Raw genomic sequence first — 55,118 nt, 5'->3', positions numbered from 1 at the left:
GCGTGGACAGGATCTTCACCACTGTGGTCTTGCCGGCGCCGTTCGAGCCGAGCAGGGCGAAGATGTCGCCCCGGGCCACGTCGAGGTCCACGCCCCGCAGGACCTTCACCTGCCCGAACGATTTCTCCAGGCCCTGTACGGAGATGGCGGTCTGCTCGACCTGACCGGTCGTCGGCGGAATGCTCATGACGCTCAGCATGGAGGGTTGACGCAGCGTCAAGGTCAAGCCGACATCAACCAGTTGGTGGATCGGCCGCATCAACCGGGGCCCGAAGGATCACCAACTGCCGGTCGATCCGCCGCCCGGCCGCCGGCAGCAGGCTGAGGAGGTACTGATACGACGGCGGAGGGCGGGGCGATGCCGGTCATCGAGGTGACCAGTCTGCACAAGCGGTACGGCGACGTGGTGGCCGTGGACGACGTGTCGTTCGCGGTGGAGCCGGGAGAGATCTTCGGGATCCTCGGGCCGAACGGCGCCGGCAAGACCACGACTGTGGAGTGCGTCGCCGGGCTGCGGGCCCCGGACTCCGGCAGGGTCTCGGTGCTCGGGCTCGACCCCCGCGAAGACGCGAAACAGCTCCGCCAGCAGGTGGGGGTGCAGCTTCAGGAGAGCCAACTGCCCGACCGGCTGCGCGTCGCGGAGGCGCTGGAGCTCTATGCGTCGTTCTACCGGAACCCGGCCGACCCTGCCGGACTGATCGACAGGCTTGGTCTGGGCGAGAAGCGCAACACCGCGTACAAGAAGCTCTCCGGCGGTCAGAAGCAGCGGCTCTCCATCGCGCTGGCCCTTGTCGGCAACCCGAAGATCGCCATCCTCGACGAGCTGACCACCGGGCTGGACCCGCAGGCCCGGCGGGACACCTGGGCGCTCATCGAACAGGTACGCGAGAGCGGCGTGACAATCGTGCTGGTCACCCACTTCATGGAGGAGGCCGAGCGGCTCTGCGACCGGGTCGCCGTGATCGACCGCGGGTCGGTGGTCGCGCTGGACAGCCCGGCCGGCCTGGTGTCGACGGTCGTGCCGGAGCAGCGGGTCCGGTTCCGGCCGTCCGCTCCCCTTGACGACGAACTCCTCACCGACCTGCCCGAGGTCAGTGCCGTGCAGCACTCCGGAGGCCAGGTGGTGGTGACCGGTACGGGCGACCTGCTGCACGCTGTCGCGTCGACCCTCGCCCGCCACGAGATCGTCGCCGCCAACCTACGGCTGGAGCAGTCCACCCTCGACGACGCCTTCGTCGAGCTGACCGGGCACCGGCCCGCCGAGTGAGGGAAGACGACAATGAGCGCCTTCGGGCAGATCCTCAAGATCGAAACGAAACTGTTCCTGCGGGACCCCGCCGCGCCGCTGACCACCATCGCGTTGCCGCTCGCGCTGCTCGTGGTGTTCGGATTCATTCCGGCGCTGCGTAAGCCGGACCCGATGTTCGGCGACCGGACCTTCATCGAGTACTTCGTCCCGTCGCTGCTGGTGATCACGGTCGCCATGGCGGCCGTGAACATCCTGCCCACAGTCCTCGCCACGTACCGGGAACGGGGGGTGCTGCGTCGCCTCGCCACCACGCCGGCCCACCCGGCCGCATTGCTCGCCGCCCAACTGGTCATCTCGCTCGCCACCATCCTGACCAGCGCCGTGCTGCTCGTCTTCGTCGGTCGGCTGGCCTTCGACGTGCCGCTGCCCCGACATCCACTCGGCTTCACGCTTGCCCTCACCCTCGGCACGGCGGCGCTGCTCGCGCTGGGCCTGGTGGTGGCGGCGGTGGCCCGCACGACGAAGGCGGCGCAGGCCCTCGCCGTGCCGGTGTTCATGGGGAGCATGTTCTTCGGCGGCGTCTATCTGCCCCGGTTCCTGCTGCCGGACTTCGTGGCCCGGATCGGCGACTACACGCCGCCAGGTGTGCAGGCACTGCTCGACGCCTGGACCGGAGACTCCCCGCAACCGCTGCACCTGGCGATAATGGCCGTGATCACCGTGCTCGTCGGTTCGGTGGCAGCAAAGCTGTTCCGCTGGGAGTGATCGGGGATTCGATGACCAGCAGCGATGGGCCGGGCCGTCTGACCAATTGGCGAGAGCGCGAGGCACGTGTCTTCCGCGTCCTCCCCTATGGAGGGCTGGTTCTGGGCACCCTGCTGGCCCTCCTCGCCCCGGCACCCAAGGGCCTCGGAACGGCGTTCACCATCGCCGTGGCCGCGGCGGCGGGGTGCTGGATCGCCTGGTTCGTCACCCTGCACCCCGGCTGGCAGAGCCGGCTCAAGCTGATGGCGGTCTACTACGCCGGGCTGCTCGCGCTCGCCGCCGTGCTTGTGGCGGCCAGTCCGTGGTACGGCTTCTTCGCCTGGATCGGATACATCCACGCCTTTCCGGTGCTGCCCAAGCGCTGGCGGATAGCCGGGGTGACCACCACTGCCGCCCTCGTCGCCACCTCCCAGGGCGGTGGTCTGGCGATAGCGCTGTCGCACTGGCCGCTCTGGCTGGTGCTCGTGCTCTTCAACCTGGGAGTGGCCGGCTCGGTGAGCTGGTTCGCGATGGTCGGCGAACAGGAGGACGCCAAACGCCAGCGGCTGGTGTTGGAACTCGGCGAGGCCAACCGCCAACTCGGCGAGGCCAACCGCCAACTCACCGAGACCGTCCGGGAGAACGCCGGGCTGCACGCCCAACTGCTCACCCAGGCCCGGGAGGCCGGCGTGCTCGACGAGCGTCAACGGATGGCACGGGAAATCCACGACACCCTGGCCCAGGGGCTGACCGGCATCATCACCCAACTGGAGGCGGCCGAGCAGACCCGCGACCGGTCCGCAGACTGGCGCCGGCACGTGGACAACGCGCTCGCGCTGGCCCGGGAGAGCCTCACCGAGGCCCGCCGTTCGGTACGGGCGGTCCGTCCGGAGTCGCTGGAGAGTGCCCGGCTGCCGGACGCCCTCGTCGAGCTGGGCGAGCGCTGGTCGGCCCTGCACGGCGTACGCGCCGAGGTCAGCGTCACCGGCCAGGCCCACCCGCTGCACCCCGAGGTGGAGGTGACACTGCTGCGGACCGCCCAGGAGTCCCTGGCCAACGTGGCCCGGCACGCCAGCGCGTCCCGCGTCGGGCTCACCCTGTCGTACATGGGGGACCTCGTGACGCTCGACATCCGGGACGACGGGGTGGGCTTCACGGTCGTCGAGCCGCTCGCAGCCCGGCAGCCAGCCGGCGGTTACGGTCTGACAGTGATGCGACAGCGGGTCACCCAGGTCGGCGGGGAGTTGGCAGTGGAGAGCGAACCGGGCAGCGGCACCGCCGTGTCGGCGTCGGTGCCCGCGCTGGCCGGGAGCGCCGGGTGAGCCTGCCGATCCGGCTGCTGATCGTCGACGACCATCCGGTGGTCCGGGACGGGCTGCGCGGCATGTTCACCGGCGACCCCGACTTCGAGGTGGTCGGCGAGGCCCGCGACGGTGCCGAAGCCCTCGCGCTGGCCGCGAACCGTCGACCCGACGTGGTGCTCATGGACCTGCGGATGCCCGGAATGGACGGCGTGACAGCTATCGGCCGGCTGGTCGGCTCGGGCAGCCCCGCGAAGGTGCTGGTGCTCACGACGTACGACACGGATGCCGACGTGCTACCGGCGATCGAGGCGGGTGCCACCGGCTACCTGCTCAAGGACGCGCCCCGCGAGGAGCTGGTCCGGGCTGTGCGGGCCGCCGCCCGAGGTGAGGCGGTGCTCTCCCCCTCCGTGGCAGGCCGGTTGATGGGCCGGCTGCGGGCACCCGCCGAGGAGCCACTGAGCCACCGCGAGCTTGAGGTGCTGGCAATGGTGGCGAAGGGCACCTCCAACCGGGAGGCAGCAGCCCGCCTGTTCATCAGCGAGGCAACTGTGAAGACCCACCTGCTGCACGTCTACGCCAAACTCGGCGTCAACGACCGGGCGGCCGCTGTCGCCGTCGCGTACGACAGAGGGCTGCTCACCCCCGGCGGACGGTGAGCGGCCCCGAGGCAGGATGGGCAGGTGCGCGCATCCCGGCTGATCTCCCTGCTGTTGCTGTTGCAGGCGCGTGGGTCGATGACAGCGGGCGAGCTGGCGCAGGAGTTGGAGGTGTCCGAGCGGACCGTCTACCGGGACGTGCTGGCGCTCTCCGCGGCCGGGGTGCCGGTGTACGCCGATCGGGGCCGGGCCGGCGGCTACCGCCTGCTCGGCGGCTACCGGACCCGGCTGACCGGGCTGAGCCGGGACGAGGCGGAGGCGCTCTTTCTCGCCGGGCTGCCCGGACCGGCCGGCGAGCTGGGGCTGGCCGACGCGGTCGCCGCCGCCGAGCTGAAGGTGCTCGCCGCGCTGCCGCCCGCTCTCCGGGACGCCCCGGCCCGCGCCGGGCAACGCTTCCATCTTGACGCGCCGGGCTGGTTCCGGGAGACGTCGCCGCCGCCAGGGCTGACCGAGCTGGCCCGCGCGACCTGGCGGGACCGGGTGGTGGACCTGCGGTACCGGCGCGGCGAGCAGGAGGTCACCCGCCAAATCGAACCGTACGGGCTCGTGCTCAAGAGTGGGATCTGGTATCTGGTCGGTCGGGTCGACGACGGGCACCGCACCTACCGGGTGGACCGGGTGACAGGCGTCGACGTCAGCGAGGAGACGTTCGACCGGGACGAGGGCTTCGACCTGGCCGGGCACTGGCGGGAGCAGGCCGGGTCGTTCCTGCGGACCATCCTGCGGGCCGAGGTCACCGTCCGGATCAGCCCCGCCGGCCTGCGCCAGCTCCGGCACCTGGTCGATGCCCCAATGGTGTACGAGGACGTGCTCGCCGCCGCCAGCGACAGCGACGAGCAGGGCTGGGTGGTGACCCGGTTGCCCGTCGAGTCGGCCGATGTCGCCTACGCACAGTTGCTCGCGCTGGGGCCGGAGGTCGAGGCGCTCGACCCGCCGGAGCTGCGCGAGCGGATGGCCGACGCGGCGCGCCGGGCCGCCGCACGGTACGCCGGCCCGGCGCGCCCCTGACCGCCGTCGCGCCAGTTGTCCTCGGTCACGCCGACGTGCTCCAGCATCGCCTCGGAACGGATCCACCCCGGGGCCATCGCCACGGCCGTGCAGCCGTGCGGCTTCAACTCGTGCGCCTGGCTGAGCCGCCCGCCGTCCGAATTACCGATCGTGCTGCTCAGTCCACCAGTCGGACGCGTACACGGCGGTTGGCCCGGCCCTTGCTCTCCACCTTCACCACCTGCACCTTGCCGATCTGAGCTGTGGACGCGACGTGCGTGCCGCCGTCGGCCTGCACGTCAAGGCCGACGATGTCCACGATCCGCACCTCCTGCTCATCCGGCGGGATGAGGTTGGACTGGGTGCGGATGATGTCCGGCAGGGCCAGTGCCTCGTCGCGGGGCAGCACCCGGACGGCCACCGAGCGGTCGGCGACCACCTCGGCGTTGACCAGTTCCTCGATCCGGCTCTTGAAGTCGGACGGCACCTCGGGGAGGTTGAAATCCATCCGGGCCTCGCCGACGTCCATGGAGTTGCCTGTCACGAGGGCGCCGAAGTCGCGGAACACCACGCCGCAGAGCACGTGCAGCCCGGAGTGGGTACGCATCAGTCGCGTGCGGCGCTCATCCTCCAGCGCGCCGACTACCTCGGTGCCGACCGGTGGCAGCGGGTCACCCTCGGCGGGGATCAGATAGGGGTCGTCACCCTTGCGGGTGCCGACGATCCGGGTCTGTACGCCCTGCCAGAGCAGCACTCCGTGGTCCGGTGGTTGACCGCCTCCCCCCGGGTAGAACGCCGAACGGTCCAGCACGATGCCCTGCTCCGGGTCGGAGTGCAGGACCGTGCAGGTCCACTCGCGCAGGGTCGGGTCGGCGAGGTCCAGCCGGTGCGTCCGGCCGTGTTGTGTGACGCCCATGACCAGGGACGTTACTCGTTGAGGAAACCGGACACGCGCTCCCGTAGGTCGGCGCGTTCCGACCAGAGCACGCCCGGGCGGTCGTACACGTGCAGGGTGGCCCGGGGCAGCGCGGCGGCGAGCTGCTCGGCGACCTCGACCGGGTGCAGGTCGTCGCCCGCGCAGGCGATCACCAGCGCCGGTGCGTCGACGGCCGCCAGAGCCGAGGCGTCGCGCAGCGGCGTCTGCTCCGCAAGCGTTGCCAGACCGTCGGCAAGGCCGTCGCGGAGCAACTGGTCGAGCCGTTGCCGCAGGTAGGCCCAGCCGGCCGGGGTGTTGCGGACCGCCGGCGGAAGCTCCAGCGAGACGACGTCGGCGACCGCCGAGGCGTCTCCGCTCTCCACGGCCTCGAGCAGAGCGGTGAGGCGCTCCCGGGCGACCGGGCCACGCGGCTCGTCGAGCACCGCGGGCAGGAAGAAGACGAGCTTCTCGAAGCGTTCCGGGCTCTCGGCGAGCAACCGGCAGAGCGCGCCGGCGCCGAGACTCGCCCCGAACGCCCGGCTGGCACCGCCGAGGTCGGCGACGGCGCGCAGGTCCCGGGCAAGGTCCAGGTAGGTCCACGGGCCGTCCGGCGCTTCGGAGCGGCCGTGCCCACGGAACTGGAAGAACACCTTGCGGCCGGTCACCCCGCTGCCGAACGGTCGGGTGGTGGCGATCCCGTTGCCCAGCCCGTGCGCGAACACGGTGACCGGGTCACCTGTGCCGGTGACCAGCCGCTCCAGCCGGACGCCGTGCGGGGTGGCGACCAGTTCGGTCTCCGGCTCCGGCAGCGCCGGCCGACCGGTACGCGGCCCGCCCGGACCGGGCCCCCAGGTGCGGGGGCCCCCGTCGGGCGGCGGCGGCCAGCGGAAACCTCTCACCAGAACCCTTTGCCGTCACTGAGGTCGCGTAGGCCGACCCGGACGTCGAGCAGGTAGATGAGTGCGGCGGCGATACCGATCAGTCCGAAGAGGCTGATCGGACCGAAGCCGAGCAGGGTCAGCACGAGGCAGACCGCCAGGATGGCGATCCAGCCACCCTTGGGCAGCGTCCCGATGGCGGAGAAACCGTCGGAGCGCTGCGTGATGGCGTGCACCAGCGCGACGCCCTGGATGATCAGCGCGAAGACGAGCAGGATCAGCTCGATCACGTAGCGGACTTCGAACGCGAAGATCGGCGCAGCGTTGGCCATGCCGGCAAGCTTATGTCGACGGCCCCGGCTACGTCCGACAAGGACGCCGCCGGGACCGTCGACGCCGCGAACTATTCGGCGGCCGGGCGGGTCCGCTTGGTGGCCCGGGGCAGCTTCGCCGACGGGGTCGCGGCCGACTTGGCAGCCGGCTTGGCAGCCTTGGCCGACGGAGTAGCGGCCGTCTTGGCCGACGAGGCAGCGGCCGGCTTGGCCGCCTTCGCGCGGGTGGCCTTCTTGACGGCGGCCGGCTTGGCCTCGACGATCTCGGCCACCTCGGCCGGGGTCGGCACCTCGGCCGGTGCAGCCGCGGCAGTCGGGGTGCCTGCGGTCACGGCCGTGGTGGCGGCAGTCGACGTGGCGGTCGCGGCCGGCAGGCCCTCGGTGGCCTCGATGTCGGCGTTCACCGTCTCGGCGGCCTCCAGCACACCGGTGCCGACGACCCGCTCACCGCGGGCGACGAGCGCGCCGTACGCGGCGAACGCCCGCTCCTGGGCGGCGTGGGCGCTGGCAACGACAACTGCGGCGTTGCGGGTCGCGGCGGCGCGCAGCTTGTCGAGGTCAGCCACCTCGCGGAGCTTGTCCAGGTCGGCGACCTCGCGCAGCTTGGCCAGGTCGGCGGACTCGCGCAGCTTCGCCAGGTCCAGCTCGGCCTGCGCGCGGCCCCGCAGGGTCTCCGCGGTCTCGTTGGCGGTACGCAGCGTCTCGGTGGCCTTCTGGCGCAGCTCGAAGCCGGTCAGGACGGCCCGACCACCCAGGTCGGCGACGACCCGGGTGCCGAGGACACCGACCACCGACGGCAGCTTGCGCAGCTGCTCGAAGGCCAGCTCGCCAACGCCGGCGGCGGCGTAGATCGGGGCGGGGATGCGGTTGGTCTTCGGCTCGGTCATGACGTCTCCTCCTCGGCCGTCGGGGCGGCCTTCTTCTCAGGGGTGTTCGTGCTTGTCGGAGCGGGAGCGGTGCCCGCCTCGGTGACGGCTACCGACTCGAGGACGGCCTCGGTCGGGGTGCCGCCGGCAGTGGTGGGGCCGGTCGCGGCCAGGTTGGCCACGTCCGCCGGCTGATCGGCGACGTCGGTCGGGACGGTCGGCCCGGTTGCGTCGCCAGTGGTGTCCGAGGTGTCCGTGCGGGTGCCCTCGGCGGCGGCCTGGGCCTCGGCCAGCCGCGTGTTCTCCCGTCGGAACGTCTCGTAGATCTGGGTCAGCGACTGCTTCTGCGCCATCGTCAGGTCGGGGTCCACAGCGATGGAGGCGAGCACGCCGTGCCCCTCCTTGTCGTCGAGCAGCCCGGCCCGCAGGTACATGGCAGGGGTGGAGACACGCAGCGCGTTCGCCAGTTGCTGGAGCACCTCGGCGCTGGGCTTGCGCAGGCCACGCTCGATCTGGCTGAGGTACGGATTGCTGACCCCCGCCTGATCGGCGAGCTGCCGCAGCGAGATCTTGGCGTTACGCCGGAGATCACGAATGAACCCGCCAACGTCGGGGAGATCCTTGGGTGTGGCCATGAACCAGACGCTAATCCGCGCTGCTAACTACTGCAAGCAAAACGCTAGCCAGAGTTAGCAACGTCTCAACATCCCATTTGCGCGCCGCTCGCCCGTTCCGTACGGTCCGTTCCCGTGCACAAGATCACAGTCAACGGTGCAGCCCTCGCGTACGACGAGGCCGGCACCGGCACCCCCGTCGTACTGCTGCACGCCGGCATCGCCGACCGCCGTATGTGGCGCGGCGTGCTGCCCGCGCTCGCCGCCCGGCACCGGGTGATCGCCCCCGACCTACGCGGGTACGGGGACTCGGAACTGCCGGCGACGCCGTTCGCGCACCACGACGACGTGGCCGGCCTGCTGGACGCGCTCGACATCCCCCGGGCCGCCCTGGTCGGCTGCTCCTTCGGCGGTTCGGTCGCCATCGACACCGCGCTCGCACACCCGCACCGGGTCACCGCACTCGCGCTGCTCGGCACGGCGGTGTCCGGCAACGAGTGGTCCGAGGAGGCCAACGACCTGTGGGACGACCTCGTCGGCGAGGTCGACCCCGACGACTTCACCGCCGGGGCGGCCGGCGAGGTGCGGTTCTGGGTGGTAGGCCCGGCCCGCCAGCCGTCCGACGTCGACAGCGACCTGATCGCGTTCGCGCAGGAGATGGATCAGCGCGCGCTCGCCGCCGAACTGGCCCTCGGCGCAGTCGAGGTGGGCGAGCTGACACCGCCGGCGATCGACCGTCTCGGCGAACTGCGGGTGCCAGTCCTGGTCACCGCCGGCGCGGCCGACGTGCCGGACATCCGCCGGCTCGCCGACCGGATCGCCGCCGAGGCGCCCGACGCGGTACGGCTGCCCGACGTACCGGACGCCGCGCACCTGCTGCCGTTGGAGCGTCCCGAGCCGGTGAACGCCGCAGTGCTCGACTTCCTGAGCTGATTCGGCGCCCCTGTCACGCGAATAAGCCTGATACCTCAGAGTCATCAAGATGCCTCTGAGGTATCAGGCCCATTCATGGCCTCCGCCCAGGCGGCGGCCGGCGGTGCCCGACGCTGGCGCTTACCTACCGCACCGCACGCGCAGGCAGGGACACATTTCCCCGCCTGGACCGGGCCGCCCGTCGCTCACCAGAACGCGCGGACCGCGCCGACCGGGACGCCGCCGCCGAACAGGGGCACCTCGGCGTACTCGGTCAGCACGGGAGCGTCCACGCCGAGCCGTCGCAGGGCCGACACCACCACCGGCATCCGTGCCCGTTCGGCCCCGTCGTCGATCTTCAGGGCCACCGCGCCGACGCCCGGTAGCCCCACCGCGAACACGCCCTCCGCGCCGACCTTGGCGAGCAGACCCGGTACGCCGCGCATCAACCGGGTGTCGTCGGCCTGGCTGCCGCCGACGATCTCCGGATGGGCACGCATGGCGTCGGCGACGATGCGCGGCGCCGAGCCGGGCTCGGCGTCGACCAGCCTGAGGTACGCGCCAGCCAGGCCGGTCAGCGACACCGCGAGCACCGGGGCACCACAGCCGTCCACCCCCACCGCCGCCGCCGGCTCGTCGGTGAACTCCTCGATGGCTGCCCGTAGTCGCTGCTGCAACGGGTGTTCCGGCCGCCAGTAGCCGTCCAGCGGCCACCCGGCGGCCTGGCAGGTCAGCAACATTCCGCTGTGCTTGCCCGAGCAGTTCATCTGGACCCTGGAGGGGCCGCCACCGGAGCGCAGTACCGCCTCCCGGGCCGCCGCACCGGCCGGCAGGTCGGGCGGGCAGTGCAACGCGGACGCGTCCAACCCCACACTGTCCAGCAGAGCGTCGACACGCTCCAGGTGGAACGCCTCACCCGCGTGGCTGGCCGAGACCAGTGCCAGGTCGGCCGGGTCGGTCAGCGACAGGCCGGCGCGGAGCATTCCGATCGCCTGCATCGGCTTGCTTGCCGAGCGGGGAAAAATGGGTGCTGTCACATCCCCGGCGGCGGCCACCGGCACACCGGCCGCGTCCAGCACCACCACCGAGCCGCGGTGCGCGCCCTCCACGAACCCGGAGCGGACCACCTCGGCGAGCGGCACGCCGCCCTCGTACGTCTTTGCCACGGCTGGACGGTACCGACGGTCCGGGACCGCACGGCGGCGGGGTGACCAGGCTTTCCACCGCCCGGGTGACAGGGGCGTAGGACAGGGTCGGCCTTACAACCCGAGCAGGGTACGAGCTTCGACCGTGGTAAGCGGCGGCCGCTGGGCGAGCTGGGCGAAGCCGACCGCACGGGCGACCAGCTGCATGTTGGATTCCACCGGGCGCCCCTTGGCGTACGTCACGGTGTCCTCCATGCCGACGCGCAGGTGCCCGCCTGTCGACAGCGAGGCCAGCAGGACCGGGATCGTGCTCCGACCGACACCGGTCGCCGAGAACGTAGTGCCCTCCGGCAGGTCCCGCAACATCCGGTGCGCCGCGACGAGCGTCTCGGTGGTGCCCGGCATCCCGCCCGGCACACCCATCACGAAGTCGACGTGCACGTGCCCACCGGCCGGCAGCCCGTACTTGCCGAGCAGCCGCTGCAACGCCGACAGGTGACCGAGGTCGAAGATCTCGTACTCCGGCACGATCCCCCGCTCCTGCATACGGGTGTGCAGATCGACGATGAACTCCCACCGGTTGAGGAAGACGTCGTCGCCGAAGTTGACGGTGCCCATGGTGCAGGAGGCCATGTCCGGGCGGGCGTCGAGCACTGCGAGCCGGGACGCCTCCGGGTCGGTCACCGCGCCGCCGGACGAAAGCTGCACGATGAGGTCGGTGCTCTCCCGCAACGCCGCAACGGTCTCGGCCAGACGAACCGGGTCGAGGGTCGGCCGCGCCGCCTCGTCACGGATGTGGACGTGGATCACGGCGGCACCGAGTGCCTCGCACTCTTTGGCGGTGCGCAGCAGCTCGTCGAGCGTCACCGGCAGCGCCGGCACCTCGGCCTTGGCCGACTCCGCGCCGGTCGGGGCCACCGTGATCAACGTTCCTGTCGTCATGCCGGCGATCCTAGACGGCTCGCTCAGGACGGGTCGATCGCTGCCGCGGTCTCGTTGATCATGAGGGCGGCGTCGTCCGGGACGTTCCGCTTCAACACGGCGAGCGCGACCTGACCCAACTCGTGGTGCAGCACGGCGGTGCCCACGAAACCCACAGTCCGGCCGTCGAGGGTCACCGGCGTACCGGCGGTCGGTGGTTGATCGGTGGTCACCCCGTCCAGGTGCAGCAGCACCAGACGACGCGGCGGCCGGCCCATGTTGTGGACGCGGGCCACCGTCTCCTGACCTCGGTAGCAGCCCTTGTCCAGGTGGACCGCCGGGCCGATGAGATCCACCTCGGCCGGGATGGTCCGGTGGTCGGTGTCCACCCCGACCCGGGGCTGCTTGGCGGCCACCCGGATCGCCTCGTACGCCCAGAGGCCGGCCAGTGGTACGCCTGCGCCGCGAAGCTCCGCCACCACCTGCTCCATCGCCGGGCGGGGCACCAGCAGGTCCACCCCGAGCGGCCCCCTCCGAGCCCAGCCGCCAGCCGGCAGCGGTCGGACGTCGTACCGCACGCCAGCCCGGGGTGGGACGGCGCCGGCGACGAACTTCGGGCCGGGCACGGGAAGCAGGTCCGGGGCGGCCAGCCCGGTCACCCCGAGCGTGGCCAGGGCGTCCGGTGCCGCCGGACCGACCAGCGACAGCAGCGCGCGCTCGGCGGTGGCGTCGCGGGGTTCGACCTTGCTGAAGAACCGCATCTTCTCCAGATAGCCGAGCAGGCCCTCGGTCGCTCCGGGGTCGGTGTCCAGCCAGGTGGTCTCGCCGTCCTCGGCGACAAACGCGTGCTGCTCGATGTGGCCGTGCGGGGACAGCACCAGCAGTTCGGTGCCTTCGCCCGCGGCAAGCGTCGTCAGATGCTGCGACGTGACAGTGTGCAGCCAGCTGGCCCGTTCCTCGCCGGGCACCGCGACGACGCCCCGGTGTGACCTGTCGACGAGCCCGACCTCGGTGTCCAGGATGCGCTGCTCACGCAGCGGGTCGCCGTAGTGGGCGGCGACCCCTCGTACCCCGGCCGCGACGTGCGCCGGATCCGGCTGGTCGCGGGTGGCCTCGTCGATGCTCTCGACGGCCACCGCGCCCGCGATGTCGATCATTTCTGGTCCCCGTTCTGGCAGCGTGCGCAGACGCCGAAGAGTGACACGTGCCCGATGTCCACCTGGAAACCCCGCTGCGTGGCCAACTGGTCGGCAAGCGGCCGGAGCATCTCGGGTTCGATCTCGTCGATAGCGCCGCACTCCCGGCAGACCAGGTGGACGTGTTGGTGCTCACCGGCCGCGTGGTAGGTGGGCGAACCGTGCGACAGGTGGGTGTGCGTCACCAGGCAGAGCCGCTCCAGCAGCTCCAGCGTGCGATAGATGGTGGTGATATTGACTCCGGCGGCGACCTCGCGGACCGCGGTGTGCACCTGCTCCGGCGTGGCATGGCCCAGATCGAGCACCGCCTGGAGGACGAGCTGCCGCTGGGCTGTCAGCCGCAGGCCGCGGGCTCGGAGCATTTCCGCGAGCGAGGATTCGGACACCGTCCGATCATAGTTCGGCAATCGCGACCCCTCCTGCCCGCGACCGACCGCCGCTAGGCTCGACGGTCATGGTGACGTCACCCACCGGCACGACCCCGACCACAGCGAGCGCCCGCCTCGCCGTACTCGGGCGGGGTCTCATCCCTGCCGACGAGCCCGTCCTGAGGGGCGACGACCTGGGCGTTCTGCGCGGCGACGGGCTCTTCGAGTCCATGCATCTGCGCCAGGGCCGGCCGTGGCTGCGCGACGAGCACCTGGCCCGGCTCGCCACCGCGGCGGCCGCCGTCGACCTGGACCTGCCCCCCACCGACGCGCTCATCGACCTGCTCGACACTGTGCGCGCGGGCTGGCCGGCAGAGGTGGAGGGCGCGCTACGGCTTGTGTGCACCAGAGGCTCGGAGGCGGGCGGCCCACCGACCGTCTACGCCACGCTTACCGAGGTGGCGGCGGCGTCCCAGGCGACCCGGCGCACCGGGATCACAGTGGCCTTCCTGCCGCTGGGGATCCCCGCCGACGCGCGGACCGGCCTGGACTGGCTGCCGGCAGGCATCAAATCCACGTCGTACGCGGTGAACACCGCCGCCCGTCGCTGGGCGAAGCGGGCCGGCGTGGACGACGTGCTCTGGCTCTCCTCCGACGGGTACGCCCTGGAGGGGCCCACCGCCAACGTGGTGTGGCTCACCGGCGACACGCTCTGCACCGTGCCGGCCGCCACCACAGGCATCCTGCCCGGCACGACAGTGGCGTGGCTGCTCGCCCACGCCGGCGAGCTGGGCCTGGACGCCGCCGAACGGATGGTCACGCCGGAGGAGCTGCACGCCGCCGACGGGGTGTGGTTCAGCTCCTCGGTGCGCGGGCTCACCGAGGTCCGGGTGCTGGACGGGGTGCGTCGGGACCACTGCCTTCGCACCCCGGCCCTGCACGCCCTGCTGGGCTTTCCCGTCGACTGAGCGTCAGCCGCCGACCCGGATGAGCCGGGCGGACAGGTGCGGGCTGAGCGGGTGCCCCATGGCCGCCATCTCCTGGGCGTAGAGCAGCGCGCCCTCGACGATGCCGAAGAGGCGGCGCCCTCCGGTGACCTCCTTGGCGGTCGGCGACCGGACGACCGCGTCGGTGGCGAACTCGACCTGGGTGCCGGTGCGCTTGCCGAGATGCAGCTCCATCACACCGGTGGGGGTCGTGATCAGCGCCTCCAGCTCGTCGGTGGCCCGACCGTCCACCATCACCGGCCGCCACCAGCCGACCTCACGACCCGCCGGGCGCACCGGCCTGCTCTGCTCGTCGAGAAGCCAGGCACGGGATTCGTAGTGCAGGAACGGCCGGCCGTCGTGGCTGATCCGGATTTCCTGTGCGTAGTCGAAGTCCTCGATGGTGGGGAAGCCACCCTTGCCCCGGCCACGCCAGAGCCCGACGTAGGGCAGCAGGCCGTCCAGCGCCGGGTGCAGCTTGGGCCCGACCCGAAGGTCGTAGCTCTCCTCGTACGGGTACTCCTCGACCGGCGGCGCGTTCAGCCACGGTGGTTGCAGGGGGTTCTCGTCGCTCAACCCGGCTCACTCCTCGCGCTCACCAGCGTCCTCTCGAAATGCGTACGGCAAGGTACAGCAGGCCACCGGCGAGCCCGCCCAGGCCGGCGACCAGCAGGCTGACGAACCCGATCTCGGTAACCATCCAGCCCATCCTATGCTGGGCGTCATGGCCCGCTCTCTCGTCGTCAAGGCCACCGCAGGGGCGGACGCCCCGGAACGGTGCGCGCAGGCGTTCACTGTCGCCGCCACGGCGGTCGCGGCCGGGGTGGACGTCTCGCTCTGGCTCACCGGGGAGTCGACCTGGTTCGTGCTGCCCGGCCGCGCCCAGGAATTCGAGCTGCCGCACTCCGCGCCGCTGGCCGAGCTGCTGCACGTCATCCTCACCAGTGGCCGGGTGACCGCCTGCACCCAGTGCGCGGCCCGCCGGGGAATCGGCCCGGACGACGTCCTGCCCGGCGTCCGGATCGCCGGTGCTGCGGCGTTCGTCGAAGAGGCGATGGCAGAGGGCGCACAGGCGCTCGTCTACTGACCGCCCGCGCGCCGCCACGGGACAGGCCGACGGAGTACGGATACCGGCCCGGCGACCCCACCGGCTGCCTACGATTCGGAGGTGACCGAGGCGACGGAGAGGTTCTTCGAATCACTGCCGGCTCGTGGCCCCACGATCCTGCGTGGCCTTGTCGAAGGAACCCTTCAGATCGATCTCGAGGACGGCCAGCAGTCGGAGCACTGGCTGGTACGGATGCAACCGGGTGCGGTGCGGAGCGCCCGCGAACGGGGGCCCGCCGACGCCATCTGGTACTGCCGTGCGGCCCTGTTCGACAAGCTGATCACAGGCGAGGCCCAGGGGATCGCCGCCGTGCTGCGCAACGAGAGCACGTTCAGCGGCAACGTGGTGCTCTTCCTGGCCTTCCGTCGCTTCTTCCCGAACCCGCCCGGCACCCGCGACCCCCGTGAGGTGGCCCGAAGGGCAGCCGGGCGGCTGGCGTGAAGGATCTCGTCAGCATCCTCGACGGCAACACCTTCCTGGTCAGCGACCGGGCGGGCGACATCGAACCGTCGTACGACTTCCCGACCGGCTTGTTCTCCTTCGACACACGCTTCCTGTCCAGCTGGGTTCTGAAGATTAACGGCGAGCGGCTGCACACCCTCTCGATGGACGACCGCGAGTCGTACCGGACGAAGTTCTTCCTCGCCCCCGGCGAGCCCACCCACTACCTGGACGCCAAGGCGTCGGTGATCCGCAGCCGGTCGATCGGCGGCAGCTTCGAGGAGGAGCTGACCGTGCTGAACCACTCCGGCAAGCAGGTCGAGTTCACAGTCCGGCTGGAGATCGGCAGCGACTTCGCCGACCTGTTCGAGATCAAGCACGCCCGGCAGAAGCAGGGCCGCACAACGGTTTCGGTTACCGACAACGAGCTGCGGTTCACCTATCGACGGGAGGCGTTCCACCGGGAGACGGTGGTCGCCTCCAGCATGCCCGCGCAGGTCGACGCCTCCGGAATGACCTTCGACATCCGTGTCGATGCCAAGGGCGAGTGGACCACCAGGCTGTGCGTGTCGACAGTCGTCTACGGGGCGCGGGGAGAGGACATCCGGGCCACCCTGCCGTTCGGCGGCGGCCGCAGCGCGGACGTCATCCGCGTCGAGCAGCAGGAACTGATCGACAGGGCGCCGAAGCTCGGCTGCGACTGCGAGCCGCTGGCCGGGGCGTACCGGTGCAGCCTCAACGACCTGGCCGCCCTGCGCTACGAGTCGATCACCTTGGGCGTACGGCTGATCGCCGCCGGGCTGCCCTGGTTCATGACGCTGTTCGGCAGGGACAGCATCTTCACCTCGTTGCAGGTGGTGCCGTTCCTACCGGAGCTGATCCCGCCCACCATCCTGATGCTGGCCGGTCTTCAGGGACACCGGGTGGACGACTTCCGGGACGAGGAACCCGGCAAGATCCTGCACGAGCTGCGCTACGGCGAAACCGCAGGCTTCGAGGAGCAGCCGCACTCGCCGTACTACGGGTCGGCCGACTCGACGCCGCTGTTCATCATCCTCATCGACGAGTACGAGCGCTGGACCGGCGACTCCGCGCTGATCCGTCGGCTGGAACCGCAGGTCCGCGCGGCACTGGAGTGGATCGACACGTACGGCGATCTGCTGGGCACCGGCTACCTCTGGTACCAGACCCGCAACCCGAGCAGCGGCCTGCAGAACCAGTGCTGGAAGGACTCCTGGGACGCCATCTCGTACGCCGACGGCCAACTGCCCGGCTTTCCCCGGGCTACCTGCGAGTTGCAGGGCTACGCGTACGACGCGAAGATCCGGGCCGCCCGGTTGGCCCGGACGTTCTGGAACGATCCCGAGTTCGCCGACCGGTTGGAGCGGGAGGCCGCCGATCTCAAGCAGCGGTTCAACCACGACTTCTGGATCGCCGAGCGGGGCTACTACGCGCTCGCGCTGGACGCCGACGGCCGCCAGGTGGACGCGTTGACGTCGAACATCGGGCACCTGTTGTGGAGCGGCATCGTCGACGAGAGCCGGGCCGGCAAGGTGGTCGCGCATCTGCTGGGGCCGCGCCTCTTCTCCGGCTGGGGCGTGCGGACCCTCGCCGAGGACCAGGGCCGGTACAACCCGATCGGCTACCACGTGGGCACCGTCTGGCCGTTCGACAACTCGATCATCGCCTGGGGCCTGTGGCGGTACGGATACCGCGCGGAGGCCGGCTTGATCTGCGACGCGATGCTGGCGGCGTCCCGCTATTTCGGAGGTCGGCTTCCGGAGGCGTTCGCCGGCTACGCCCGCGACCTCACCGACTATCCGGTGGAGTATCCGACCGCGTGCAGCCCGCAGGCGTGGTCGACGGGCACCCCGCTGCTGTTGCTGCGGGTGATGCTGGGGCTGGAGCCGCAGGGTGAACACCTGATCATCGACCCGGCGGTGCCACCGGGCATGGGCCGCATCGAGCTGCTGGACATTCCCGGCCGCTGGGGCCGGGTGGACGCCCTGGGTCGCAGCCGCGATTCGCAGGGCGGAGCGACCGACAGCTGACCGGAGTTGGTCGCGTCAGTCCGGGCAGCCGACGGTGGCCGCCAGTCGTACGGCGCCGTCGTCCGGGCCGGCCTCGGCCAGCACTGTGACGTCGCCGGCGCGGTACGCGTACACCGGAGGTTTGTCCAGCAGTGGAGCATCGCCGGCCAACTGCGCGAGTGCGCCGGCCGGCGGAACCGGGCCGGGCTCGGCGGACCGGGCGGTACGGGCCAGCGCGCCACCGGGACAGGGCGCGGTGACCACCTCCGGTGCGGCGGGGTTCGGCTGGCCGAGAGCCTTCAGCGCGGCCGTCAGCACCAGGCTCAGCCCGGCGACCTCCGGGCCTGCGGCGGCGGACGTCGGGGTGTAGCCGGAGCCCACCGGCCGGCAGCCGGTCTCGACCGTCAACCGGACCCGGCCGTCCCCGGTCGGCCGGCCCTCGACGGAGACGAACTCGCCGGCGTCGGCGCGCAGCTCCGGGCCGTCCAGTCCGGGGCCGACCCAGGCCCGCCAGGTGGCGGGCAGTCGGTCGGCGATGCCGGTCAGCACGGCCCGTTCGGTGCCGGCGGGCGCGAGCACGCCGACCTCGCGTCGCAGGGCGGCACCGTCGGAGATCGGGGTGACCCGGCAGCCCGAACGGACCCGGACCGGACCGACCTCCAGCAGCCCCGCCGGGCCGGCGGCACGGGCCAACTCGCCGGCCGCACTGTCGACGATCGGGCCAGCCTGATCGAGGGTGCGCTGCTCGCGCACTGTCGGCGGGTCGTCCCGAGCCGACGTCCAGGCGAGCCCGGCCAGCAGGACGCCCCACAGCACGGACGCGACAAGCAGCCAACGCCGCCAGCGCCGGGAGGGTGCCGGCGCGACAGGACCGTTCGACGACGGCCAACCCGTCTGCACAGCACCGCTCACCCGGTCATGGTGTCACGGGCGGTCAGCCGGCTCAGAGGCAGCGGTCGGTCGGCAGCACGGTACGGCGGTACCCGTCTCAACCGGACCGGGGCGGCGGGTCGATCCGGTAGCCGACCCCCCGCACGGTGTGCACCCGCGGGCCGCCCGGAAGGTCGCGCAGCTTGTGGCGGAGCCGCTTGACCGCGGAGTGCAGGATCGACGAATCCCCCAGGTACGCGCCGTTCCAGACGGCGGCGAAGAGCTGTTCGTAGCTCCACACCACCAACGGCGGGCCGATGAGCCGGGCGAGCAACTCGCGTTCGATGCGGGTGAGTGGGATCGGCTCGCCGCGCCAGGTGACCACGTGCCCGGCCCGATCGACGACCAGCTCACCCCAGCGGACCGGCCCCTGCTGCGCCACCGGCGGGACGACGGCCGGTGCCGGGCCCGCCGTTGCTGGGAACAGCATCGCCCGCAGCTGGGACAGGTCGGCACAGCTCAGCACCGGGCCGACCCCGTCCAGCTGGCGCAGGACCCGCTCACGCACCGACACGTCCGCACTGACGCAGACGACGATCGGGACGTCCGCACCGGACACGTCGCCTCCAGCCCACACCCACCGTGACTTCACCCATAGATAGTGACGTACACCGATGTATTTCGGGGGGCGACACCAACGACCGGGCCGGTCACCCTCGAAGGAGTGACCGGCCCGGTCGATCAGAGCAGTGGGTCAGGCGACGGTGACGGTGACCTCGTTGAGGCCCCGGGCGGCGGTGACGGCGGCGTCGCCGTTGCCGTGCCGGGACAGTGCCCGCAGCGTCCAGGAACCCGGCGCGGCGAAGAACCGGAACTGCCCGGCTGCCGAGGTGACCACCTCGGCGGTGAACTCACCGGTCGAGTCCAGCAGCCGAACGTACGCGCCCGGCACGACCTCGTCCGCCGCGGAGCGGACGATGCCCGTGATGACGGTTTCCTTCTCCAGGTCCAGGCTGGCCGGCAGCGGCGCGGCCTGGTCCGGGGCGGCGCAACCCGCAGCCGTGGGAGCGGTCATCGTCAGGCCTCCCCGGGCTCGTCGCCGAGCGCCACCGGCACACCGACCAGCGAGCCGTACTCGGTCCAGGATCCGTCGTAGTTCTTGACGTTGCGGTGACCGAGCAGCTCCTGGAGCACGAACCAGCTGTGCGAGGAGCGCTCGCCGATCCGGCAGTAGGCGATCGTCTCCTTGCCGTCGTCCAGACCGGCGTCGGCGTAGATCTTGCGCAGCTCGTCGTCGGACTTGAACGTGCCGTCCTCGTTCGCCGCCTTGGACCACGGGACGCTGATCGCGGTCGGGATGTGACCGGCCCGCTGCGCCTGCTCCTGCGGCAGGTGGGCGGGGGCGAGCAGCCGGCCGGCGAACTCGTCGGGGCTGCGCACGTCGACAAGGTTCTTGGTGCCGATGGCGTCGACGACCTCGTCACGGAAGGCGCGGATGGAGGTGTCCGGCTCCTGCGCGACGTACTGCGTCTTCGGCCGCTGAACCGCGTCGGTGACCAGCGGGCGGGCGTCCAGCTCCCACTTCTTGCGGCCGCCGTCGAGCAGCTTCACGTCGCCGTGGCCGTACAGCTTGAAGTACCAGTAGGCGTACGCCGCGAACCAGTTGTTGTTGCCGCCGTAGAGGATGACGGTGTCGTCGTTGCTGATGCCCCGCTCGGAGAGCAGCGCCTCGAACTGGGTCTTGTTGACGAAGTCCCGGCGGACCTGGTCCTGAAGGTCGGTCCGCCAATCGATCTTGACGGCGCCGGCGATGTGGCCGGTGTCGTAGGCCGAGGTGTCTTCGTCGACCTCGACGAAGACGACGCCCGGGGCGTCGAGGTTCTTCTCGGCCCACTCGGCCGAAACGAGTGCGGTGTCGCGACTCATCGAATCACTCCCTGGTGAATGGATGGTGAGTCAGCGCGCGAATGTCGATGGATGCAGTTTGTCGCACCGCGCGCGGGACCCAGCGGAAGGACGGGATCACGGGTTCGTGCGACGGCGCCGCTGCCGGGCGTTCGGTGGGATCACCGGAGGGGTCGAGGACCCTGCAAGCCGGTGGCCGCCATCAGGCGGCCGAAAACAGCCCCGCCGTCAGATGACGGGGCGACACAGGCAGGTGGCCACGCGGCACAGGTCGACCGCGCGCCGTTTGGTGAGGTGAATCCCCATGGTCACGGAGCCTACCAGTGAGTGACGGAGCTGCCACAGAGCCGACCAGCATCCGGGAATCGCCCCGGCTGTCGAACCATTGGCGTGTCCCACCGCCGGAGAAAACTGACGTGCCACTCAGCCTGCGGAGTTGATCGGCACGTCCTTCGCGTCGGCGGTGACGGCCAGACCTTCGGGCAACGGCCGGACCTCCCGGACCGCGAGCTGGAACGGCAGATCCGGCAACGGCACGTCGACGGAGATGCCCTTGGCGTAGTTGTTCAGGACGGCGCGGGCCAGCGGCAGGTTCGGCAGACCCTCGGCGTCCAGGTTGCTGAAGCGCAGCGCGACAGCGCCGTTCTCGGCGACGGTGACGTCGGCGGTGCCGCTGACCGTGAAGTTCTGGCCGAGCACGTCGACAGGCGCGGTGACCGCGAGCTTGCCGCCCTGCTCGCCGAGGGTGAGCCCGGGCCGGTTCAGCAGTGCGGCGAGGCTGTCGTAGCTGATCGTGCCGGTGCCGTTGACGGTGTCCGCCACGACGTCGCCCTGCCCGGTACGCAGGGTGTCCAGCGATGCCCGCACGTTGCGGGCGTCCACGTCGAGCACCGGCAGCCGTACGGCGTCACCTTCGACCGATGCCTGCACGTCCCGCAGCTGGATGGAGATCCGCTCGTAGCGACCGTCGAGCACCTGGGTGAGGAACGGCGTCCCGGCGACCTCCACCTTGGGAGCGGCGGCCTGCGCGCCCTGCTTGCTGACCTCCTGGCTGACCCGGTCGGCGATGAGGCGCTCGGCCACACCGACAGCCACCCGGTCGGCGACCACCAGCAGGCCCCCCACCACCAGGAGCAGCACGACCAGGCCGATGAGCAGCTTGCGACCGCGCCGTCGGGGCCGGGCATCGCCGGCCGGATACTCCTGGGCCACGCCGCCTCCTGTCTCCACCCGCCGCGGCGCGGCGGGGCGTGCGTACCGGTGCCGCAGCGCGGCGCCTCCGTAGGTACCCGACCGGCGCCGCGCTCAACCGTGACTCACGGCCCGACGATGGATCAAAGAAAGAGCATGCACATCGCGTACGCCGCCGGCGCCGCCAGGGCGAAGCCACCGAGCGGCCCCTGCATGTGCCGGGCCACCCACATTGTGGGCAGTTCGCCGGCCATCATTCGACCCGCCTCCGCGTACCCCACGGCGAGGTCGGAGAGCACGGCGGTGACCGCCGCGACCAGGCCGAGCACCGCGGCCCTCGTCGGCGTGAAAGGTGCCACCAGGTAGCTCCCGAGCACCGCGCTGACAAGCGTGCCGACCATCGCGCCAGCCACCACGCCAGCGGCACCTCGGGGCACCTGCGGGGCCAGCCGGGGCCACGGCAACACCGCGTCGGTGAGCCGGGCGACTGTCAGCGCGACCCCGCTGGCGGTCAGGCAGACCATGATGGCCTGGGTGCCGGCCGGGATGCGGCTGAGCACGATCAGGGTGCCGAACGCCACCACGCCGACCACGATGAGCAGCGTGGCGCCGAGTGAATCGGTGACCCGGGCACGGTCGACCCGACGGACCAGTTGACCGAGCACGGCGGCGAGGAAACCGCCGACGGCCAGGTAACCCAGTGGTGCCAGCCCGGCGACGTCGGTCTGCACGGCGGCGACGTCGACGCCTGCGGCGACCACCGCGCTGACCCCGGCGACCAGCAGCACCGCCGGTGGGCGCATCGCCATCGTCCAGGCGAGGATGAAGAGCAACTGGACGCCGAAGACGACGAAGGCGAACGGCAGCCGGTTGCCCGGCCCGGAGGTCTGCGCACCGAGCACCAGACCGAGACCGAGCAGCGCGGCGAAGCCGGCGATGGTCAGCGCCAGCGGGCGGCGCACCTCGACCGGGGGTACGACCTCCTCCTCCGGCTCGTCGACCTCGTCCTCGGAGCGGCGGGCGGGCTCACCGGCGCGGCGAGCCCGGCGCGGCCCACCGCGCTCACGGCGTTCGCCATCGGTGCCGGCCGGGCCGGTGCGCGGCGCCGGCGGTTGGCCACGGGTCGGGGCGGCCGGACCCGGGCGGGGGCCGTCGGGCCACGATTCGCGATCGGCGTCGGACGAGGTGGAGGGAAACACGCCCCGATCGTGCCAGACCGACCGCCCGACACGGTGGTCCCGGGTTTCAGCAACGTTAAAAAGTGCGCCACGATCAGGGGCAAGCTAGACAAACAGGAAAGGGCCTGATGGTGCGGGCGAGGCGATCGGTTAGTCTCAGACGCGTTACCCGCCCGTCAGCGACGCCGGGACCACGCAATTTCTCAGCGCACTCCTCGATGAGTGTGTCTGGTCGCGCGCGGCGATGCGCCGCCGGGACGGAGGTGATCGTGGAGATCCTGCTGCTGGTGACCGCGCGAGCGGGGGAGCCGTCGGCTGTGCTGCCGGCACTCGACCTGCTGCCGCACTCGGTTCGCACCGCGCCGCGAGACGTCCGCACACTTGTCGCCGGGCCCAGCCCGGACGCGGTGCTTGTGGACGCCCGTTCGGAGCTGAGCGAGGCCCGGGCGACCTGCCGGATGCTGCACGCCACCGGGCTCGGTGTGCCGCTCGTCGCGGTGGTGACCGAGGCCGGCCTGATCGCGCTGAACGCCGACTGGGGCGTCGACGACGTCATCCTCGCCTCGGCCGGCCCCGCCGAGGTGGAGGCGCGGCTGCGCCTGGCGGTCGGGCGTCTGAGCAACGCGACCGCCGGTGCCGGCGGCTCGATCCGCGCCGGTGAGCTGACGATCGACCCGGACACGTACGCGGCGAAGCTCAAGGGCCGCCCGCTCGACCTCACCTACAAGGAGTTCGAGCTGCTGAAGTTCCTGGCCCAGCACCCGGGCCGGGTGTTCACCCGCGACCAGCTGCTGCGCGAGGTGTGGGGTTACGACTACTTCGGCGGCACCCGGACGGTGGACGTGCACGTCCGGCGGCTGCGCGCGAAGCTCGGCTCGGAGTACGAGTCGATGATCGGTACGGTCCGTCAGGTGGGTTACAAGTTCGTCGTGCCGCCGTCGCGGTCCCTGCCCGAGGCGGAGCACGCGCCACTGCCCGTCTGACCCTGACCCGGGATCGCCGAGGACGCGATCCCACCTCCGGACGATTTCCCATATGCCCCTTTTGCGCAGCTCGCCGGCTCTATTCTGACTGCCGGGTTTGTCGGAAAAGGGGGGCGACGGTGCGCGCAGGTACCACGGGGGCAACGGGCGGGCGCGCCCTGTCGACGAGGCGGAAGCCGTGATCCGGGTCAACTCGACCGCGCGCGCCGCGGCGATAGTGACGCTGGTTGTGGTCGCACTGCTCGGCTCGGCGTACGTGCTGGGCCGCAGTCTCGTCCCGGAGCAGCCCCGACGGCACGCCACCGGCGCCACCACGAACGGCGACGAGCCGCACTACACCGACCAGCTCCCTCCCGACGAGCCCAGCGGCACCCCGAGCGCCAGCCAGAGCACCGGCCCCACCGAGGCAGGTCAGGACGGCTCGGGGCGGGACGCCAGCGGCGATCGGCTGTTCGGCGCGCACACCGGCACCGGCAGCGACCGACTCGCGCTGACCTTCGACGACGGGCCGGACCCGCGCTACACCCCGCAGGTCCTCGCCGCTCTGCGCGAGTACGACGTCAAGGCCACGTTCTGCGTGGTGGGCGAGAACGCGCAGAACCACCCGGACCTGATCCAGGCGATCGTGGCCGACGGGCACACCCTGTGCAACCACTCCTGGCACCACGACGTCTCCCTGGGCAACAGGTCGACCGACCAGATCCGCGCCGACCTGCTGCGCACCAACGCAGCGATCCGGGCTGCGGTGCCGGAGGCGCCCATCGTCTGGTACCGCCAGCCCGGCGGCGCCTGGACGTATCCGGTGGTGTCGGTGGCACGGCAGCTCGGCATGACCCCGCTGCACTGGTCGGTGGACCCGTCCGACTGGCAGGCCCCCGGCGCCGGCAAGATCGCCGCGACGGTATCCACGCAGGTGGGACCAGGCTCGGTGGTGCTGCTGCACGACGCGGGCGGCGACCGGCAGGGCACCGTCGACGCGCTACGCCGGATCCTGCCGGAGCTGAGCACGCACTTCGAGTTGGAGGCACTGCCCACCGACCCGACCTGAGCCGGCTGCGGCTTTACTCGGCGACGGTCCGAGCCGCACGGCACCCAGCGGATACGGTGGCGGAATGAGCAGCGCGGAGCCGACCAGCGACCAGGTGACCCGTACCGACCGACTGGCTCCGGCGGACATCGCCGACGTGCTGGCTCTTGCCCGCGCCGCGGGCGACACCGACGGCGCGGACCCGCTCGACGAGCACGTCCTGCTTCGGCTGCGCGACCCGGAGGCCAGCGCCGTACACCTGCTGGCCCGCGCCGACGACGGCACCCTCACCGGGTACGCGCACCTGGACACCACCGACCCGGTGGGCGGAATCGGCGTGGAACTCGTCGTGCACCCCGGCTACCGGCGGCGGGGCACCGGTCGGGCGCTGGCCCGTGGCGTGCTCGCCTCGGCCACCGGGCCGCTGCGGGCGTGGGCGCACGGCGACCACCCCTCGGCCGCGGCGCTCGGCGTGGACCTCGGTTTCACCCGGGCGCGGGTGCTCCTGCAGCTGCGCCGGCCACTGACCACAGCGCAGGGCGAGCCGCGCCTGCCCGAAGGGGTGGCGCTGCGCGCGTTCCGGCCGGGGGCGGACGACGCGGCGTGGCTGACCCTCAACTCACGCGCCTTCGCCGAGCACCCAGAGCAGGGCCGGTGGACCTCGGACGACCTGCTTGTCCGCCTCGCCGAGCCATGGTTCGACCCGGCCGGTTTCCTGCTCGCCGAGGAGACCGGTACCGGCCGGCTGCTCGGCTTCCACTGGACCAAGGTGCACGAGCGTCCGGGGTCGGCCCGCATCGGCGAGGTGTACGTCCTCGGCGTCGAACCGACAGCGCACGGCGGCGGGCTCGGCCGCGCCCTGACCACTGCGGGGTTGGCCTACCTGCGGGACAAGCGGGGCCTGGACCGGGTGATGCTCTACGTGGACGAGTCGAACAGCGCAGCTGTCGCGCTGTATGAGCGGATGGGCTTCGCCCGCTGGTCCGCGCACATCAACTACCACCTCGGCTGAGCTGCAACGGGGCACTGAAGTGCCCCGGTTCACTTAACGGACAACTCGCCCTCAGCGAGCGGTCATCTTCCAGGCCGTACGTGTTCACCTTGCGTTCACTTGTGACCGGCGAACCGGCTACCTGGCACTTCTAACTTTCGTGTCAGCCGGCCAGTGCCGGTTCTCGGGCCCCGGATTCGGGGTGCCAAGTCAGACGCGAAGGGAACCCTCAGGTGAAGCTCCAGCGGTACGGCGCGATTGCCGGCCTCGCTCTCGCCGCGACGCTCGGCCTCAGCGCATGCGGCTCGGACAACAACGAGCCCGCTGCCGGTGCCGGCGCTTCGGGCTCGGCCGCCGCGATCGACTGCGCTACCGGAACGCTGAACGCCCAGGGCTCGTCGGCGCAGAAGAACGCCATGGCCGAGTGGATCAAGGCGTACCAGCAGAAGTGCCAGGGCACCACTGTCAACTACGAGCCGACCGGTTCCGGCGCCGGCATCCAGGCGTTCATCGCCGGGACCGCCGACTTCGCCGGCTCGGACTCCGCGTTGAAGCCGGAGGAGCAGCCGCAGGCCGACGCCAAGTGCGTCGACGGCAAGGCCATTCACCTGCCGATGGTGATCGGCCCGGTGGCCGTCGCCTACAACATCAGCGGCGTGGACAACCTCCAGCTCAAGCCGGCCACCTTGGCGAAGATCTTCGCCGGCAAGGTCACCAAGTGGGACGACCCGGCCATCAAGGCCGACAACCCGGACGCCAAGCTGCCGGCGACCACGATCCAGACCGTGCACCGCTCGGACGAGTCGGGCACCACCGACAACTTCACCAAGTTCCTCTCCAAGACCGCCGAGGCCGACTGGACGCTCGGCAACGCCAAGGCGTGGAAGGGCCCGGGCGGCACCGGCGCCAAGGGCTCGGACGGCGTGGCCAGCCGGGTCAAGGGCGCCGAGGGCTCCATCGGCTACATGGAGTGGTCGTTCGCCGAGAACGCCGGCCTCAAGATGTCCAAGATCGGCAACGGTAACGGTGAGTTCGCCGCGCTGACCGCCGAGACGGCCGGCAAGACCATCGCCGGTGCCGAGATCGAGGGCCAGGGCGACGACCTCAAGCTGAAGATCGACTACAACACCGAGGAGGCCGGGGCCTACCCGATCGTCCTGGCGACGTACGAGATCGTCTGCAGCAAGGGCCTCGCGGCCGACAAGTTGAAGCTAATCAAGGGACTGCTGGGCTACGCCGCCAGCGCCGAGGGCCAGAACTCGCTTACCGACCTGGGCTACGCCCCGCTGCCGGAGACGGTTCGCACCAAGGTCGAGACCGCGGTCAAGAACCTCTCCTGACCCGACCCCAACACCTCAGCAACCGAATCGAGCGAGCAGATGGGTGAAACCCCTCACCGCTCGGCCGACGCCGGCACCGGCGGGACGCAAGTGACCCAGAGTCACGAGTGGCCCGCCGGTGCCTCGGCGCACGTGGCCGAGGCACCAGTAAGCACCCGTCCCCCGGGCAGCGGAGGGCTGGGCGGCGGCGGCGCGCTGCCGCGCAGCCGTAAGTTCGGCGCCGAGCGGGCCTTCCGCGGTCTCACACTTGCCGCCGGCACCGCCGTTCTGGTCATCATCGCCGCCATCGCGATCTTCCTGGTCGCGAAGGCGGTGCCGGCCCTGCGCGCCAACACCGAGAACTTCTGGTCCTACGAGGGCTGGTCCCCCAACGAGACCGAGCCGAAGTTCGGCATCGGCGCCCTCGCCTTCGGCACAGTGCTCAGCTCGGCACTCGCGCTCCTCGTGGCGGTTCCGGTGGCGTTGGGCATCGCGCTCTACCTCTCGCACTACGCTCCCCGCCGGCTCGGCACCGCGCTCGGCTTCCTGATCGACCTGCTCGCCGCCGTACCCAGCGTGGTCTTCGGTCTCTGGGGCCGCGACGTCTTCAGCGGCCCGGTCCGGGACTTCTCGATCTGGCTCAACCAGCACTTCGGCTGGATCCCACTCTTCGGCGGCGACGGCCCGTTCGGCGCCTCCGTCATGCTGGGCGCCCTGGTGCTCGCGATCATGGTGCTGCCGATCATCACCTCGCTGTCCCGCGAGGTGTTCCTCCAGACGCCCACGGCGAACGAGGAAGCCGCCCTCGCCTTGGGCGCCACCCGCTGGGAGATGCTCCGCACCGCGGTACTCCCCTACGGGCGCCCCGGCATCATCGCCGCGGTGATGCTCGGTCTGGGCCGGGCGCTCGGCGAGACCATCGCCCTGGCGCTGACCCTCGGCATCACCTTCGGCATCTCGTTCAACCTGATCCAGAACGGCGGCAACACCATCGCCGCCAACATCGCCAACGCGTTCGGCGAGGCGAACGAGACCGGCCGGGGCGCACTGATCGCCTCCGGCCTGGTGCTGTTCACCATCACGCTGATCGTCAACATCACGGCGCGGGCGATCATCTACCGCCGCCGGGAGTTCACGGAGTCGGCCGCATGACCACAACCGCCACCTCCCGCCGCACCCCTCCGCCGGCCCAGCCGGACTCGCTGCGGGCACGCCGTCTGCCCCGGTACGCCGCACCGGCAATCGCCGTCGCGGCCCTGGCCCTCGCCGCCGTGATCGTCTACGGCGCCGGCATCGGCGGCCCGGTCCTCGTTGTCGTCCTCGGCGCGATCCTCTACCTGGTGGGGCTCTTCGCCGCCGCCAACGCTGTCGAGGGGCGCCGATCGGCCCGCAACCGCACCTGGAGCGCGCTGATCCACTCCGCGTTCGTGCTGGCGCTGCTGCCGCTCGTGTCGGTGGTCTGGACGCTCGTCAGCAAGGGCGCCGAACGCTTGGACGTCAACTTCTTCCAGACCTCGATGAACAACATCGGGGCGCGTGACGCGAACGGCGGCGCGTACCACGCGATCGTCGGGACGCTTGAGCAGGTCGGCATCGCCACCCTGATCACCGTGCCGCTCGGCATCCTCTGCGCGATCTACATCGTCGAGTACGGCCGGGGCAAGTTCGCCTTCGCGATCCGGTTCTTCGTGGACGTGATGACGGGCATCCCGTCGATCGTCTCCGGCCTCTTCGTGCTGGCGTTCTGGGTGCTGATCGTGTCGCCGTGGTTCAACGACGGCCGGCCGAGCTTCTCCGGCTTCGCCGCCGCGCTCGCGCTGAGCGTGCTGATGCTGCCCACCATCGTGCGGTCCACCGAGGAGATGCTCCGCCTCGTTCCCGCGCCGCTGCGCGAGGGCGCGTACGCGCTCGGCGTACCCAAGTGGAAGACCATCCTGAAGGTGGTCCTGCCGACCGCGCTGCCTGGCATCGTCACCGGCGTCATGCTCGCCATCGCCCGCGCGGCCGGCGAGACCGCGCCGGTGCTGCTGGTCGCCGGCGGCGGTGCCGCGATCAACGTCAACCCGTTCGAGAACAACCAGTCGTCGCTGTCCCTCTTCGTCTACCAGCAGGCAAGTGACGCGTCGCGGTACGCGCCGGCGCGGGCGTGGACCGCTGCGCTCACGCTTGTCGCCCTCGTACTCGTCCTGACGATCGCGGCGAAGCTGCTGGCCCGTCGCAACCGGCTCAGCCGATGAACCCCGGAGGTACCACCACAATGGCCAAGCGTGTCGAAGCCTCGAACGTCACCGCCTACTACGGCGGCTTCAAGGCGATCGAGAACATCAACCTGACAGTCGAGCCGAAGACGGTCACCGCCCTGATCGGCCCGTCCGGTTGCGGCAAGTCCACGTTCCTGCGGTCGATCAACCGGATGCACGAGGTGCTGCCGGGTGCCCGGGTCGAGGGCAGCCTCACCGTCGACGACCAGGACATCTACGACCGGGACGTGGACGTCACAGCGGTCCGGCGCATGATCGGGATGGTGTTCCAGCGGCCGAACCCGTTCCCCACGATGAGCATCTTCGAGAACGTGGTGGCCGGGCTGAAGCTCAACGGCGTCCGGAAGAAGTCGATCCTGGACGAGGCCGCCGAGAAGGCCCTGCGCTCGGCGAACCTGTGGGACGAGGTCAAGGACCGGCTGGGCAAGCCCGGCGCGGGCCTCTCCGGTGGTCAGCAGCAGCGACTGTGCATCGCGCGGACCATCGCTGTCGAGCCGCAGGTAGTCCTGATGGACGAGCCGTGCTCGGCCCTGGACCCGATCTCCACGCTGGCGATCGAGGACCTGATGTTCCAGCTCAAGGACAAGTTCACGATCATCATCGTGACCCACAACATGCAGCAGGCCGCTCGTGTGTCGGACCGGACTGCCTTCTTCTCGATCGAGAAGACCGGCGACCCGGGCCGCCTCATCGAGTACGACAACACGCAGAAGATCTTCAGCAACCCCGGCGTGAAGAAGACCGAGGACTACATCACCGGCCGCTTCGGCTGAGCTGACCCGATCCGGTCACCGACGTCCGCCTCCCGCCGTGCGCGCACCCCGCGCCTGCGCTGGACGCTCAAGATCGTGCTCGATCCTGGAAACAGTGGTCTCGGCCGCACGATGAGACCACTACTTCCTGGATCGAGCAGATGTTCGCCGGCAACCGGCGAGCTGCGTGTCAGCCGAGCACGAAGCGGGGTTCGCCGTCGGGCGGAAGGTCCAGGCGTGGGGTGATCGGCGTGGCGGCGTCCCGGTCGGCCGCCGCACGCGCCACCCCGGCCAGGTCGCCGGCGGCCGCTACCTGCGCCAGCGTGACGAGGGTCGGCGGCAACATGGTCAACTCGCCGGCCGCGTGGCGGGCCAGCGCGTCCGCCGGGCGGATCCAGAGGGTGTGGTCGGCCTCGCCGGAGACGTCCCGGGTCCGCTGCCCCTCGGGCAGCAGGGCCACGAAGAAGTACGTGTCGAAGCGGCGCGGCTCGAACTCAGGCGTGATCCACCGGCTCCACGGCAGCAGCAGGTCCGATCGCAGCGTCAGCCGACGGTCGGCGAGCAGCGCCGCGAAGCCCAGCCGTCGCCCCTCCAGGTCCTGCCGGGCGGCCTCCCAGTCATCTCCACTGACGTCGCCCACCACCGTCGCCGGGTCCGGGCCGGCGAGCAGCACGCCGGCCTCCTCGAAGACCTCGCGGGCCGCTGCGCAGACCACCGCCTGGGCGGCGTCCGGGTCGACCCCCAGCCGCTGCGCCCATCCGGCCGGCGGCGGGCCCGCCCAGTCCAGGTGCGCCTCGGAGTCGGAGCGGTCGACCCCACCGCCGGGGAAGGCGTACACACCGCCGAAGGTCATCGATGCGACCCGGCGGATGACGTACACCTCGAAGTCGGTGTCGGTCGGACGCAGCAGCAGCACTGTGGCCGCGACCCGCGGCACCGCCGGGGTGCCACCCTCGGCCTGGAACCGGCGGGCGTGCTCGACCAGGGCGGCCGGTGCGGCGAAGCCGTCGCTGTCGATCGTCATGGCGCGAGCCTAGTTGCCGACGGCACCTGCACGGATGCGCGCCCGGGCGCTGACGGCCGTGCGGGCGGCCGGCAGGAACGTTCGACACAGCGACGCCACCGTCGGTCCGCGCGGCGCTGTCCGCGTGCCGGCAATGCATGCCGCGCCTCTGGCCATGCCGCGCGTCTGGCCATGCCGCGCGTCTCGCCGTGCCGCACCTCTCGCGAGATGGGCGATGGTCCGGTCACTCATTTCAGCGTGATGACTGTGAGACATATTGATGTCTGAGAGTCATCACGCTTGTGGCAGCCCGACCTGGCCCAGGAACAGCGCGCACAGCGTCACGGCCCCGGGCCGAACGCGGCACGGTACGAGCGCGACTCGGCACGGTACGAGCATGGCGACGAGCAATCGATGCGACGAGGTGATCGCCGGCCTTGGCGGGCCACCTCGGCCGTGAGCCCCTGGGCGGGCCGGGCGTCGGGCGGTTGAGCTGGCTCGACTAGCGTTGCTGGCATGACTCGTTGGGGCATCCTGGCCACCGGCCAAATCGCCAGCCGTTTCGCCGAAGACCTCCGACTGGTGCCGGACGCCGAACTGGTCGCCGTCGGCTCCCGCAGCGTCGAGACCGCCAAGCTCTTCGCCGAGCGGTACGGCGCGCAGCGCGCGCACGGTTCGTGGGTGGAGTTGGCCGCCGATCCGGAGGTCGACGTGATCTACGTGGCGACTCCGCATGCCGCTCATCACGAGGCGGCCCTGACCTGCCTGACCGCCGGCAAGCCGGTGCTGCTGGAGAAGCCGTTCACCCTCGATCTCGCCACCAGCACCGACGTGGTGGACACTGCCCGCGCCGCCGGGGTCTTCCTCATGGAGGCCATGTGGATGCGGGTGAATCCGCTGATCCTGCGGGCGGTGCAGTTGATCGCAGACGGGGCGATCGGCACGGTGCGCAATGTCCGGGCCGATTTCGGGGTGGCCGGGCCGTTCCCGCCTGAGCACCGCATGCGCAACGCGGCGCTGGGCGGGGGTGCGCTGCTCGACCTGGGGATCTACCCGATCAGCCTGGCTCACCTGCTGCTCGGCGTGCCGCAGCACGTCCGCTCGTGGGCGAAGCTCGGCCCGGAGGGGACGGACGAGAACACCGGCATCCTGTTCGGCTACGACAGCGGGGCGCTTGCCACCCTGAGCTGCGGCATGGTCGGCGCGAGTGAGCTGACCGCCTCGATCACCGGCAGCACAGGCCGCATCGACCTGCCGGAGCCCTTCTTCCGGCCGGGCTTCTTGACTCTGCACCGCGACGGCGTCGAGCCGGAGACGATCACCACCGAGATCGTCGGCAACGGCTACCAGCACGAGGCGATCGAGGTGCAGCGCTGCCTTGCCGCCGGGCTGACCGAGAGCCCGCTGGTGCCGCACGCCACCACCCTCGAGGTGATGGCCCTGTTGGACGCGATCCGCGAGCAGATCGGCGTCCGCTACGAGTGAGCTCGTGAAAGGAAGGGCCCCCTATTAACGCCTGGCGTTAATAGGGGGCCCTTCCTTTCACGAGCGGCGGGGATCAGCCGAAGATCGGCCGGACCAGCAGGTAGGCGACGCAGGCGATGAGCGCGGCCGCCGGGAACGTGATGATCCAGGCGAGCACGATGTTGCCGGCGACGTTCCAGCGGACCGCGGAGAGCCGCTTCGTCGCGCCCACACCCATGATCGCCGAGGTGATCGTGTGGGTCGTGGAGATCGGCGCCTTCAACACAAGCGCGTTGAAGTAGAGCACCGCGCTGGCCACCGTCTCGGCGGCGAAACCCTCCGGGGGGCCAAGGTCGATGATCTTGCGACCGAGCGTGCGGATGATCCGCCAACCACCGGCGTACGTCCCCAGTGCCAGCATCGTCGCCGAGGTCCAGAAGACCCAGCCGGGGATGTGCGTCTTGCTCTCCTGGAAACCGCCGGTGTAGAGCGCGAGCACCACGATGCCCATGGTCTTGGCGGCGTCCTGCATGCCGTGGCCGACCGACATGGCGGCGGCCGAAGCGGTCTGCGCCCAGCGGAAGCCCCGGTTGAGCTTGCCCGGCTGCCCCTTACGGAACAGCCAGAGGATGGCGAGCATCACCAGGTAACCGAGGGTCAGACCGACGATCGGCGACAGCACCATCGGCAGGATGACCTTCTCGCCGATTGTGACCCACTGGACGATGCCGCCGGTGGACAGCAGGGTCGCGCCGACCAGACCGCCGAAGAGCGCGTGCGAGGACGACGACGGCAGGCCGAAGTACCAGGTGATCAGGTTCCAGGCGATGGCACCGAGCACCCCGGCGAACACCACACCGAGACTGCTGACCCCGGTGGGCAGGGTCACCAGGCCGTCGCCGACGGTCTTCGCCACCCCGGCGCCGAAGTGGGCGCCGATGAAGTTACCCACCGCGGCGAGCCCGAGGGCGATCCGAGGTGTCAGCGCCCGGGTGGAGACGCTTGTCGCGATCGCGTTGGCAGCGTCGTGGAAGCCGTTGGTGTAGTCGAACACCAGGGCCACCGCGATCACCGCCAGCACGGCGATGAGTTCGGGCGTCAGAGTCACCGGCTCAGGACTCCTTGACCGCGATGGTCTCTACGGTGTTGGCCACGTGCTCGAAGGCGTCGCAGGCGGCCTCCAGTTCGTCGGCGACCTCCTTCATCTTGAGCACCGTCAGCGCGTCGTACTCGCCGGAGAAGAGCCGGACGAGCAGCTGCCGGTTGATCCGGTCGCCCTCGTTCTCCAGCCGGTTGCACTCGATCCAGTAGTCCTCGAGGTCCTTCATCGACTTCAGCCGGGGCATCGCGTCGGCGGTGAGCTTCGCCTGCTGGTCGAGGACGTTGACCATCTCGTGCAGCTCGCGGGGCAGCGCCGGCAGCTCGGTCAGCCCGTACAGGTAGAGCAGGTCGCCGACGGCCTCGAGGTGGTCCATCACGTCGTCGAGCAGCGAGCCGAGCCGGTAGATGTCCTCCCTGTCGAACGGCGTGATGAACGTCGAGTTGATCTTCTTGTAGAGATCGTGCGTGATCTGGTCGCTGTCGTGCTCGACCTCGGTCAGCCGCTCGCTGACCGACTGGACGTCGACACCTGGAAGGGCCAGTTCGTTAAGCAGCGCCGTGCCCCGGACCAGGTTCTGCGCAGCCCTGGTGAAGAGCTCGTAGAAGGCGCCCTCGGTGGGGCGGAAGGAAAACTTCACAGCACAGACCTCGTCGTGTCGGTGGAAGGTGGCGGCGTCCATCGGCGTCCGCCTGGTGAATGCTAGGAAACGCTCGAAGCGTGAATGCGTCGGCCCACCCCTGGTCAGACCTGATTCACCGCTCGTTCACCTGCTGTTCATCTGCGGTCCCGACCGCCCCGCTCCCCCGACACTCAATCGGTCGCGCTCGTGCGCCACGTCGAAATCGGCAGGCGGATACCCGAGATTCAGCGTGTCGAACGTCTCTCGCAGCAGGTGGGCCACCGCCCAGTCCCGGTACCACTTGCGGTCCGCCGGCACCACGAACCAGGGCGCGGCGTCCGTGCCGCACCGGCTCAGGGCCTCGGCGTACGCAGCCTGGTAGTCGTCCCACTGCGCCCGGGCATCGACGTCCGACGGGTTGTACTTCCAGTGCTTACGCGGGTCGGTGAGCCGCTCCAGCAGGCGCTCGCCCTGCTCGGCGTACGAGATGTGCAGCATCACCTTCACCAGGGTCACCCCGCCGTCGGCCAGCTCCCGCTCGAAGGAGTTGATTTCGTCGTAGCGGGCTCGCCAGGTGACCTCCGGCACCAGCGAGCCGACCCGGGCGATCAGCACGTCCTCGTAGTGTGACCTGTTGAACATTCCGACGTACCCGGGCGGCGGCAGCGCCCGACGGATCCGCCACAGGAAGTCGTGCCGTAGCTCCTGCGGCGTCGGCGGACCGAACGACCGGATGTGCAGGCCCAGCGGGTTCATCGCGCCGGCCACCCGCTTGATCGTGCCGTCCTTGCCGCCGCAGTCCATCGCCTGGAGCACCAGCAGCACCCGGCGCGCCGGGCGGTCCGAGGCTGCCGTGGCCATCGCGTACAGCATCTCCTGCTGCCTGCCCAACTCACCGCCGACGAGTTCGACCTGGTCACGGGCCCAGGTCTTGGGGCGTTCCCCGGTCACCTCGGTCGGCGGCAGCCCGGGGGTGGACCGGGGGTCGATCGCCGCGAGGTCCACCGGCGCGGTCACCCGCAACAGCTTCCGCACGGATCCGCCGTCCGGCGCCACGATCTGCCCGTGCTGGGGTGCACTCATCCTCGGATCATCGCCCACCCGCCGGTCGTCCGCCCGTCGAGGGCCGCCCCGCCCGCCGGGACCGGCGGAGCCGTCAGCACACCCCGACCGGGCCCGCCCGGTCACCGGGCCGTCATCAGTGGTGGCGGGGCTGCCCGTTCGTCCGGTTGGCGGGAGGATGGGCTCCAGGACACGTACCGGTCGGGGAGGGTGGTGGGTCGTGCGGGACCTGGCGACGGAGTTCGAGGCCGAGCGACGCCGCCTGCTCGCGGTGGCCAACCGGATGCTGGGCAGCCGCAGCGAGGCCGAGGACGCGGTGCAGGAGACCTGGCTGCGCTACGCCGGGGCGCTCGCCGATCCGACGGCCCGTGCCGAGATCCGCGACCTCTCCGCTTGGCTGACGACCACCTGCGCCCGGATCTGCCTCGACGTCCTCCGCTCGGCGAGGGTCCGGCGCGAGGCGTACCCCGGGCAGTGGCTTCCGGAGCCGGTGGTGAGCCCGCTGGACGCCAAGCCGCCGACCGACGGGTACGCCCCCGACCCCGCCGAGCGGGCGGTCCGCACCGACCAGGTCGGCACCGCGATACGGGTGATGCTGGAGCGGCTCGCGCCCGAACAGCGGGTCGCACTCGTGCTGCATGACGTGTTCGCTGTGCCGTTCGCCGGGATCGCCGACGTGCTCGGCACCACCGAGGCGGCCGCCCGGCAGCTCGCCTCCAGGGCGCGGCGGGCGGTCACCGCAGCGGACGCGCCACGGCACACCGCCGATCCGGCCGAACAGCGGCGGGTGCTGGAAGCGTTCGTTGCCGCCACCGAGTCCGGCGAGCTGGATCAACTGCTGCGGGTGCTCGCCCCGGACGTGATCCTCCTCGGCGACTCGGGTGGGCACTTCCCGGCTGCCCGCCGGCCGGTGGTCGGCGCGGACGCTGTGGGTCGCTTCATCCTCGGCCTGTTCGGTCGGGCCGGCCGGTACGGGCAGCGGGTGACGTCCCGGCCGGTGCTTGTCGACGGTGTGCTCGGCCTTCAGATGGAGACGGTGCACAGCGACGGGCGACCGATCCGCCTTGTCGTCGCCTTCGCCGTGCACGAAGCCCGGATCACCGGCGTGTTCAACCAGCTCAACCCGGAGAAGCTTGGCGACGTGCCGCCGCTGGGCGACGACGACGGGTGGCCGCCACGCCTGTGAGCCGGCGCCGGCTCAGACCACAAGCGCCAGCCATTTCCGGTACGCGGTGGCGAACGGCTCGGTGCCGTCACCGAGCGCCCCGAACAGCCAGCGGGCGGCCGCCTCGGCCTCGACGACCAGGTCCTCCGGGTATCCGAAGCGCGCCCGATGCTCAGCGAACTCGTCCTCGTCGAGCAGTTCCACAACGCCGGTGGCGCGACGGCGGACGACATCCAGGTCCAGGTCGATGAGGTGGACCGTGTCGTCGGACTCCCAGCGGGCCGGGGTTGCTATGTCGCAGTAGACCTCGCTGGTGCGCGGCGGCGGGTTGAACATGCACGTCCACCAGGCGTGGTGCGGCACCAGCAGGACGAAGGGGATCTTCTCCACCGACGGCCGGCCGTGGTAGACGGACTCGGTGCCGAACGGGACGCCGAGCCAGATGCCCAGGTCGTCCTCAGCGAGGCGACGAGCCGGGTAGTCACGGTGCGCTCTGCCGTCGTACTTGCGGTAGATCACTCGGACCACGTCGCTCGGCATGATTCGCACCTTAACCGATACCGCCCACGCCTCGTAGTGCCGCCGTAACCGGACGGCTACCACCGAAACGACCTACCGGTCGGCTGCGCGCCACGCGGGCGGATGGGCGCAGCCGGTGTCGGGCGCGGCGGGTACCGTCGCACGGTGACTCCGCCCCGCACCGCCACCGGTTCCGCCACCCCGTCGGCCCGTGCCGGAAGCCGGCGGCGGGGTGCCCGGCCCAGCGGCACCGAGCTGCTGGCGGCGGCGGTCGGCGCGGTCCCCGGCGGCGCGGCGCGCCCCGGCCAGCAGCAGATGACCACCGCTATCGAGGAGTGTGTGACGAGCGGCGAGCACCTGCTCGTCCAGGCCGGCACGGGCACCGGCAAGTCGCTCGCCTATCTCGCGCCAGCGCTCACCGTGGACGGCCCGGTCGTGGTCTCCACGGCCACGCTGGCGTTGCAGTCCCAACTCGTCGACCACGACCTGCCCCGGCTGGCCGACGCGGTCGAGCCGCTGCTCGGCCGCCGGCCCACGTTCGCGGTGCTCAAGGGCCGGCACCACTACCTCTGCCTGGCCCGACTGGACAACTCCACCGAGGACGAGCCGGAGGACACCCTCTTCGACACCCCGCCCGCCCGGCCCGGCGGCGGAACGAAATGGCTGGGCGAGGCGAGTCGGCTGGGCAAGCAGATCGAGCGGTTGCGCGGCTGGGCCGAGCGGACCGCCACCGGCGACCGCGACGAGCTGGACCCGGGCGTCGACGATCAGGCCTGGCGGCTGGTGTCGATGCCGGCCCGCGAGTGTGTCGGGGCGACCCGCTGCCCGTTCGGGCAGGAGTGCTTCGCCGAGGCGTCCCGGGCGCGCGCCCGGGAGGCCGACATCGTTGTGACAAACCACAGCCTGCTCGCCGTCGACATGCTCGCCGAACGCCACATCGTGCCGCCGCACAAGCTGCTCATCGTCGACGAGGCGCACGAGCTGGCCGACCGGGTCTCGTCGGCCGCCCAGGCGGAGCTGGTCCCGGAGCTGATCGACAGGTCCACCCGCCGCGCACGCCCGCTGCTGCGACCGGAGACCGCCGAGGCGCTCACCGCAGCCGGTGACGCGCTCGCCGTCGGGCTGGCCGAAGCACCGGCCGGGCGTCTCACCGCCGGGCTGCCGACGCCGCTACGGGAGGCGTGCACGCTGCTCGACGCGGCCACCCGCGCCGCCCTGGACGCCATCGGCGACGTCAAGTCCGACGACCCCGACCCGGTCCGCAAGCAGCAGGCCAAGGCCGCGTTGGACGACCTGTCGACGACCGCCCAGCGGCTGCTGGAGGAAGCCGACCACGACGTGGCCTGGGTGGAGAAGAACGACAGCGGCAGCCGCCGGGCCCTGGTGGTCGCGCCGCTGTCGGTGGCCGGCACGCTCGCCACCCACCTGTACGACGAGCGCACAGTGGTCGCCACGTCGGCCACACTGGCGCTCGGCGGCCGGTTCGACACCGTGGCTCGCGCCCTCGGCCTGGACGCGCCCCCGCCCGCACCGCCGACGCCGGCCGCCGCCGCGCTGGCCGCCCGCACCGCACCCGGCCGCCCCGCCGCCGAGGCGCCCGGCCGTCGCCTGGCCGGCGACACCAACCCGGGCGCGGTAGTGCCGGCCACCGAAGGTCCGGGCTGGCGGTCGCTGGACGTGGGGTCGCCCTTCGACTACGCCCGGCAGGGCATCCTGTACGTCGCTGCGCACCTGCCCCGCCCCAGCGTCTCCGGGCTGCCCGAGGCCGCCGGGGAGGAACTGCTCGGGCTCGTCGAGGCGCTCGGTGGACGTACCCTCGGGTTGTTCTCGTCCCGGCGGGCCGCGCAGCAGGCGGCGGAGCTGCTGCGCGCGCGCACCGACCTGCCGGTGCTGTTGCAGGGCGAGGAGGCGTTGCCGCTGCTGGTGCGTCGGTTCCGCGAGGAGCGCTCCAGCTGCCTGTTCGGGGTGATGTCGCTGTGGCAGGGGGTGGACGTGCCGGGCGACGCCTGCCAGTTGGTGGTCATCGACCGGCTGCCCTTCCCCCGGCCGGACGAGCCCCTGGCGGCGGCGCGTGCCGCAGCAGTCGACGCGGGCGGCGGTTCCGGCTTCGCCGCGGTAAGCGTGCCGATCGCGGCGGTCCGGCTGGCGCAGGGCGTGGGCCGGCTCATCCGGGCGACAGGCGACCGGGGGGTCGTCGCGGTGCTCGACTCCCGGCTGGAGACGGCCCGGGGCTACGGGCCGTTCCTGCGTCGTTCGCTGCCACCGTTCTGGTACACGACACGCCCCGAGGTCGCCCGCGGCGCCCTGGAACGCCTAGCCAGCTCCTGACGGCGCGCCCCGCCCACTGCACGCCCCGCGGCCGCGCGACGCGCGCGTCGGGCTTGTGCGGCCGGTGCGGCGCCGGCCTCAGGGAGCTTGTGAGGCGACGACCACGGCGTCCGGTGGGGTGTCCGGCACGGTACGGGCGGCCAGTCGGCGCACGGCCGTATTGAGTACGGCGATCAGGGGCACCGAGACCAGCGCGCCGGTGATGCCGGCCAGTACCACGCCAGCGGCGATACCGATGATCACCGCGAGCGGATGGATGGCCACCGCCCGACCCATGATCAGCGGCTGGAGCACGTGCCCTTCCACCTGCTGCACACCGATCACCACACCCAGGATGATCAGCGCGGTGACCGGCCCGCTGTCGACAAGCGCCACCAGTACCGCCACACCGCCGGAGAGCGTGGCGCCGACGATCGGGATGAACGCGCCGAGGAACACCAGCGCCGCCAGCGGGAACGCGAACGGGATGTCGAAGATGACAAGGAAGATGCCGATGCCGACCGCGTCGATGAACGCCACGAGCACTGTCGCGCGGACGTACGCCACGAGGGTCTGCCAGGAGGCCCGACCGGCGTCGTCGACCTTCCAGCGGGCGGCCACCGGCAGCAGCCGTACGAGGAAACGCCAGATGCGGTTGCCGTCACGCAGGAAGAAGAACGTGGCGAAGAGCACCAGCAGGGCGCCGGTCAGCACCTCCGCAAGCGTCGCGGCGGTGCTCAGCGCGCCGCTTGTGAACTTCGAGGTGTTGTCGTTGATCCAGCTCTGCGCCTCGGCGATGTAGCGGTCGAACTGGCTGTCGGAGAGGTGCAGCGGGCCGGTCTTGAACCAGTTCTGGATCTGCCGGACGCCCTCGGAGGACTTCGCGCTCAACTCCGGCACACCCTGAATGAACTCGTTGACCACGAAGGTCAGCGTGCCGATGACAGCCGCCAGGCCGCCGACCAGCACCACCGCGGTCGCCAGCGACCGGGGCAGCCGGGCCCGCAGCAGCCAGCCCACCGCCGGCGCGAGCAGCGCCGACAGCAGCAGCGCGATGGCCAGCGGAATGATCACGATCTTGATCGTGCCGACGACCCGGAGCAGCGCCCAGGCCACCACCCCGATGACGATCAGGCGCCAGCACCAGGCCGCGGCGATCCGCAGCCCGTGCGGCACATCCGCGTCATCGCGACTGGACGTCGAGCTGTGCAGGTCCATCGCGGGCTCGGCACCGACGACCGTGGCTGCCGGCGGCGCGACCGGCCCCGGTACGGCGGGCGAGGCCACCCCGGCCGTCTCCGGCACGTCGCTCGGCTTCTGCTGGTCGGAGCGTACGGAATCCCGGCTCGACTGGTAGGCGCGGCGGAGCCGCCCGCGTACCTGCTCGAAGCGGCTCAAGCGCACCTCCTGGCAGAAAAGTCCGGCCCGCCCACGGTGACAGGTCGCACAGCATACGTCCGTCCCGACACCCTAGGACAGTTCCGCCACACAGTGCCCCCGCCACCTCTGGCGTAACCATCGGCGGCGGGTCGCCGGCGACACGGTAGCGTCTCCCCGTGACCGCCGACCAGGATTTCGACTCCGGACTGCCGATCCGCCTGCTGCACGACCGCGTGCTGGTACGGATGGACGGCAGCGAGGGCGAGCGGCGCTCCACCGCTGGCATCGTCATCCCGGCGACAGCGGCGGTCGGCAAGCGTCTCGCCTGGGCCACCGCCGTCGGTGTGGGGCCGAACGTCCGCGCCATCGTCTCCGGCGACCGGGTGCTCTTCGACCCCGACGACCGCTCCGAGGTCGAGCTGCACGGGCGCGGGTACGTGCTGCTGCGCGAGCGCGACGTGCACGCCGTGGCAGCCGAGCGCGTCGAGAACGACTCGACCGGCCTCTACCTCTAGGCACTTTTCGGCCACCGAGCCGCGCAGGCACTCTGCACCCTGCACCGTTTGCCCGGCCCCACGTGGGGAAGCCAGCCGGCGACCGTTGCCCTGGGGAGGGACGATGCCGGTATTCGTGAAGAAGCTGCTGACCTGGGGCAGCGTCGCGTTCCTGATCTACTTCATGGCGTTCCGGCCGGATGGCGCCGCGCAGTTGTTCAAGGCGATCGGGGCCGCGCTGATGGCGATGGCCCAGGGGCTCGGTGACTTCCTCACCACCCTGATGACCTGAGCGCCGCTCGCCGCCGCACCGACCGCCGTCAGCGGTGAGCGGGCGGCCAGGGCGCCGGCGGGCGTGCACCGGGCCAGCCGGGCGGCGCGTACCCGGGCGGTCCGTATCCGGGCGGAGGCGGCGGCGGGGCCAGCACCACGGGAATCGGCACCACAGGCTCGTCGGGAGCGTCCACCGGTCGCTGCGTACCGTCCGGGAAGCGCAGGTGGTAGCGGCTTCCGTCCCAGACCCCTACCGGTGCCTGCGGGTCCCGGCCCACGAAGAACGACCGGTACGCGGTGATCTGCTCCAGCAACTGCCGCTCCTCGGCGGCGGTCCGCTCCTGGTCGGCGGGCTTGCGGTCCAGGCCCCGCAACGTGCCGTCGCGCAGCAGAGCCAGTCGGGTGGCGGCGAACTGGTACCCCCGCATCGCCCGTACACCGGCGTCTCCGGCGACCCGGCGTGCCCAACTGCGGGCCGCGTGGCGACGGCCGAGGCTGCTGAGCGCGGCCACCTCGGGTGGGCTGAGCCAGCCCGCGCGCACGTAGTCAGGCAATCTCCGCTCGGTGAGCCGGCCCTCCCACGCACGCAGCCACAGCGCGAGCCCGACCATGCCGAAGAACACCGGGACCATGAGGCTGAGGAAGCCGTACAACATGATCACTACCTCGCCGGTGGCCTGGGTCAGCGTGGGCAGCAGGTTCCAGGTGCCGTGCAGGATCATCGCCAGCAGCAGGCCGGCGATGGGGGCGAGCACCCGGACCCGACGGTCGGCGGTACGGGCCGCGATGCCCAGCCCCACACCGGCCATCGAGGTGAAGAGCGGATGGGCGAACCCGAACAGGAGGATCCGGACGATGAAGATGGCGATGACCTGTTGGGTGCCGGTCGCCGGGCCGTACTGGTCGGCGCCTGCCGCATAACCGTGCCCGCCCAGGTAGAGGATGTTCTCCACCATGGCGAAGCCGACAGCGGAGAGCCCGCAGTAGACGAGGCCGTCGGTGATCCCGGACCACTCACGGCGGCGGAACACCAGCAGCAGGATCGGGCCGAGGGCCTTCGTCAGCTCCTCGATGAACGGCGCCACAAGCACCCCGGTGAGCGCGACCGGCAGCCCCCTGTCGGCGAACTGGGCGGCCGAGAACTCGTTCACTGTGAGCGAGGCGGCGGTGGAGACGAAGGCTCCCCAGGTGAAGCAGAAGATCAGGTACTTCAGTGGTTCGGGCTCGTACCGGTCCAGCCAGAGGAAGCAGGCGACGAGCACCGGCACCGGCAGGATCGCGGCGACCACACCGATCAGCAGCGCCTGCGCGCCGAGCGACTGCCCGAGCGTGAAGAGCATGAAGACCGCGCACGCGGCGATGAGCAGCACCACCCCGGCCAGCACCAGGAACCGTCGCCAGCCAAGTCGGCGCAACGGCATCCGGGGCGCCTCGCCGCCGGGTTGGGTCGCGGGCGCGGGCGGCAACGACGGCAGGGGTGCACCGGGCGGGGTGTCGGCCATGCGGTCAGCGTAGCCATCCGCCGCCTGCTGTTCCGGTCGCATCCACAGCCATGCGGCCGGCACTGACGCTGGGCTGCGCGCTCAGCCGATGGGCGGCGCGGTGGGTGGCTTCGGTGCCTCGCCCGGCTCGGCCGGCTCACCGACCGGCCTCTCCTGCTCGCCGAACGCGGTGCGGATCCACCGGTTCGCCTCGTCCTGCTCGATCCCGGACGCCACGAGCAGGTCACTTGCCGTCGTACGGATCTGCGCGACAACCACGCTGCCGGAGAAGCCCACCCCGGCGCCGTACGCCCGGCCGGCCTCGCTTACCGCCCGCAACGACCGTTCCCGCGCCTTCTGCGGCTCCTGGCTGGACGCGAACTCATGCTTGAGCAGCCGGACCGCCTCGGCGAGGTGCTCGATGCCGTCCGGCATCGGCTCCGGCACGGGCTCGTCGTCCTCGATAAGGGTGACGGACCGGCGGATGAGTGTGCCGGTGTTGCGCATCGCCCGGTCGATCGGGTCGGCCGCCTCCGCGTAGTGGGTCAGCTCGCTACGGCGGTGCCAGCGGGCCGGCGAGAGGGTGGCCGTCTCCTTCGCGCCCTCGATCGCCTCGGCCAGGGTGGCCAACTCCTCCTTGTTGTTGCGCATCCGGTCCAGTGCCCGTTGGGTGGCGTCGCGGTCCCGTTTGCGCAACCCGTCGGCGGCGGCGTCGAGTTGGTCGGCGAGCAGGTCCAGCGCCGGCCGGGCGGCGCGATTGATCACCCGCAGCGGGTTGAGCGGCAGCAGGACCGCCGTCACCAGCAGCGCGACCCCGCCGCCGAGGAACGCGTCGATGAAGCGCGGGATCTCCAGATCCTCCGTGGAAGGGCTCAGCGTCACGATCAGCACCGCCGTGGCCGCCGCCTGGATGACGATTGCCATGCTGGCGCCCGCGAAGATGGTGAGCAGGATCGCCACCGTGACCACCAGGCCGAGCTGCCACGCCCCGGTGCCGACCAGGTAGATCAGGATGTCGCCGATCGCCACCCCGATCGCCACTCCGAGGATCAGCTCCACGGTCCGGCGGAATCGTTGCCCGACAGACGCGGCCAGGGTGCCGACTGCGGAGATCGGCCCGAAGACCGGCTGCGGGTTGCCGAGAAGCTTGTGCGAGATCAGGTACGCCAGTCCGGCGGCCAGCCCGGCCTGGACGGCCAGCCCACCGGCCATCCGTACCCGGTGCAGCCGGTCGTGCAGTGTGGCCCGGCTGCGGTGGCGCAGTTCCTCGGTGACCTCGGCGATGCGGGCACCGTCGACGTCCACCAGACCTTCCCGCAACGGGGCGCGGCGCACCATCGGCGGTCTCTTGTCGCGGGCCACTGCCATGGGCGCGACTACCCGTGGCGGGCGCGCTGAATCCTCCCGCCCCGCGCACCGGGGACGGATTGCGGCAAACTCGGACGGTGACCGATCTGCTGGGCCGGTGGCGGGCGGCAGCCCGGGGTGCCGGGGCGACCTGTGACGATGCCGCGGCCCGGGCCGGGGAGCAGCTGCTCACCCGGTGGCGGGAACCGCACAGGCGCTACCACACTGTGGCGCACCTGACCGCCGTACTCGATGTGGTGGACCGGCATGCCGCGCTGGCCGAGCGGGCCGACCTGGTCCGCCTGGCCGCCTGGTGCCACGACGCGATCTACGATCCCCGGGCCGCTGGCGACAGCAACGAGCGGGCCAGCGCCGAGCTGGCCGCAGACCTGCTCAGCGGGCTCGGGGTGCCGCAGGCGGCTACGGCCGAGGTACGGCGGCTCGTGCTGCTCACCGCCGGGCACGCGGTGGCGCCCGCCGACTCGAACGGCGCCCTGCTCTGCGACGCGGACCTCGCCGTGCTGGCCGCGCCGCCGGCCGCCTACGACCGCTACGCGGCGGCGATCCGCCAGGAGTACGCGCACGTGCCCGAGCCGGCCTTCCGGACGGGTCGGGCCGGCGTCCTCACCGGGCTGCTGGCGCTGCCCGAGCTGTTCCGGCTGCCCCCTCTCGCCGACCGCTGGGAGCAGCCGGCCCGGGACAACCTGCGCCGGGAGCTGGCCAGCCTCAACGGGCCGTCGATGCTCGCGGACTGACCAGGTGCTTCGGGCGGCGCAGGCCGGCGTCGCGGAGCAACCGGACCACCTCCCGGCTCGGCACCACACGCGCTCCGAGCCACACCGCCGACTCGAACCGGTCGGCCGGTATGTCGTAGTGGTCGCGGTCGAAGCCACGCCGGGGTGCGCCCAACACCTCGGCGAAGGCGTGCAACTCGGCGTAGGAGACGTCGCTGATCAGGTGTGACCAGAGTCGGCCGCGCCACGGCCAGGCGGGCTGGTCCAGGTAGAGCATGTGCCCAAGTTATCCCGCAGAGTTGATCATGTTGATGATCGGCCACCGGCGACCTAGCCTCGGCTGCATGGCCTCCACCACCGGACTCCTCGACGACCTGCGCGCCGCTCTGGGCGAGAACGCCGTGCTCACCGACCCGGACCTGCTGCGCATGCACCAGCGCGACGAGGCCGACCTCTGCGCCGCCGGGATGCCGCTTGTGGTGACCCGCCCGAGCAGCACCGAGCAGGTCGTCGCTGTGGTCCGGGCGGCGGCGCGGTACGGCGTACCTGTGGTGCCGCAGGGCGCGCGGACCGGCCTGGCCGGCGCGGCGAACGCCGTGGACGGCGCGGTGGTGCTCAGCACCGTCGCGATGAACGAGATCCGGGAGATCGACCCGGTGAGCCGGATCGCGGTGGTCCAGCCGGGGGTGGTCAACGCGACGCTTGCTGCGGCGGTGGCCAAGCAGGGGCTCTGGTACCCGCCGGACCCCGGCTCCTGGGAGTCGTCCACCATCGGCGGCAACGTGGCCACGAACGCGGGCGGCATGTGCTGCGTCAAGTACGGGGTGACCACCGAGTACGTGCTCGGCCTTGAGGTGGTGCTCGCCTCCGGCGAGGTGCTGCGCACCGGCCGGCGTACCGCAAAGGGGGTTGCCGGCTACGACCTGACGCGGCTCTTCGTCGGCTCGGAGGGCACCCTCGGGGTGATCACCGAGGTGACTGTCTCGCTCCGGCCCGCACCGGCGGAGTCGTTGACCCTGGTGGCGGTCTTCCCGTCCACGGCGGCGGCCGGCGCGGCGGTGGCCGAGATCGCGGCCCGCGGGCTGACCCCCAGCCTGCTGGAGTTGCTGGACCAGACCCACCTGCGGGCGATCGAGGCGTACCAGCCGATGGGGTTGCGGACCGACGCCCAGGCACTGCTGCTGGCCGCCGCCGACACCGGCAGCCGGGCGGCCGACGACCTGGCCGCCCTGGCCGAGGTGTGCGAGGCGGCCGGCGCCGACGAGGTGTACGCGGCCACCGACGCGGTGGAGGCCGCAGCCCTGCTCCAGGCCCGACGGTTGGCGCACCCGGCGATGGAGAAGTTCGCGGCCGACGCCTACCCGGGCGGCAACGGCGGCCTGGTGATCGACGACGTGGCGGTGCCGCGCGGATCGCTCGCCGCGCTGCTGGACGGGGTGGCCCGGATCGCTGCTGAGTGCGCGGTGCCGATCGGCGTGGTGGGGCACGCCGGGGACGGCAACATGCACCCGAACATCGTTGTCGACCGGGCCGACCCGGCGAGCGTGGAGCGGGGCCGGCGGGCGTTCGACGAGATCATGCGGCTCGGCCTGGACCTGGGTGGCACCTGCACCGGCGAGCACGGGGTGGGGTTGCTCAAGCGGGACTGGCTGGCCGCGGAGATCGGGCCGGTCGGCGTCCGGGTGCACCAGGCGATCAAGTCGGCGCTGGACCCGGCCGGGCTGCTCAACCCGGGCAAGGTGCTCTGACCCGCGCAGAGCGGTGGATCAGCCCTCGACCTCGGCCGGGGTCGCCTGGGTGAGCAACAGCAGAATCTCCCCCGCCACTGTCGTGCGCTCCTCACCCGGGCAGTCCTGCGAGGTGATCAGCCCGGAGGAGGTGAGCAGGCTCGAGGTGAGCGCGTCGATGCAGGTCGTCCGGTACCGCCGGACCTGGTCGGTCTCGTTGGCCAGCGCCGGATCGGCCAGCAGCACCTGAAGCCGTGCGGTCTGCTCCGGCGCGAGCCTGCCCCGCGAGGTGACCCCGTCGCCGGCACAGTCGAGGCACCGCCAACTGCCGTCCCGCTCGACGCTCAGGGTGCGCAGCGGACCATCCGCGCCGAGCCGTTGCAGCAGGCTGACCTGTCCCACGGCGACAGTTGTCGGGATCTCGGGCTCCGACCCACCCGCCGCCGTACCGGCTGGTGGTTGCGCGGCCGGCCCGGCGGAGGCATCCCTGTCGAAAAGCGAACAACCGGTCAGGACGCTTGTGAGCACTGCGGCGAGCAAGAGCGGAAGTAGGCGGGAGTGCGCACGGTAAGGCACGCGCGGAACCTACCCCACCGTCGGTGGGGTCCGAAACCGCCATTGGGGGGAGAATCGATAGTTACCCCTTGGTAACGTATTTTTCATCACCGAGCGGACGGACGCAACTCTGCCTGATCATCGCCACCCCGATCCGCGGCGTAACCCCTGACGTCCGGTGCGCCCAACCGTGCCGCGTCGGCGGCGGCGTCGTCAGGCATCAACTGGGACTGCCGCTCCGCCTGCACCCGCACGCGGTAGTGCTCGACCTCGCGGGCCCGGGTCGCCGCGTCCCAACCGAGCACACCGCCCATCAGCTCGGCGGCGTGCTCCGCCGACTCCAGGCCACGGTGACTCGTCTCGAAGGAGATCCGGGTCCGCCGGGTCAGGACATCCTCCAGGTGCAGCGCACCCTCGGCCCGAGCCGCGTACGCGACCTCGGCGGCCAGGTACTCCGGAGCCCCGGCCAGCGGCGACGCGAGCAACGGATCGGCGTCGATCATGGCGAGCAGGTCCAGTGTGAGGCTGCCGTACCGCTCGAGCAGGTGCTCCAGGACACCCACCGGCACACCGTGCCGGCGGGCCAGGTCGGCACGGTCGCGCCACAGCGCCGGATAGCCGTCCGCGCCGAGCAGCGGCAGATCGGCGGTACGCGACGCACGGCCGCCGCCCAACCGGCGGACCGCACGGTCGACCACGTCCGAGGCCATCACCCGGTACGTCGTGTACTTGCCACCGGCGACAAGCATCAGCCCGAGCATCGGCTCGAACACGGCGTGCTCGCGGGAGAGCTTCGAGGTGGAGTCGGCCTCACCGGCCAGCAACGGACGCAGCCCGGCGTAGACGCCCTCGATGTCGGCAGTGGTCAACGGCCTGTCGAGCACTGTGTTCACCTGCTGCAACAGGTACTCGATGTCGCTGGCCGAGGCCGCCGGATGGGACCTGTCCAGTCGCCAATCGGTGTCGGTGGTGCCGATGATCCAGTGCCCGCCCCAGGGGATGACGAAGAGCACCGAACGCGCCGTACGCAGGATGAGCCCCGTCTCACCGGTGATCGCAGAGCGCGGCACCACCAGGTGCACGCCCTTCGAGGCGCGTACCCGGATGCCGGGCCGCAGCCCCACGTCGTTGAGCATCCGGGACATGTCGTCGCTCCACACACCGGTGGCGGCGATCACCGTGCGGGCCTGCACCTCGAACTCGGCATCCGGCGACCCGGCCGGCGCCTCCAGGTCACGCACCCGGACGCCGGTGACCTCGCGCGCCTGCCGGATCAGCCCGACGGCGCGGGTGCTGCTGACCACAGTGGCGCCGAGGCTGGCGGCGGTACGGGCCAGGGTGACCACCAGCCGGGCGTCGTCGACCTGCCCGTCGTAGTAGCGGATCGCCCCGGCCAGCGCGTCGGCCCGCAGGCTCGGGAAGATCCGCCGAGCACTCTCCCGGGTCAGGTGCCGGTGCAGCGGCATGCCCCGGCCACCGCCGAAGAGACCGGCGAACGCGTCGTACGCGGCCACACCTGCGCCGTAGTACGAGCGGCGGAAGATCCGGGCGGGCAGGTCCCGCAGGCCCCGACCCGCCGGCAGCGGCACCAGGAACGGCACCGGGCGAACGAGGTGCGGCGCGAGCCGGGTCGCCAGCAGACCCCGCTCGGTAAGCGCCTCATGGACCAGGTGGAACTCCAACTGCTCCAGGTAGCGAAGCCCACCGTGGATGAGTTTGCTGGAACGGCTTGACGTGCCGGAGGCGAGATCGCGTGCCTCGACCAGGGCGACCTTCAGCCCTCGGGATGCCGCGTCCAGAGCCGCGCCCGCACCTGTCACTCCGCCTCCGATGACCAGCACGTCGAAGCGTTCCGCGCGCAGTCGGCGCAGGTCAGCAGCGCGGCGGGCCGGGGAGAGCTGCCCGGCGACCGATCGGGAGATGTTGGGGTCACGCACCCGTCCACCGTAACCGCCCTGGTCACCGGTCGACATGCGGCGCTCGCCCCGTACTGTGCGAGTCATGCAGGTCGGCTCTGCGTCACCCGCTGGTCAACCACCGCCCTACCAGCCGTGGGCCGCGCCCCGGCCCAGCCCGTGGCCGGTCGTCGCGGCCGTGCTGGCGGGCTGCTGGACGGTGGCGGTCACCGTGGGAACCCAGGCCGGTGGCTGGGTCACCGACCAGGTGCTGCTGGCCTTCGGGCTGGACCGGGTCGGCTGGCTCTGGCCGGTGCTGGGCCTTGCCACAGTCGTGCTGGTGGGCACACCCGCCCTGCTGTTGGCCCTGTTGCCCCGCTCTGCCGCGGTCCGGGCCACCGGGTGGGTCTGGCTGGTCGCCGCGCTGGCCAGTGGGGTGTTCACGGTGCTGCGGGTCGTGCCACCGGTGCACCACGAGGCGTATCTCGCCGGGCTTGCCGGCCTGGCGCTGCTCGGCGCGTTCGCCGTGCGCTTGTCGGCGCGCCGACGGGCGTACCCGAAGGTTTCCGACCCTGTCGTCGGCGCGGCGCCCCACGGAGACAGCGACGCAGCGCAGCCCGAGGTCGGCGACGCCGCTCCCCACGGAGACGGCCACACCGCTCGGCCCGAGGTCGGCGGCGTCGCGGAGCCGGTCGGGCGGCGGCGGGAGTCGTCCCGCCCCGGTCCGGTGCCGCTGCTCGCGGTCGCCGCGGGCCTGGCGCTCCTGCTGCCGTGGGTCTGGCTGGGCGCGCTCGGCGGGCTGCTGGAGACGGCGCTCGCCGTGCTGGCGGCAGCCGCAGTGAGTGTGCTGGCCGCGACCCTGCTTGACGCAACGTTCTGGTCGATGTTCGCTGTCGGTAGGCCGCCCCGCCCGGCCCGGTTGGTGCTTGTCGGTGGCCTGGTCGCCGGGGTGGCGTTGCTGCTGCTGGCTGCCGGCGTCGGCCAGTCCGGCGCGCAGCTGCCCGCCCTGCTGCCCCTGCCACCGGCGGGTTTCGCGCTCGCCGCGCTGTGGGCGGCGACCTGGCGACCCACAGCCGATCCGGCCGACGCCACACGCGCCGGTCGGGCCGCGACGGGTTGGCTGGTGGGCCTGGCCGTGCTCGGCCCGCTGGCGTTCACGGACCCGGAGGAGATCAGCCTGCTGCTGGTCGGCACCCGCGACGTGCCGTACTGGGTGGCGGTAGCCGCCGGTGCCGGGCTCGCCGTCGCGGTCCTGGTCGCCATCGGGTACGCGGTGCTGCTCGCCCGGCCCAAGGCACGCACCCCGAGCCGCCGGGTCGCGGCGGTGGCAGCCCTGGTGCTGCTGGTGACCACGGTCGTCGTGGACGTCGGTCCCGGCCAGCCCGGTCTGCACGGCGAGCGGTTGCTGGTGGTGCTTCGTGAACAGGCCGACCTGAGCGACCTGCCGACCGCCACACCTGGGCGGGCCGGGCGGGACGCGCGGGCGGCGGAGGTCTACCGGCGGCTGGTGGCCACCGCCGAGCGGACCCAGGCCGACCTGCGCCGCGACGTGACCCGGCTACGACTCGACCCGGTGCCGTACTACCTGGTGAACGCCGTGGAGGTGGACGGCGGCCCGTTCGTGCGGGCCTGGCTGGCCCGCCGGCCCGAGGTGGCCCGGGTGCTGGTCAGCCAACAACTGCGACCGCTGCCCGCTCCGGCAGGACAGACCCGGGGCACCGCGCCGACGCCCACCGGCCCGGAGTGGAACATCAAGCAGATCGGCGCCGACAAGGTCTGGTCACAGCTCGGGGTGACCGGTTCGGGCATCGTGGTGGGCAGCTCCGACTCCGGGGTGGACGGTGACCATCCGGCGCTGCGAGCCGGGTTCCGTGGTGGGGACGACTCCTGGTACGACCCGTGGAACGGCACCCGCGCCCCAACCGACAAGGGCGGGCACGGCACCCACACGACCGGTAGCGCTGTGGGCCGGGCCGGCGTCGGAGTGGCCCCTGACGCGCAGTGGGTCGGATGCGTCAACCTGGACCGCAACCTGGGGAGCCCGGGGCACTACCTGAACTGCCTCCAGTTCATGCTTGCCCCCTTTCCGGCCGGCGGCGACCCGTTCACCGACGGCCGACCGGAACGCGCACCGCAGGTGCTCACCAACTCGTGGGGCTGCCCACCCATCGAGGGCTGCGACCCGGCAGCGCTGCTGCCGGCCGCCACGGCGCTTGATGCCGCCGGCATCTTCGTGGTCGCCGCCGCCGGCAACACCGGCCCGTGGTGCGCGTCGATCGACGACCCGCCGGCGCCGTACGTGAGCGTGCTGACAGTGGGCGCTGTCGACGCGCAGGGGCGGGTGGCCCAGTTCTCCTCGCGCGGGCCGGTTCCGGGCGGTGCGGGCAAGCCGGACGTGGTGGCACCGGGGGTCGGTGTGGTGTCGGCAATGCCCGGCGGCGGATACGCAGCGCTGGACGGTACGTCGATGGCGACCCCGCAGGTCGCCGGAGTGGTCGCGCTCATGTGGTCGGCGAACCCGGCGCTGATCGGCGACCTGCCCCGGACCCGGCAGATCCTGCGTGACACGGCCACACCGGTGACGCCGACGTACCGCTCCGGCAACCCGGCCGACACCTGCGGCGGCCCGGCCAACGTCACAGGCGCAGGCCAGGTCGACGCCTACGCCGCCGTCCGCGCCGCCCAGCCGTAAGGAAGGGCACCTTATTAACGCCTCGTGTATAGGAAGGGGCCCTTCCTAACGCGGCGGGCGGGAACGCGGCGGGCGGGAACGCGGCGGGCGGGAACGCGGCGGGCGGGAACGCGGCACGACGCGTGGTGATCTAGGGTCGGCCACCATGACCGCCGAGATCGTCGTCACCGAGCTGACCCCCGACCTGGCGCCCAGCGTGGTACGCCTCTGCGCACAGGCTCTCGACCTGGCCGAGGACGCCACCGAGGCGGCAGCCATCGTGGACGTGCTGTGGCCCCGGGCCGCCACCGCCGGGCGGCCGGTGGTCGGGCTGGGCGCGTACCAGGGTGCTGACCTTGTCGGCGTGCTGCTCTGCTCGGTGTCGTCGAGCGATCCGACCGTCGGGCACGTCGACCTGGTGGCCGTGCTGCCGGACCACCGCCGCCAAGGTGTCGGTCGGGCACTGCTGGGGCGGGCCGAACGGGTGCTGGCCGAACGCGGCGCGACCGAGGTGCTGCTGGCCGGCAACCCGCCGTACTACGCGTGGCCGGGCATCGACGTCCGCTACACGCCGGCGGTCTGTGCCGCCCTCGCGCTTGGCTACCGACAGGACCGGACCGTCTGGAACATGACGGCCGACCTGTCGTACGACGGTTCGCCGGCACTGCGGTCCACCGAGGCGGCGGAGCGGCGGCTTGCCGAGCAGGGTGTCACCGTACGCCGGGCGGAGCCTGCGGATCTGCCGACGCTGACCGAGTTCGCCCGGTCCACCTTCGGTGGCACGTGGGACGGCGAGCTGGCGGGGTCGGTGGGTCGCGAGGGCGCCGGTTGCCACATTGCGGAGCGGGACGGCGAGGTGCTCGGTTTCGCCGCGTACGGGTCGTCCCGTCCGAGTTGGTTCGGGCCGATGGGCACCGCACCGGTTGCTGCGGGGACGGGCATCGGCGGGGTGCTGCTGCGGCGCTGCCTGCGTGACCAGCGGGCGGCGGGGCTGGACCGGGCGCAGATCGGCTGGGTGGGGCCGGTGCCGTTCTACTCGGGCAGCGCTGGTGCGCGGATCGAGCGGGTCTTCTTCCTGTACCGGCGGACACTCGACGTCGGTTAAAGGGCGAACAGGATATAGATCCATATAACGCGATTCGCCCGCATCGCCGATCGGCGCCCCCTACCGTTTCGGTAAGAGGAGGCAGCCATGACCACGGATGATGACCAGACCGAGGACGGCCCGCCGATCACCTGGAAGCCGGTCGCCGAACTGCCCGACCAACTGCCGTTCGACAGGCTCGACTACGGCGACGCCGAGCAGCTTGCCGAGATGACCACCGACGACGCGTCGGCGGTGGAGTCACACGAGATGGTGGACGCGCCGATCCAGTTGCCTCCGCCGTACGACCAGGCGAAGAAACGGCGCAACCAGCGGCCACTGCCCACCTGACGACAAAAGGGCCACACGACGAACGGGGCGGACCGCATCAGCGGCCCGCCCCGTTCGGTGTGTCGGAACTGGACTCAGAAGTCCATCTCCCCGCCACCCGGGCCAGCCGGGGCAGCCGGGGTCTTCTCCGGCTTGTCCGCGACGACGGCCTCGGTGGTGAGGAACAGCGCGGCGATCGACGACGCGTTCTGCAGCGCCGAGCGCGTCACCTTGGCCGGGTCGATGATGCCCGCGGCCAGCAGGTCGACGTACTCGCCGTTGGCGGCGTTGAGGCCGTGACCCGCTTCGAGGTTACGGACCTTCTCCACCACGACGCCGCCCTCAAGGCCGGCGTTGACGGCGATCTGCCGCAGCGGGGCGTCCAGCGCGACCTTGACGATGTTGGCACCGGTCGCCTCGTCGCCGACCAGGTCCAGCTTGTCGAAGGCGGTCTTGCCGGCCTGCACCAGCGCGACGCCACCACCCGGGACGATGCCCTCCTCGACGGCGGCCTTCGCGTTGCGAACGGCGTCCTCGATGCGGTGCTTGCGCTCCTTGAGCTCGACCTCGGTGGCCGCGCCGACCTTGATCACCGCGACGCCACCGGCCAGCTTGGCCAGCCGCTCCTGCAGCTTCTCGCGGTCGTAGTCGGAGTCGCTCTTGTCGATCTCGGCACGGATCTGGTTGACCCGGCCCTGGATCTGCTCGGCGTCACCGGCACCGTCGACGATGGTGGTCTCGTCCTTGGTCACCACGACCTTGCGGGCGCGGCCCAGCATGTCGAGGCCGACGGCGTCCAGCTTGAGGCCGACCTCCTCGCTGATGACCTGGCCACCGGTGAGGATGGCGATGTCGGCGAGCATGGCCTTGCGGCGGTCACCGAAGCCCGGCGCCTTGACGGCGACCGACTTGAAGGTGCCCCGGACCTTGTTGACGACCAGGGTGGCCAGGGCCTCGCCCTCGATGTCCTCGGCGATGATCAGCAGCGGCTTGCCGGACTGCATGACCTTCTCCAGGATCGGGAGCAGGTCCTTGACCGACGAGATCTTGCTGTTGACGATCAGGAGGTAGGGGTCGTCGAAGACGGCCTCCATGCGCTCCGGGTCGGTCATGAAGTAGGCCGAGATGTAGCCCTTGTCGAAGCGCATGCCCTCGGTGAGCTCAAGCTCCAGCCCGAAGGTGTTGCTCTCCTCGACGGTGATGACGCCTTCCTTGCCGACCTTGTCCATCGCCTCGGCGATGATCTCGCCGACGGTGCTGTCACCGGCGGAGATGGAGGCGGTGGAGGCGATCTGCTCCTTGGTCTCGACGTCCTTGGCGAGCTTGGACAGCTCCTCCGAGACGCTCGCGACAGCAGCCTCGATGCCCCGCTTCAGGGCCATCGGGTTGGCGCCAGCGGCCACGTTGCGCAGACCCTCGCGAACCAGGGCCTGGGCCAGGACGGTCGCCGTCGTCGTGCCGTCACCGGCAACGTCGTCGGTCTTCTTGGCGACCTCCTTGACCAGCTCGGCGCCGATCTTCTCGTACGGGTCCTCGAGCTCGATCTCCTTGGCGATGCTCACACCATCGTTGGTGATGGTGGGGGCGCCCCACTTCTTCTCGAGCACCACGTTGCGGCCCTTGGGGCCGAGGGTCACCTTCACGGCGTCGGCGAGCTGGTTCATGCCTCGCTCGAGGCCGCGGCGAGCCTCTTCGTCGAACGCGATCATCTTGGCCATACGGCGTTGTCCTCCTGGACACTCACGGGCCACCCGAGATGTGTGCCCCGGATGGGCC

58 protein-coding genes and 1 pseudogene (1 of these 59 only partly in view) are annotated in these 55,118 nt (G+C 71.4%); 27 read left to right on the top strand and 32 right to left on the bottom strand.

Annotated elements, in window-relative coordinates; all coding sequences use genetic code 11:
* Positions 1-187 carry the 5' end (the start) of an ABC transporter ATP-binding protein gene (locus ACPXB1_RS10140; protein WP_355632501.1) on the bottom strand. Its footprint begins 611 nt before the window's first position, so only the first 187 of its 798 coding nucleotides appear in the window; its start codon is at positions 185-187; its stop codon lies beyond the left edge, outside the window.
* Positions 188-358: 171 nt separating this feature from the next.
* Here ACPXB1_RS10140 and ACPXB1_RS10135 point away from each other — a divergent pair, with 171 nt between their 5' ends.
* From ACPXB1_RS10135 to ACPXB1_RS10115, 5 genes are read left to right on the top strand one after another with little or no spacing between them, the layout of a single operon-like run.
* Positions 359-1,267 (top strand): ABC transporter ATP-binding protein, encoded by a 909-nt coding sequence (locus tag ACPXB1_RS10135; RefSeq protein WP_355589684.1) that lies wholly within the window; start codon positions 359-361, stop codon positions 1,265-1,267.
* 12 nt (positions 1,268-1,279) lie between these two features.
* Positions 1,280-2,014, top strand: a complete 735-nt coding sequence (locus ACPXB1_RS10130; RefSeq protein WP_355589686.1) for an ABC transporter permease — start codon at positions 1,280-1,282, stop codon at positions 2,012-2,014.
* Positions 2,015-2,025: 11 nt separating this feature from the next.
* Positions 2,026-3,315 (top strand): sensor histidine kinase, encoded by a 1,290-nt coding sequence (locus ACPXB1_RS10125; RefSeq protein ID WP_355589688.1) that lies wholly within the window; start codon positions 2,026-2,028, stop codon positions 3,313-3,315.
* Entirely contained in the window at positions 3,312-3,953 is a 642-nt protein-coding gene (locus ACPXB1_RS10120) for a response regulator transcription factor (protein ID WP_355589690.1), read from the top strand. Before ACPXB1_RS10125 ends, ACPXB1_RS10120 begins: the two co-directional genes overlap by 4 nt.
* A 24-nt stretch (positions 3,954-3,977) precedes the next feature.
* A complete protein-coding gene (locus ACPXB1_RS10115) occupies positions 3,978-4,961 on the top strand; it encodes a helix-turn-helix transcriptional regulator (RefSeq protein ID WP_425735108.1) in 984 nt (327 codons plus the stop codon).
* Positions 4,962-4,963: 2 nt separating this feature from the next.
* On the opposite strand, the pseudogene ACPXB1_RS10110 reads toward ACPXB1_RS10115, so the two are convergent.
* The 6 genes and pseudogenes from ACPXB1_RS10110 to ACPXB1_RS10085 form a co-directional block, all read right to left on the bottom strand.
* Positions 4,964-5,086 (bottom strand): annotated as a pseudogene (locus ACPXB1_RS10110) (short-chain dehydrogenase); the annotation flags it as partial.
* A 32-nt stretch (positions 5,087-5,118) separates the two neighbouring features.
* Positions 5,119-5,856 carry an alanyl-tRNA editing protein gene (locus tag ACPXB1_RS10105; protein ID WP_355631893.1) on the bottom strand — a complete coding sequence of 246 codons (738 nt, stop codon included), beginning with the start codon at positions 5,854-5,856 and terminating at the stop codon, positions 5,119-5,121.
* Between the two features lie 11 nt (positions 5,857-5,867).
* Positions 5,868-6,755, bottom strand: a complete 888-nt coding sequence (locus ACPXB1_RS10100) for an alpha/beta fold hydrolase (protein ID WP_355631896.1) — start codon at positions 6,753-6,755, stop codon at positions 5,868-5,870.
* Complete coding sequence (locus ACPXB1_RS10095; RefSeq protein WP_425735107.1) at positions 6,752-7,066, bottom strand: DUF2516 family protein; 315 nt, start codon at positions 7,064-7,066, stop codon at positions 6,752-6,754. The genes ACPXB1_RS10100 and ACPXB1_RS10095 overlap by 4 nt, the downstream gene beginning before the upstream one ends.
* Positions 7,067-7,137: 71 nt before the next feature.
* Positions 7,138-7,953 carry a hypothetical protein gene (locus tag ACPXB1_RS10090; RefSeq protein WP_355589701.1) on the bottom strand — a complete coding sequence of 272 codons (816 nt, stop codon included), beginning with the start codon at positions 7,951-7,953 and terminating at the stop codon, positions 7,138-7,140.
* Positions 7,950-8,567: a helix-turn-helix domain-containing protein gene (locus tag ACPXB1_RS10085; RefSeq protein ID WP_425735106.1), complete on the bottom strand. Its 618-nt coding sequence runs from the start codon at positions 8,565-8,567 to the stop codon at positions 7,950-7,952. Before ACPXB1_RS10085 ends, ACPXB1_RS10090 begins: the two co-directional genes overlap by 4 nt.
* 114 nt (positions 8,568-8,681) lie before the next feature.
* Here ACPXB1_RS10085 and ACPXB1_RS10080 point away from each other — a divergent pair, with 114 nt between their 5' ends.
* Positions 8,682-9,479, top strand: a complete 798-nt coding sequence (locus tag ACPXB1_RS10080) for an alpha/beta fold hydrolase (RefSeq protein ID WP_425735105.1) — start codon at positions 8,682-8,684, stop codon at positions 9,477-9,479.
* Positions 9,480-9,664: 185 nt separating this feature from the next.
* Here the strand turns inward: ACPXB1_RS10080 and ACPXB1_RS10075 are convergent, their stop codons facing one another.
* From ACPXB1_RS10075 to ACPXB1_RS10060, 4 genes are all read right to left on the bottom strand, one after another.
* The gene (locus ACPXB1_RS10075) at positions 9,665-10,624 is read right to left on the bottom strand and encodes an asparaginase (protein WP_425735104.1); all 960 of its coding nucleotides are present in this window, start codon (positions 10,622-10,624) and stop codon (positions 9,665-9,667) included.
* A gap of 93 nt (positions 10,625-10,717) precedes the next feature.
* Positions 10,718-11,545: a 3-keto-5-aminohexanoate cleavage protein gene (locus tag ACPXB1_RS10070; RefSeq protein ID WP_053654262.1), complete on the bottom strand. Its 828-nt coding sequence runs from the start codon at positions 11,543-11,545 to the stop codon at positions 10,718-10,720.
* Between the two features lie 23 nt (positions 11,546-11,568).
* Positions 11,569-12,681: a YgfZ/GcvT domain-containing protein gene (locus tag ACPXB1_RS10065; protein ID WP_053654265.1), complete on the bottom strand. Its 1,113-nt coding sequence runs from the start codon at positions 12,679-12,681 to the stop codon at positions 11,569-11,571.
* Positions 12,678-13,082, bottom strand: coding sequence for a Fur family transcriptional regulator (locus ACPXB1_RS10060; protein WP_082377401.1), 405 nt, complete (start codon positions 13,080-13,082; stop codon positions 12,678-12,680). The genes ACPXB1_RS10065 and ACPXB1_RS10060 overlap by 4 nt, the downstream gene beginning before the upstream one ends.
* Positions 13,083-13,174: 92 nt before the next feature.
* On the opposite strand from ACPXB1_RS10060, the gene ACPXB1_RS10055 reads away from it, so the two are divergent.
* Complete coding sequence (locus ACPXB1_RS10055; RefSeq protein ID WP_425735103.1) at positions 13,175-14,056, top strand: aminotransferase class IV; 882 nt, start codon at positions 13,175-13,177, stop codon at positions 14,054-14,056.
* A gap of 3 nt (positions 14,057-14,059) precedes the next feature.
* Here the strand turns inward: ACPXB1_RS10055 and ACPXB1_RS10050 are convergent, their stop codons facing one another.
* Together ACPXB1_RS10050 and mtfM are read right to left on the bottom strand one after the other, a co-directional pair.
* On the bottom strand, positions 14,060-14,650 hold the full coding sequence (locus ACPXB1_RS10050; protein WP_053654271.1) for an FABP family protein: 591 nt from the start codon (positions 14,648-14,650) through the stop codon (positions 14,060-14,062).
* A 19-nt stretch (positions 14,651-14,669) separates the two neighbouring features.
* Positions 14,670-14,774: a small membrane protein MtfM gene (gene mtfM, locus ACPXB1_RS10045; RefSeq protein WP_053655014.1), complete on the bottom strand. Its 105-nt coding sequence runs from the start codon at positions 14,772-14,774 to the stop codon at positions 14,670-14,672.
* Between the two features lie 12 nt (positions 14,775-14,786).
* Here mtfM and ACPXB1_RS10040 point away from each other — a divergent pair, with 12 nt between their 5' ends.
* From ACPXB1_RS10040 to ACPXB1_RS10030, 3 genes are all read left to right on the top strand, one after another.
* Positions 14,787-15,161, top strand: coding sequence for a DsrE family protein (locus ACPXB1_RS10040; protein ID WP_053654273.1), 375 nt, complete (start codon positions 14,787-14,789; stop codon positions 15,159-15,161).
* A gap of 81 nt (positions 15,162-15,242) precedes the next feature.
* Positions 15,243-15,623: an SCP2 sterol-binding domain-containing protein gene (locus ACPXB1_RS10035; protein ID WP_053654275.1), complete on the top strand. Its 381-nt coding sequence runs from the start codon at positions 15,243-15,245 to the stop codon at positions 15,621-15,623.
* On the top strand, positions 15,620-17,674 hold the full coding sequence (locus ACPXB1_RS10030) for an amylo-alpha-1,6-glucosidase (protein WP_400277316.1): 2,055 nt from the start codon (positions 15,620-15,622) through the stop codon (positions 17,672-17,674). Before ACPXB1_RS10035 ends, ACPXB1_RS10030 begins: the two co-directional genes overlap by 4 nt.
* A 15-nt stretch (positions 17,675-17,689) precedes the next feature.
* Here the strand turns inward: ACPXB1_RS10030 and ACPXB1_RS10025 are convergent, their stop codons facing one another.
* From ACPXB1_RS10025 to ACPXB1_RS09995, 7 genes are all read right to left on the bottom strand, one after another.
* Positions 17,690-18,565 (bottom strand): hypothetical protein, encoded by an 876-nt coding sequence (locus ACPXB1_RS10025; RefSeq protein ID WP_425735102.1) that lies wholly within the window; start codon positions 18,563-18,565, stop codon positions 17,690-17,692.
* Between the two features lie 76 nt (positions 18,566-18,641).
* Positions 18,642-19,142, bottom strand: coding sequence for a winged helix-turn-helix domain-containing protein (locus ACPXB1_RS10020; protein WP_425735150.1), 501 nt, complete (start codon positions 19,140-19,142; stop codon positions 18,642-18,644).
* Between the two features lie 135 nt (positions 19,143-19,277).
* Positions 19,278-19,598 (bottom strand): DUF1416 domain-containing protein, encoded by a 321-nt coding sequence (locus ACPXB1_RS10015; protein WP_053654284.1) that lies wholly within the window; start codon positions 19,596-19,598, stop codon positions 19,278-19,280.
* A gap of 2 nt (positions 19,599-19,600) precedes the next feature.
* A complete protein-coding gene (locus ACPXB1_RS10010) occupies positions 19,601-20,449 on the bottom strand; it encodes a sulfurtransferase (RefSeq protein ID WP_053654286.1) in 849 nt (282 codons plus the stop codon).
* 207 nt (positions 20,450-20,656) lie between these two features.
* Positions 20,657-20,734 (bottom strand): Ms5788A family Cys-rich leader peptide, encoded by a 78-nt coding sequence (locus tag ACPXB1_RS10005; RefSeq protein ID WP_312877454.1) that lies wholly within the window; start codon positions 20,732-20,734, stop codon positions 20,657-20,659.
* A 117-nt stretch (positions 20,735-20,851) separates the two neighbouring features.
* On the bottom strand, positions 20,852-21,640 hold the full coding sequence (locus ACPXB1_RS10000) for an LmeA family phospholipid-binding protein (protein ID WP_053654288.1): 789 nt from the start codon (positions 21,638-21,640) through the stop codon (positions 20,852-20,854).
* Positions 21,641-21,762: 122 nt separating this feature from the next.
* Positions 21,763-22,818 (bottom strand): hypothetical protein, encoded by a 1,056-nt coding sequence (locus ACPXB1_RS09995; protein ID WP_425735101.1) that lies wholly within the window; start codon positions 22,816-22,818, stop codon positions 21,763-21,765.
* Positions 22,819-23,060: 242 nt separating this feature from the next.
* On the opposite strand from ACPXB1_RS09995, the gene ACPXB1_RS09990 reads away from it, so the two are divergent.
* The 7 genes from ACPXB1_RS09990 to pstB all read left to right on the top strand — a co-directional run bounded on the left by ACPXB1_RS09990 (position 23,061) and on the right by pstB (position 30,151).
* The gene (locus tag ACPXB1_RS09990) at positions 23,061-23,780 is read left to right on the top strand and encodes a winged helix-turn-helix transcriptional regulator (protein ID WP_179781168.1); all 720 of its coding nucleotides are present in this window, start codon (positions 23,061-23,063) and stop codon (positions 23,778-23,780) included.
* 178 nt (positions 23,781-23,958) lie between these two features.
* The gene (locus ACPXB1_RS09985; RefSeq protein ID WP_425735100.1) at positions 23,959-24,828 is read left to right on the top strand and encodes a polysaccharide deacetylase family protein; all 870 of its coding nucleotides are present in this window, start codon (positions 23,959-23,961) and stop codon (positions 24,826-24,828) included.
* Positions 24,829-24,892: 64 nt separating this feature from the next.
* Positions 24,893-25,819, top strand: a complete 927-nt coding sequence (mshD, locus tag ACPXB1_RS09980) for a mycothiol synthase (RefSeq protein ID WP_355589731.1) — start codon at positions 24,893-24,895, stop codon at positions 25,817-25,819.
* Positions 25,820-26,031: 212 nt separating this feature from the next.
* Entirely contained in the window at positions 26,032-27,138 is a 1,107-nt protein-coding gene (pstS, locus tag ACPXB1_RS09975; protein WP_425735099.1) for a phosphate ABC transporter substrate-binding protein PstS, read from the top strand.
* 39 nt (positions 27,139-27,177) lie between these two features.
* The gene (gene pstC, locus ACPXB1_RS09970; RefSeq protein ID WP_355589735.1) at positions 27,178-28,269 is read left to right on the top strand and encodes a phosphate ABC transporter permease subunit PstC; all 1,092 of its coding nucleotides are present in this window, start codon (positions 27,178-27,180) and stop codon (positions 28,267-28,269) included.
* Complete coding sequence (gene pstA / locus ACPXB1_RS09965; RefSeq protein ID WP_355589737.1) at positions 28,266-29,354, top strand: phosphate ABC transporter permease PstA; 1,089 nt, start codon at positions 28,266-28,268, stop codon at positions 29,352-29,354. The genes pstC and pstA overlap by 4 nt, the downstream gene beginning before the upstream one ends.
* Positions 29,355-29,374: 20 nt before the next feature.
* Positions 29,375-30,151 carry a phosphate ABC transporter ATP-binding protein PstB gene (gene pstB / locus ACPXB1_RS09960; protein WP_306273337.1) on the top strand — a complete coding sequence of 259 codons (777 nt, stop codon included), beginning with the start codon at positions 29,375-29,377 and terminating at the stop codon, positions 30,149-30,151.
* A 169-nt stretch (positions 30,152-30,320) separates the two neighbouring features.
* Here pstB and ACPXB1_RS09955 read toward each other — a convergent pair whose 3' ends face one another.
* Positions 30,321-31,154 carry an NUDIX hydrolase gene (locus tag ACPXB1_RS09955; protein WP_355589740.1) on the bottom strand — a complete coding sequence of 278 codons (834 nt, stop codon included), beginning with the start codon at positions 31,152-31,154 and terminating at the stop codon, positions 30,321-30,323.
* Between the two features lie 495 nt (positions 31,155-31,649).
* On the opposite strand from ACPXB1_RS09955, the gene ACPXB1_RS09950 reads away from it, so the two are divergent.
* A complete protein-coding gene (locus tag ACPXB1_RS09950) occupies positions 31,650-32,618 on the top strand; it encodes a Gfo/Idh/MocA family protein (RefSeq protein ID WP_355589742.1) in 969 nt (322 codons plus the stop codon).
* Positions 32,619-32,691: 73 nt separating this feature from the next.
* On the opposite strand, the gene ACPXB1_RS09945 is transcribed toward ACPXB1_RS09950, so the two are convergent.
* From ACPXB1_RS09945 to ACPXB1_RS09935, 3 genes are all read right to left on the bottom strand, one after another.
* Positions 32,692-33,699: an inorganic phosphate transporter gene (locus tag ACPXB1_RS09945; RefSeq protein WP_053655018.1), complete on the bottom strand. Its 1,008-nt coding sequence runs from the start codon at positions 33,697-33,699 to the stop codon at positions 32,692-32,694.
* Between the two features lie 10 nt (positions 33,700-33,709).
* Complete coding sequence (locus ACPXB1_RS09940; RefSeq protein ID WP_053655020.1) at positions 33,710-34,336, bottom strand: DUF47 domain-containing protein; 627 nt, start codon at positions 34,334-34,336, stop codon at positions 33,710-33,712.
* A gap of 126 nt (positions 34,337-34,462) precedes the next feature.
* A complete protein-coding gene (locus ACPXB1_RS09935; RefSeq protein WP_425735098.1) occupies positions 34,463-35,401 on the bottom strand; it encodes a PPK2 family polyphosphate kinase in 939 nt (312 codons plus the stop codon).
* A 199-nt stretch (positions 35,402-35,600) separates the two neighbouring features.
* Between ACPXB1_RS09935 and sigJ the strand changes: the two genes are divergently transcribed.
* The gene (gene sigJ, locus ACPXB1_RS09930) at positions 35,601-36,566 is read left to right on the top strand and encodes an RNA polymerase sigma factor SigJ (protein WP_306273334.1); all 966 of its coding nucleotides are present in this window, start codon (positions 35,601-35,603) and stop codon (positions 36,564-36,566) included.
* A 12-nt stretch (positions 36,567-36,578) separates the two neighbouring features.
* On the opposite strand, the gene ACPXB1_RS09925 is transcribed toward sigJ, so the two are convergent.
* A complete protein-coding gene (locus tag ACPXB1_RS09925) occupies positions 36,579-37,085 on the bottom strand; it encodes a DUF402 domain-containing protein (protein ID WP_167946837.1) in 507 nt (168 codons plus the stop codon).
* A 102-nt stretch (positions 37,086-37,187) separates the two neighbouring features.
* Here ACPXB1_RS09925 and ACPXB1_RS09920 point away from each other — a divergent pair, with 102 nt between their 5' ends.
* Positions 37,188-39,392: an ATP-dependent DNA helicase gene (locus ACPXB1_RS09920; RefSeq protein WP_197281490.1), complete on the top strand. Its 2,205-nt coding sequence runs from the start codon at positions 37,188-37,190 to the stop codon at positions 39,390-39,392.
* A 78-nt stretch (positions 39,393-39,470) separates the two neighbouring features.
* Here the strand turns inward: ACPXB1_RS09920 and ACPXB1_RS09915 are convergent, their stop codons facing one another.
* Positions 39,471-40,775, bottom strand: coding sequence for an AI-2E family transporter (locus tag ACPXB1_RS09915; RefSeq protein WP_053654313.1), 1,305 nt, complete (start codon positions 40,773-40,775; stop codon positions 39,471-39,473).
* A 152-nt stretch (positions 40,776-40,927) separates the two neighbouring features.
* On the opposite strand from ACPXB1_RS09915, the gene ACPXB1_RS09910 reads away from it, so the two are divergent.
* The gene (locus ACPXB1_RS09910; RefSeq protein ID WP_053654316.1) at positions 40,928-41,266 is read left to right on the top strand and encodes a GroES family chaperonin; all 339 of its coding nucleotides are present in this window, start codon (positions 40,928-40,930) and stop codon (positions 41,264-41,266) included.
* A gap of 103 nt (positions 41,267-41,369) precedes the next feature.
* Entirely contained in the window at positions 41,370-41,537 is a 168-nt protein-coding gene (locus ACPXB1_RS09905) for a hypothetical protein (RefSeq protein WP_167946833.1), read from the top strand.
* A 28-nt stretch (positions 41,538-41,565) separates the two neighbouring features.
* Here the strand turns inward: ACPXB1_RS09905 and ACPXB1_RS09900 are convergent, their stop codons facing one another.
* Both ACPXB1_RS09900 and ACPXB1_RS09895 read right to left on the bottom strand, forming a co-directional pair.
* Complete coding sequence (locus tag ACPXB1_RS09900) at positions 41,566-43,062, bottom strand: PrsW family intramembrane metalloprotease (protein ID WP_425735097.1); 1,497 nt, start codon at positions 43,060-43,062, stop codon at positions 41,566-41,568.
* A gap of 39 nt (positions 43,063-43,101) precedes the next feature.
* Entirely contained in the window at positions 43,102-44,337 is a 1,236-nt protein-coding gene (locus tag ACPXB1_RS09895; protein WP_167947727.1) for an FUSC family protein, read from the bottom strand.
* Between the two features lie 107 nt (positions 44,338-44,444).
* Here ACPXB1_RS09895 and ACPXB1_RS09890 point away from each other — a divergent pair, with 107 nt between their 5' ends.
* Positions 44,445-45,101 (top strand): HD domain-containing protein, encoded by a 657-nt coding sequence (locus tag ACPXB1_RS09890; protein ID WP_425735096.1) that lies wholly within the window; start codon positions 44,445-44,447, stop codon positions 45,099-45,101.
* Here the strand turns inward: ACPXB1_RS09890 and ACPXB1_RS09885 are convergent.
* On the bottom strand, positions 45,073-45,357 hold the full coding sequence (locus ACPXB1_RS09885) for a DUF4031 domain-containing protein (protein WP_053654320.1): 285 nt from the start codon (positions 45,355-45,357) through the stop codon (positions 45,073-45,075). The genes ACPXB1_RS09890 and ACPXB1_RS09885 overlap by 29 nt on opposite strands.
* A gap of 67 nt (positions 45,358-45,424) precedes the next feature.
* Between ACPXB1_RS09885 and ACPXB1_RS09880 the strand changes: the two genes are divergently transcribed.
* Entirely contained in the window at positions 45,425-46,828 is a 1,404-nt protein-coding gene (locus ACPXB1_RS09880; RefSeq protein WP_053654322.1) for an FAD-binding oxidoreductase, read from the top strand.
* Positions 46,829-46,846: 18 nt separating this feature from the next.
* Here ACPXB1_RS09880 and ACPXB1_RS09875 read toward each other — a convergent pair whose 3' ends face one another.
* Both ACPXB1_RS09875 and ACPXB1_RS09870 read right to left on the bottom strand, forming a co-directional pair.
* A complete protein-coding gene (locus tag ACPXB1_RS09875) occupies positions 46,847-47,383 on the bottom strand; it encodes a hypothetical protein (RefSeq protein ID WP_053654324.1) in 537 nt (178 codons plus the stop codon).
* An 86-nt stretch (positions 47,384-47,469) separates the two neighbouring features.
* Positions 47,470-49,284, bottom strand: coding sequence for a glycerol-3-phosphate dehydrogenase/oxidase (locus ACPXB1_RS09870; RefSeq protein WP_425735149.1), 1,815 nt, complete (start codon positions 49,282-49,284; stop codon positions 47,470-47,472).
* Positions 49,285-49,363: 79 nt separating this feature from the next.
* Here ACPXB1_RS09870 and ACPXB1_RS09865 point away from each other — a divergent pair, with 79 nt between their 5' ends.
* The 3 genes from ACPXB1_RS09865 (at position 49,364) to ACPXB1_RS09855 (ending at position 53,363) form a co-directional block, all read left to right on the top strand.
* Positions 49,364-51,949 carry a S8 family serine peptidase gene (locus ACPXB1_RS09865; protein ID WP_425735095.1) on the top strand — a complete coding sequence of 862 codons (2,586 nt, stop codon included), beginning with the start codon at positions 49,364-49,366 and terminating at the stop codon, positions 51,947-51,949.
* Positions 51,950-52,094: 145 nt separating this feature from the next.
* Positions 52,095-53,033 carry a GNAT family N-acetyltransferase gene (locus ACPXB1_RS09860; protein ID WP_425735094.1) on the top strand — a complete coding sequence of 313 codons (939 nt, stop codon included), beginning with the start codon at positions 52,095-52,097 and terminating at the stop codon, positions 53,031-53,033.
* A gap of 87 nt (positions 53,034-53,120) precedes the next feature.
* Positions 53,121-53,363, top strand: coding sequence for a hypothetical protein (locus ACPXB1_RS09855; protein ID WP_355630419.1), 243 nt, complete (start codon positions 53,121-53,123; stop codon positions 53,361-53,363).
* A 74-nt stretch (positions 53,364-53,437) separates the two neighbouring features.
* Here ACPXB1_RS09855 and groL read toward each other — a convergent pair whose 3' ends face one another.
* Complete coding sequence (gene groL / locus ACPXB1_RS09850) at positions 53,438-55,060, bottom strand: chaperonin GroEL (protein ID WP_355589779.1); 1,623 nt, start codon at positions 55,058-55,060, stop codon at positions 53,438-53,440.
* Between the last annotated feature and the right edge of the window lie 58 nt (positions 55,061-55,118).

The sequence above is a fragment of the Micromonospora sp. DT68 genome (assembly GCF_049847245.1).
GTDB classification, from domain to species: domain Bacteria; phylum Actinomycetota; class Actinomycetes; order Mycobacteriales; family Micromonosporaceae; genus Micromonospora; species Micromonospora profundi.
The sequence above is the reverse complement of the archived record's forward strand: the minus strand, read 5'-3'. Positions and strand labels throughout refer to the sequence as shown.

What these genes read in the sequence shown, in the direction of transcription:
- ACPXB1_RS10135 (WP_355589684.1), top strand. Translation starts at nt 359, where the DNA reads ATGCCGGTCATCGAGGTGACCAGTCTGCACAAGCGGTACGGCGACGTG.
- ACPXB1_RS10130 (WP_355589686.1), top strand. Translation starts at nt 1,280, where the DNA reads ATGAGCGCCTTCGGGCAGATCCTCAAGATCGAAACGAAACTGTTCCTG.
- ACPXB1_RS10125 (WP_355589688.1), top strand. Translation starts at nt 2,026, where the DNA reads ATGACCAGCAGCGATGGGCCGGGCCGTCTGACCAATTGGCGAGAGCGC.
- ACPXB1_RS10105 (WP_355631893.1), bottom strand. Translation starts at nt 5,856, where the DNA reads ATGGGCGTCACACAACACGGCCGGACGCACCGGCTGGACCTCGCCGAC.
- ACPXB1_RS10095 (WP_425735107.1), bottom strand. Translation starts at nt 7,066, where the DNA reads ATGGCCAACGCTGCGCCGATCTTCGCGTTCGAAGTCCGCTACGTGATC.
- ACPXB1_RS10090 (WP_355589701.1), bottom strand. Translation starts at nt 7,953, where the DNA reads ATGACCGAGCCGAAGACCAACCGCATCCCCGCCCCGATCTACGCCGCC.
- ACPXB1_RS10085 (WP_425735106.1), bottom strand. Translation starts at nt 8,567, where the DNA reads ATGGCCACACCCAAGGATCTCCCCGACGTTGGCGGGTTCATTCGTGAT.
- ACPXB1_RS10070 (WP_053654262.1), bottom strand. Translation starts at nt 11,545, where the DNA reads ATGACGACAGGAACGTTGATCACGGTGGCCCCGACCGGCGCGGAGTCG.
- ACPXB1_RS10065 (WP_053654265.1), bottom strand. Translation starts at nt 12,681, where the DNA reads ATGATCGACATCGCGGGCGCGGTGGCCGTCGAGAGCATCGACGAGGCC.
- ACPXB1_RS10060 (WP_082377401.1), bottom strand. Translation starts at nt 13,082, where the DNA reads ATGCTCCGAGCCCGCGGCCTGCGGCTGACAGCCCAGCGGCAGCTCGTC.
- ACPXB1_RS10055 (WP_425735103.1), top strand. Translation starts at nt 13,175, where the DNA reads ATGGTGACGTCACCCACCGGCACGACCCCGACCACAGCGAGCGCCCGC.
- mtfM (WP_053655014.1), bottom strand. Translation starts at nt 14,774, where the DNA reads ATGGTTACCGAGATCGGGTTCGTCAGCCTGCTGGTCGCCGGCCTGGGC.
- ACPXB1_RS10040 (WP_053654273.1), top strand. Translation starts at nt 14,787, where the DNA reads ATGCTGGGCGTCATGGCCCGCTCTCTCGTCGTCAAGGCCACCGCAGGG.
- ACPXB1_RS10015 (WP_053654284.1), bottom strand. Translation starts at nt 19,598, where the DNA reads ATGACCGCTCCCACGGCTGCGGGTTGCGCCGCCCCGGACCAGGCCGCG.
- ACPXB1_RS10010 (WP_053654286.1), bottom strand. Translation starts at nt 20,449, where the DNA reads ATGAGTCGCGACACCGCACTCGTTTCGGCCGAGTGGGCCGAGAAGAAC.
- ACPXB1_RS10005 (WP_312877454.1), bottom strand. Translation starts at nt 20,734, where the DNA reads ATGGGGATTCACCTCACCAAACGGCGCGCGGTCGACCTGTGCCGCGTG.
- mshD (WP_355589731.1), top strand. Translation starts at nt 24,893, where the DNA reads ATGAGCAGCGCGGAGCCGACCAGCGACCAGGTGACCCGTACCGACCGA.
- pstC (WP_355589735.1), top strand. Translation starts at nt 27,178, where the DNA reads ATGGGTGAAACCCCTCACCGCTCGGCCGACGCCGGCACCGGCGGGACG.
- pstA (WP_355589737.1), top strand. Translation starts at nt 28,266, where the DNA reads ATGACCACAACCGCCACCTCCCGCCGCACCCCTCCGCCGGCCCAGCCG.
- pstB (WP_306273337.1), top strand. Translation starts at nt 29,375, where the DNA reads ATGGCCAAGCGTGTCGAAGCCTCGAACGTCACCGCCTACTACGGCGGC.
- ACPXB1_RS09955 (WP_355589740.1), bottom strand. Translation starts at nt 31,154, where the DNA reads ATGACGATCGACAGCGACGGCTTCGCCGCACCGGCCGCCCTGGTCGAG.
- ACPXB1_RS09950 (WP_355589742.1), top strand. Translation starts at nt 31,650, where the DNA reads ATGACTCGTTGGGGCATCCTGGCCACCGGCCAAATCGCCAGCCGTTTC.
- ACPXB1_RS09935 (WP_425735098.1), bottom strand. Translation starts at nt 35,401, where the DNA reads ATGAGTGCACCCCAGCACGGGCAGATCGTGGCGCCGGACGGCGGATCC.
- ACPXB1_RS09925 (WP_167946837.1), bottom strand. Translation starts at nt 37,085, where the DNA reads ATGCCGAGCGACGTGGTCCGAGTGATCTACCGCAAGTACGACGGCAGA.
- ACPXB1_RS09920 (WP_197281490.1), top strand. Translation starts at nt 37,188, where the DNA reads ATGGGCGCAGCCGGTGTCGGGCGCGGCGGGTACCGTCGCACGGTGACT.
- ACPXB1_RS09905 (WP_167946833.1), top strand. Translation starts at nt 41,370, where the DNA reads ATGCCGGTATTCGTGAAGAAGCTGCTGACCTGGGGCAGCGTCGCGTTC.
- ACPXB1_RS09900 (WP_425735097.1), bottom strand. Translation starts at nt 43,062, where the DNA reads ATGCGACCGGAACAGCAGGCGGCGGATGGCTACGCTGACCGCATGGCC.
- ACPXB1_RS09895 (WP_167947727.1), bottom strand. Translation starts at nt 44,337, where the DNA reads ATGGTGCGCCGCGCCCCGTTGCGGGAAGGTCTGGTGGACGTCGACGGT.
- ACPXB1_RS09885 (WP_053654320.1), bottom strand. Translation starts at nt 45,357, where the DNA reads ATGCTCTACCTGGACCAGCCCGCCTGGCCGTGGCGCGGCCGACTCTGG.
- ACPXB1_RS09880 (WP_053654322.1), top strand. Translation starts at nt 45,425, where the DNA reads ATGGCCTCCACCACCGGACTCCTCGACGACCTGCGCGCCGCTCTGGGC.
- ACPXB1_RS09865 (WP_425735095.1), top strand. Translation starts at nt 49,364, where the DNA reads ATGCAGGTCGGCTCTGCGTCACCCGCTGGTCAACCACCGCCCTACCAG.
- ACPXB1_RS09860 (WP_425735094.1), top strand. Translation starts at nt 52,095, where the DNA reads ATGACCGCCGAGATCGTCGTCACCGAGCTGACCCCCGACCTGGCGCCC.
- ACPXB1_RS09855 (WP_355630419.1), top strand. Translation starts at nt 53,121, where the DNA reads ATGACCACGGATGATGACCAGACCGAGGACGGCCCGCCGATCACCTGG.
- groL (WP_355589779.1), bottom strand. Translation starts at nt 55,060, where the DNA reads ATGGCCAAGATGATCGCGTTCGACGAAGAGGCTCGCCGCGGCCTCGAG.